Origin of the sequence: Pantoea sp. BR_17, from assembly GCF_041955125.1 — a bacterium.
GTDB lineage: Bacteria > Pseudomonadota > Gammaproteobacteria > Enterobacterales > Enterobacteriaceae > Pantoea > Pantoea stewartii.
The window spans coordinates 57672-106791 of the sequence record NZ_JAVAXT010000017.1; the positions used below are offsets into that span (position 1 = coordinate 57672).

49 protein-coding genes, 2 pseudogenes and 1 riboswitch (1 of these 52 running past the window's edge) are annotated in these 49120 nt (G+C 53.7%); of the genes and pseudogenes, 38 read left to right on the top strand and 13 right to left on the bottom strand.

All coding sequences use genetic code 11. The features are described 5' to 3' along the window. Together dcuR and RAC60_RS20955 are read right to left on the bottom strand one after the other, a co-directional pair. On the bottom strand, nucleotides 1-93 hold the start of the coding sequence (dcuR, locus tag RAC60_RS20950) for a two-component system response regulator DcuR (protein WP_006122071.1). The gene continues 627 nt to the left of window position 1, outside the view; only the first 93 of its 720 coding nucleotides appear in the window; the start codon lies at nucleotides 91-93; its stop codon lies off the left edge, out of view. Continuing rightward, nucleotides 90-1679, bottom strand: a complete 1590-nt coding sequence (locus RAC60_RS20955; protein WP_058702581.1) for a sensor histidine kinase — start codon at nucleotides 1677-1679, stop codon at nucleotides 90-92. Before RAC60_RS20955 ends, dcuR begins: the two co-directional genes overlap by 4 nt. Before the next feature lie 287 nt (nucleotides 1680-1966). Here RAC60_RS20955 and RAC60_RS20960 point away from each other — a divergent pair, with 287 nt between their 5' ends. Continuing rightward, nucleotides 1967-2899, top strand: a complete 933-nt coding sequence (locus tag RAC60_RS20960; RefSeq protein WP_205952993.1) for an Rpn family recombination-promoting nuclease/putative transposase — start codon at nucleotides 1967-1969, stop codon at nucleotides 2897-2899. Between the two features lie 371 nt (nucleotides 2900-3270). Next, the gene (mqo, locus tag RAC60_RS20965) at nucleotides 3271-4920 is read left to right on the top strand and encodes a malate dehydrogenase (quinone) (RefSeq protein WP_006122074.1); all 1650 of its coding nucleotides are present in this window, start codon (nucleotides 3271-3273) and stop codon (nucleotides 4918-4920) included. 74 nt (nucleotides 4921-4994) lie between these two features. On the opposite strand, the gene RAC60_RS20970 is transcribed toward mqo, so the two are convergent. The 4 genes from RAC60_RS20970 to RAC60_RS20985 all read right to left on the bottom strand — a co-directional run bounded on the left by RAC60_RS20970 (nucleotide 4995) and on the right by RAC60_RS20985 (nucleotide 9379). After that, nucleotides 4995-5282, bottom strand: coding sequence for a VF530 family DNA-binding protein (locus RAC60_RS20970; protein ID WP_054687883.1), 288 nt, complete (start codon nucleotides 5280-5282; stop codon nucleotides 4995-4997). A gap of 185 nt (nucleotides 5283-5467) precedes the next feature. Beyond that, nucleotides 5468-6934: an aspartate aminotransferase family protein gene (locus tag RAC60_RS20975; RefSeq protein WP_054687884.1), complete on the bottom strand. Its 1467-nt coding sequence runs from the start codon at nucleotides 6932-6934 to the stop codon at nucleotides 5468-5470. A 14-nt stretch (nucleotides 6935-6948) separates the two neighbouring features. After that, nucleotides 6949-8331, bottom strand: a complete 1383-nt coding sequence (locus tag RAC60_RS20980) for a diaminobutyrate--2-oxoglutarate transaminase (protein ID WP_058702580.1) — start codon at nucleotides 8329-8331, stop codon at nucleotides 6949-6951. Between the two features lie 463 nt (nucleotides 8332-8794). Further along, entirely contained in the window at nucleotides 8795-9379 is a 585-nt protein-coding gene (locus RAC60_RS20985) for a TetR/AcrR family transcriptional regulator (protein WP_375094254.1), read from the bottom strand. 94 nt (nucleotides 9380-9473) lie between these two features. Here RAC60_RS20985 and RAC60_RS20990 point away from each other — a divergent pair, with 94 nt between their 5' ends. From RAC60_RS20990 to RAC60_RS21015, 6 genes and pseudogenes are all read left to right on the top strand, one after another. Further along, nucleotides 9474-9764, top strand: coding sequence for an ABC transporter six-transmembrane domain-containing protein (locus RAC60_RS20990; protein ID WP_375094255.1), 291 nt, complete (start codon nucleotides 9474-9476; stop codon nucleotides 9762-9764). A gap of 8 nt (nucleotides 9765-9772) precedes the next feature. After that, nucleotides 9773-10164: pseudogene (locus RAC60_RS20995) on the top strand (ABC transporter six-transmembrane domain-containing protein). Nucleotides 10165-10485: 321 nt separating this feature from the next. Next, nucleotides 10486-10989 carry a sugar dehydrogenase complex small subunit gene (locus RAC60_RS21000; RefSeq protein WP_033742279.1) on the top strand — a complete coding sequence of 168 codons (504 nt, stop codon included), beginning with the start codon at nucleotides 10486-10488 and terminating at the stop codon, nucleotides 10987-10989. Nucleotides 10990-11013: 24 nt separating this feature from the next. Next, a complete protein-coding gene (locus RAC60_RS21005) occupies nucleotides 11014-12618 on the top strand; it encodes a GMC family oxidoreductase (RefSeq protein WP_058702468.1) in 1605 nt (534 codons plus the stop codon). Next, nucleotides 12611-13969, top strand: coding sequence for a cytochrome c (locus RAC60_RS21010; RefSeq protein WP_375094256.1), 1359 nt, complete (start codon nucleotides 12611-12613; stop codon nucleotides 13967-13969). The genes RAC60_RS21005 and RAC60_RS21010 overlap by 8 nt, the downstream gene beginning before the upstream one ends. 249 nt (nucleotides 13970-14218) lie before the next feature. Continuing rightward, a complete protein-coding gene (locus tag RAC60_RS21015; RefSeq protein WP_058708856.1) occupies nucleotides 14219-15763 on the top strand; it encodes a sensor domain-containing diguanylate cyclase in 1545 nt (514 codons plus the stop codon). 50 nt (nucleotides 15764-15813) lie between these two features. Here RAC60_RS21015 and RAC60_RS21020 read toward each other — a convergent pair whose 3' ends face one another. Further along, a complete protein-coding gene (locus tag RAC60_RS21020) occupies nucleotides 15814-16554 on the bottom strand; it encodes a nitroreductase family protein (RefSeq protein WP_054687887.1) in 741 nt (246 codons plus the stop codon). Between the two features lie 320 nt (nucleotides 16555-16874). Here RAC60_RS21020 and RAC60_RS21025 point away from each other — a divergent pair, with 320 nt between their 5' ends. The 5 genes from RAC60_RS21025 to RAC60_RS21045 are packed head-to-tail and all read left to right on the top strand — an operon-like array spanning nucleotide 16875 to nucleotide 21932. Further along, a complete protein-coding gene (locus RAC60_RS21025; RefSeq protein WP_058702465.1) occupies nucleotides 16875-17978 on the top strand; it encodes an ABC transporter ATP-binding protein in 1104 nt (367 codons plus the stop codon). A 20-nt stretch (nucleotides 17979-17998) separates the two neighbouring features. Beyond that, entirely contained in the window at nucleotides 17999-19276 is a 1278-nt protein-coding gene (locus RAC60_RS21030) for an ABC transporter substrate-binding protein (protein ID WP_375094257.1), read from the top strand. A gap of 4 nt (nucleotides 19277-19280) precedes the next feature. Beyond that, a complete protein-coding gene (locus tag RAC60_RS21035; RefSeq protein WP_193750323.1) occupies nucleotides 19281-20198 on the top strand; it encodes a carbohydrate ABC transporter permease in 918 nt (305 codons plus the stop codon). After that, entirely contained in the window at nucleotides 20195-21013 is an 819-nt protein-coding gene (locus RAC60_RS21040) for a carbohydrate ABC transporter permease (protein WP_033742272.1), read from the top strand. Before RAC60_RS21035 ends, RAC60_RS21040 begins: the two co-directional genes overlap by 4 nt. A gap of 10 nt (nucleotides 21014-21023) precedes the next feature. Further along, nucleotides 21024-21932: a metallophosphoesterase gene (locus RAC60_RS21045; protein ID WP_058708853.1), complete on the top strand. Its 909-nt coding sequence runs from the start codon at nucleotides 21024-21026 to the stop codon at nucleotides 21930-21932. A 388-nt stretch (nucleotides 21933-22320) separates the two neighbouring features. On the opposite strand, the gene RAC60_RS21050 is transcribed toward RAC60_RS21045, so the two are convergent. Continuing rightward, nucleotides 22321-23196 (bottom strand): LysR substrate-binding domain-containing protein, encoded by an 876-nt coding sequence (locus tag RAC60_RS21050; RefSeq protein WP_058702461.1) that lies wholly within the window; start codon nucleotides 23194-23196, stop codon nucleotides 22321-22323. Between the two features lie 103 nt (nucleotides 23197-23299). Between RAC60_RS21050 and RAC60_RS21055 the strand changes: the two genes are divergently transcribed. The 6 genes from RAC60_RS21055 (at nucleotide 23300) to RAC60_RS21080 (ending at nucleotide 27400) form a co-directional block, all read left to right on the top strand. Further along, entirely contained in the window at nucleotides 23300-23614 is a 315-nt protein-coding gene (locus RAC60_RS21055; protein ID WP_058702460.1) for a carboxymuconolactone decarboxylase family protein, read from the top strand. A 9-nt stretch (nucleotides 23615-23623) separates the two neighbouring features. Continuing rightward, nucleotides 23624-24031 carry a tautomerase family protein gene (locus tag RAC60_RS21060; RefSeq protein WP_058702459.1) on the top strand — a complete coding sequence of 136 codons (408 nt, stop codon included), beginning with the start codon at nucleotides 23624-23626 and terminating at the stop codon, nucleotides 24029-24031. Nucleotides 24032-24042: 11 nt separating this feature from the next. Then, nucleotides 24043-24576: a DUF4865 family protein gene (locus tag RAC60_RS21065; protein WP_058702458.1), complete on the top strand. Its 534-nt coding sequence runs from the start codon at nucleotides 24043-24045 to the stop codon at nucleotides 24574-24576. 213 nt (nucleotides 24577-24789) lie between these two features. Then, nucleotides 24790-25353: a peroxiredoxin gene (locus RAC60_RS21070; protein WP_058702457.1), complete on the top strand. Its 564-nt coding sequence runs from the start codon at nucleotides 24790-24792 to the stop codon at nucleotides 25351-25353. Nucleotides 25354-25376: 23 nt separating this feature from the next. Next, a complete protein-coding gene (locus RAC60_RS21075; RefSeq protein ID WP_006122090.1) occupies nucleotides 25377-26612 on the top strand; it encodes a protein-disulfide reductase DsbD in 1236 nt (411 codons plus the stop codon). 95 nt (nucleotides 26613-26707) lie between these two features. Beyond that, on the top strand, nucleotides 26708-27400 hold the full coding sequence (locus RAC60_RS21080; protein ID WP_375094258.1) for an aspartate/glutamate racemase: 693 nt from the start codon (nucleotides 26708-26710) through the stop codon (nucleotides 27398-27400). 44 nt (nucleotides 27401-27444) lie between these two features. On the opposite strand, the gene RAC60_RS21085 is transcribed toward RAC60_RS21080, so the two are convergent. Next, on the bottom strand, nucleotides 27445-27801 hold the full coding sequence (locus tag RAC60_RS21085) for a cupin domain-containing protein (protein ID WP_006122092.1): 357 nt from the start codon (nucleotides 27799-27801) through the stop codon (nucleotides 27445-27447). Nucleotides 27802-28755: 954 nt separating this feature from the next. Between RAC60_RS21085 and RAC60_RS21090 the strand changes: the two genes are divergently transcribed. Then, on the top strand, nucleotides 28756-28977 hold the full coding sequence (locus tag RAC60_RS21090) for a hypothetical protein (RefSeq protein ID WP_033742263.1): 222 nt from the start codon (nucleotides 28756-28758) through the stop codon (nucleotides 28975-28977). 94 nt (nucleotides 28978-29071) lie between these two features. On the opposite strand, the gene RAC60_RS21095 is transcribed toward RAC60_RS21090, so the two are convergent. Beyond that, nucleotides 29072-29731 carry a DUF1345 domain-containing protein gene (locus RAC60_RS21095; protein ID WP_058702579.1) on the bottom strand — a complete coding sequence of 220 codons (660 nt, stop codon included), beginning with the start codon at nucleotides 29729-29731 and terminating at the stop codon, nucleotides 29072-29074. A gap of 365 nt (nucleotides 29732-30096) precedes the next feature. Continuing rightward, nucleotides 30097-30195: riboswitch (guanidine-I (ykkC/yxkD leader) on the top strand. A gap of 55 nt (nucleotides 30196-30250) precedes the next feature. On the opposite strand from RAC60_RS21095, the gene RAC60_RS21100 reads away from it, so the two are divergent. The 6 genes from RAC60_RS21100 (at nucleotide 30251) to uca (ending at nucleotide 38012) form a co-directional block, all read left to right on the top strand. Continuing rightward, nucleotides 30251-31309 carry a putative urea ABC transporter substrate-binding protein gene (locus tag RAC60_RS21100; RefSeq protein WP_058708848.1) on the top strand — a complete coding sequence of 353 codons (1059 nt, stop codon included), beginning with the start codon at nucleotides 30251-30253 and terminating at the stop codon, nucleotides 31307-31309. 24 nt (nucleotides 31310-31333) lie between these two features. Continuing rightward, on the top strand, nucleotides 31334-32149 hold the full coding sequence (locus tag RAC60_RS21105) for an ABC transporter permease (protein WP_058702454.1): 816 nt from the start codon (nucleotides 31334-31336) through the stop codon (nucleotides 32147-32149). Continuing rightward, the gene (locus RAC60_RS21110; RefSeq protein ID WP_375094259.1) at nucleotides 32146-32928 is read left to right on the top strand and encodes an ABC transporter ATP-binding protein; all 783 of its coding nucleotides are present in this window, start codon (nucleotides 32146-32148) and stop codon (nucleotides 32926-32928) included. Before RAC60_RS21105 ends, RAC60_RS21110 begins: the two co-directional genes overlap by 4 nt. Continuing rightward, the gene (locus tag RAC60_RS21115; protein ID WP_058702452.1) at nucleotides 32925-33653 is read left to right on the top strand and encodes an urea amidolyase associated protein UAAP1; all 729 of its coding nucleotides are present in this window, start codon (nucleotides 32925-32927) and stop codon (nucleotides 33651-33653) included. The genes RAC60_RS21110 and RAC60_RS21115 overlap by 4 nt, the downstream gene beginning before the upstream one ends. Nucleotides 33654-33663: 10 nt before the next feature. Then, nucleotides 33664-34299: an urea amidolyase associated protein UAAP2 gene (locus RAC60_RS21120; protein ID WP_039339340.1), complete on the top strand. Its 636-nt coding sequence runs from the start codon at nucleotides 33664-33666 to the stop codon at nucleotides 34297-34299. A gap of 110 nt (nucleotides 34300-34409) precedes the next feature. Next, a complete protein-coding gene (gene uca / locus RAC60_RS21125) occupies nucleotides 34410-38012 on the top strand; it encodes an urea carboxylase (protein WP_375094260.1) in 3603 nt (1200 codons plus the stop codon). A 191-nt stretch (nucleotides 38013-38203) separates the two neighbouring features. Here uca and RAC60_RS21130 read toward each other — a convergent pair whose 3' ends face one another. Then, nucleotides 38204-38914, bottom strand: a complete 711-nt coding sequence (locus RAC60_RS21130; RefSeq protein WP_375094262.1) for an SDR family oxidoreductase — start codon at nucleotides 38912-38914, stop codon at nucleotides 38204-38206. 147 nt (nucleotides 38915-39061) lie between these two features. Between RAC60_RS21130 and RAC60_RS21135 the strand changes: the two genes are divergently transcribed. Next, nucleotides 39062-39967: an AraC family transcriptional regulator N-terminal domain-containing protein gene (locus RAC60_RS21135; protein ID WP_375094263.1), complete on the top strand. Its 906-nt coding sequence runs from the start codon at nucleotides 39062-39064 to the stop codon at nucleotides 39965-39967. Nucleotides 39968-39986: 19 nt separating this feature from the next. Here the strand turns inward: RAC60_RS21135 and RAC60_RS21140 are convergent, their stop codons facing one another. Further along, nucleotides 39987-41129, bottom strand: coding sequence for a lactonase family protein (locus tag RAC60_RS21140; protein ID WP_375094265.1), 1143 nt, complete (start codon nucleotides 41127-41129; stop codon nucleotides 39987-39989). A gap of 463 nt (nucleotides 41130-41592) precedes the next feature. On the opposite strand from RAC60_RS21140, the gene RAC60_RS21145 reads away from it, so the two are divergent. The 9 genes and pseudogenes from RAC60_RS21145 (at nucleotide 41593) to RAC60_RS21185 (ending at nucleotide 45836) form a co-directional block, all read left to right on the top strand. Further along, nucleotides 41593-41850 (top strand): toxin, encoded by a 258-nt coding sequence (locus RAC60_RS21145; protein ID WP_375094266.1) that lies wholly within the window; start codon nucleotides 41593-41595, stop codon nucleotides 41848-41850. Further along, nucleotides 41843-42157 carry a helix-turn-helix domain-containing protein gene (locus RAC60_RS21150; RefSeq protein ID WP_375094268.1) on the top strand — a complete coding sequence of 105 codons (315 nt, stop codon included), beginning with the start codon at nucleotides 41843-41845 and terminating at the stop codon, nucleotides 42155-42157. Before RAC60_RS21145 ends, RAC60_RS21150 begins: the two co-directional genes overlap by 8 nt. A gap of 150 nt (nucleotides 42158-42307) precedes the next feature. Continuing rightward, nucleotides 42308-42460: pseudogene (locus tag RAC60_RS21155) on the top strand (conjugation system SOS inhibitor PsiB family protein); the annotation flags it as partial. 112 nt (nucleotides 42461-42572) lie between these two features. After that, nucleotides 42573-42815: a hypothetical protein gene (locus RAC60_RS21160; RefSeq protein ID WP_375094269.1), complete on the top strand. Its 243-nt coding sequence runs from the start codon at nucleotides 42573-42575 to the stop codon at nucleotides 42813-42815. A 202-nt stretch (nucleotides 42816-43017) separates the two neighbouring features. Then, nucleotides 43018-43287, top strand: a complete 270-nt coding sequence (locus RAC60_RS21165; protein ID WP_375094274.1) for a plasmid SOS inhibition protein A — start codon at nucleotides 43018-43020, stop codon at nucleotides 43285-43287. Nucleotides 43288-43768: 481 nt separating this feature from the next. Beyond that, entirely contained in the window at nucleotides 43769-44005 is a 237-nt protein-coding gene (locus RAC60_RS21170; protein WP_058702444.1) for an AbrB/MazE/SpoVT family DNA-binding domain-containing protein, read from the top strand. 524 nt (nucleotides 44006-44529) lie between these two features. Then, entirely contained in the window at nucleotides 44530-45072 is a 543-nt protein-coding gene (locus tag RAC60_RS21175; protein WP_152998372.1) for a hypothetical protein, read from the top strand. A gap of 257 nt (nucleotides 45073-45329) precedes the next feature. Then, complete coding sequence (locus RAC60_RS21180; RefSeq protein WP_375094275.1) at nucleotides 45330-45521, top strand: DUF932 domain-containing protein; 192 nt, start codon at nucleotides 45330-45332, stop codon at nucleotides 45519-45521. After that, entirely contained in the window at nucleotides 45522-45836 is a 315-nt protein-coding gene (locus tag RAC60_RS21185; protein WP_058702442.1) for a DUF932 domain-containing protein, read from the top strand. A gap of 45 nt (nucleotides 45837-45881) precedes the next feature. Here the strand turns inward: RAC60_RS21185 and RAC60_RS21190 are convergent, their stop codons facing one another. Continuing rightward, nucleotides 45882-46211 (bottom strand): hypothetical protein, encoded by a 330-nt coding sequence (locus RAC60_RS21190; RefSeq protein ID WP_375094271.1) that lies wholly within the window; start codon nucleotides 46209-46211, stop codon nucleotides 45882-45884. 240 nt (nucleotides 46212-46451) lie between these two features. Here RAC60_RS21190 and mobA point away from each other — a divergent pair, with 240 nt between their 5' ends. Together mobA and traI are read left to right on the top strand one after the other, a co-directional pair. Then, nucleotides 46452-46793 carry a plasmid mobilization protein MobA gene (gene mobA, locus RAC60_RS21195; protein ID WP_058702440.1) on the top strand — a complete coding sequence of 114 codons (342 nt, stop codon included), beginning with the start codon at nucleotides 46452-46454 and terminating at the stop codon, nucleotides 46791-46793. Further along, on the top strand, nucleotides 46793-48766 hold the full coding sequence (gene traI, locus RAC60_RS21200; RefSeq protein WP_375094272.1) for a TraI/MobA(P) family conjugative relaxase: 1974 nt from the start codon (nucleotides 46793-46795) through the stop codon (nucleotides 48764-48766). Before mobA ends, traI begins: the two co-directional genes overlap by 1 nt. The last annotated feature ends 354 nt before the right edge of the window (nucleotides 48767-49120 follow it).

Consider the following 49120-nt stretch of genomic DNA (forward strand, 5'->3'; position numbering starts at 1 on the left):
GCCACAACAGGTAAAACCGTCTATCTGACCGATGTAGCATCGGTTCAGCTCGGCCACCATGGCATCATCGTCTACAACTAACACATTGATCATTCGTTAATATTTCCTCTTTCCCACGGAAGCTGTACTAAAAACTGCGTATACACGCCTGGCTCGGATTCGACGCTGACGTTACCGCCCAGACTTTCCGTTTGTTGCTTGAGTAAAAACAGTCCAACGCCACGATCTTCACCTTTGGTGGAAACGCCACGTTCGAAAATGGTTGCCAGCTGATCGGCAGGAATGCCGGGACCATCGTCGCTGACCTCACATGACAACCAGCCGTTTTGGTAGTGCAGCATGACGTGAATTTCACCGTCCATATCCGGGTCAAGCGCCTCAAGGGCGTTTTCAATCAGGTTACCCAGCACCGTTATTAATGCGGCAATTTGCTGTTCACTGCCGCTGTCTGGCAGGTAGCTGGCTTCGCTCAGAATTAGCTGATGGCCTTCATCCGTCACACGATTAATTTTGCTTAACAGGAAACCCGCAATGACCGGTGATTTAATCTTCTGCAACAGCGAACCGATTTCGGTCTGGTAGTTATTGGCCGTTTTAAGGATGTACTCTTCCATCTGCGCATAGTTTTTCATGTGCAGCAGCCCAAGAATCACGTGCAGTTTGTTCATGAATTCATGGGAACGTTCACGCAGCGCATCCACATAGTTTACCATGCCGTCGAGACGCTGCATTAGCTGACTGATCTCTGTCTTGTCCCTGAAGGTGCTCACCGCGCCAATGATACTGCTGCGACTACGCACGGGTACGGTGTTGCTGATCAGTATTTTGCCGCGCACGTTAAGTTCTTCATCATATGCGGCTTTGCCTTCATGCAACGCATCACGCAGATGGGTCAGCATTTGCGCATTTTCCGGTACGCGATCGCCACTCAGAAAGGCTTCACGCGTCGTCTCTTTCAATAATTGTGACGCTGCCTGATTGATCAGGCTGACGCGGGACTGATCGTCGACGGCAATGACGCCTTCCTTAATCGAATCCAGGATAGCCTGACGCTCTTCAAACAAACTGGAGATTTCGTACGGCTCTAACCCCAGCAAAATATGCTTCAGGCGTTTTACTAAAATGAAAATGCCCAGCATGCCGACCAACGCGCCTAATAATACCGTCCAGAAGATATTCCAGCGGCTTTTTGTGACTTGTGCGGCAACGTCATTCACTGAGATGCCAATAGCCACAACGCCGATTTGCTGGTGTCTGGCATTAAACACAGGTGTAAACACTCGGAGTGCTTCGACCAGAACGCCATGATTAACCGCAACGTTCTCATGACCCTGTAAAGCAGGGTTAATATCCTCACCGACAAAATGTTGGTTAACCGCATCAGGATTCGGATGCGAAAACCGAATACCGCGCATATCTGTTACCACGACAAACAGCAAATCATTACGTTTACGCGTTGCCTGGGCGATAGGCTGAATGATCTTGCTGCCATCAGGCTGGGTCAGCGCCTGCTGGATTTCCGGGCTGTCAGCCAGCGTTCGCGCCACGGCCAGGGCCTTATCTTTCACATGCGCACGTGTGAAGTTATCAATCTGCACATAGTAAAGCAGATGTACGCTTAACAAGACGGTCATCAACACAGCAGCCATCATCAGAGACGAGAGCGTGCTGAGTTTCATGGGGCGTTTTTTAGACGAACGGTGGGGCCGGGAGTCATTCATAGTGAGTATCAGCAATAGTAAGGTTCGCGATGCAACATACGCGAAGTCGTACCACCAGTACAGTTTCATGGCCAGCGATCATCAGTTTAAAAAAACTCACCACACAGGCAGGACTGATTCAGGTCAATGCTGCTCCCCAAAAGTAAAGCTATCGTGCGTCATTGCGCGTGTTTTCCGTGCTTATCCCCCAGAGGCATCTTATTGCCACAATGAAATGTCAGCTTGTTATTCTGGAGTCAGGGTTGATGAAGAAGAAGAACGGCACGCCAATGCCTCACGATGCAACGTTTCGACAATTTCTCTCGCAGCCCGAGATTGCACGTGACTTTATGGAATTGCATCTTCCCGCCGAATTACGCGCTATTTGTGATCTGAATACATTGAAACTGGAATCCGGCTCTTTTGTGGAAGACGACCTTCGCCAGTATTTCAGTGATGTTCTCTACAGTCTGAAAACGACACGAGACGAGGAGGGCTATATCCATGTACTGATCGAACATCAGTCCTCCCCGGATAAACTGATGGCTTTCAGATTACTGCGGTACGCGGTGGCGGCCATGCAACGTCACCTTGAAGCCGGCCACAAAAGTCTGCCGCTGGTGATTCCTGTCCTCTTCTATACCGGGAAACGTAGCCCCTATCCCTACTCGACCCGTTGGCTCGATGCATTCAGCGATCCCGTACTGGCAGCCCGACTCTATGCCGAACCCTTCCCGCTGGTGGATGTCACCGTGATTCCTGATGAAGAAATTGCGGGTCATCGCAGTATGGCCGCGCTGACACTGCTCCAGAAGCATATCCATCAGCGTGATTTTGCGGAGCTGATGGATACGCTTGTCCCGGTATTGCTGGCAGGCTATCTTTCTTCATCACAAGTCATATCATTGATACACTACATTGTGCAGACAGGGGAAACTTCGGATGCCGAAGCCCTGGTCAGAGAACTGGCACAACGTGTGCCGCAACATGGAGACGAACTAATGACCATCGCGCAGCAGCTCGAACAAAAAGGCATCGAAAAGGGCATTCAGCTGGGACATGAAGCGGGGCGTTCTGAAGGGGAACGTGAAGCCACGCTGAAAATTGCCCGTACTATGTTGCAAAACGGCCTGGATAACGAGACGGTAATGAAAATGACGGGTCTTAATGCGGATGATCTGGCGCAGATCCGTCACTGAGGATCCCCTTGACCGGTCAGTGATAAAGAGCCGCTTTTATCACCGTTGAGAGACTCACTATCCGTAATATCTTATCTGGAACGGCGCGCTTTCCTCTTTGTGTTTTAGCCTTCCTGCGAGTAAAAGCTGTCGCATCATTTCTCATCACCGCGCGCTGAAAATATTTGCCTTAGGGCATTGTATATTGCAAAACGCCCCTTTATTGTGTGGTTAAAATATATCGATAATGAAGTTAACCTTTTGTAACTAAATTAATCGAAATAAAGAAGCTTTTAATTTTTTAACTATTTTCACATTAACTACGCAATAACAATATTTTAAACTTTCGGGACTTTTTTTAACTACTTCTCCACGTTAATTGTAGATTCCGAATGATTAAATCAACTAAATTCGTACCTGCACTTTCGCTTGCAGCGTTACTCGTTTCTTCAGTCACCCATGCTGAAAATTCACCAGAAAAAACAGACGTTCTGCTGATCGGCGGCGGTATCATGAGTGCTTCTCTGGGCACCCTGCTGGAAGAGCTACAACCGGGCTGGAAACAGATCATGGTTGAGAAGCTTGATGGTGTGGCACTTGAATCCTCGAATGGCTGGAATAATGCCGGTACCGGCCACTCCGCCAATATGGAACTGAACTACACGCCTGAGCGTGCTGATGGTTCTATTGACGTGACCAAAGCGCTTGAAATTAACGAAGCCTTCATGATCTCCCGCCAGTTCTGGAGTTCTCAGGTGAAAGACGGCGTGTTAAATAACCCGCGTTCATTTATCAACTCTACGCCGCATATGAGTTTTGTATGGGGCGATAATGTGGATTATCTGACTAAGCGCTACGCGGCGTTGCAGAAAACCGTCCTGTTCCAGGGTATGCAGTTCTCCACCGATCACAAACAGATTGCGCAGTGGGCACCTCTGGTGATGGAAGGTCGCGACCCTCAACAAAAAGTGGCGGCAACTTGGACGCCTGTCGGGACCGACGTTAACTACGGTGAAATTACCCGTCAGTTGATTGGTAGCCTGAAGAAACATGATAATTTCCGTCTGGAAACGTCTTCTGAAGTCACTGACTTCAAACGTAACAGCGATAACTCCTGGCACGTGACCATCAAAGATGCCAAAAATGGCGGCGAACGCACGGTAGACGCAAAATATGTGTTCATCGGCGCGGGCGGCGGTGCGCTGAAGTTACTGCAAAAAACCGGCATTCCCGAAGCGGATAATTATGCAGGTTTCCCGGTTGGCGGCTCATTCCTGGTCACCAAAAACCCGCAGATTGCTGAGCGTCATTTAGCCAAAGTTTACGGTCAGGCTTCTGTGGGTGCGCCACCGATGTCCGTTCCACATCTTGATACACGCTACTTCGATGGCAAACGTGTCGTGTTGTTTGGACCTTTCGCCACGTTCTCAACCAAGTTCCTGAAAAACGGTTCGCTGTTTGACTTGCTGAGCTCGACGACGACTCACAACTTTATGCCAATGACCCATGTGGGCCTGGATAACTTCGATCTGGTGAAATACCTGATTGGTCAGGTCATGTTGAGCGATGATGACCGCTTTGCTGCGCTGAGAGAATACTATCCTGATGCGAAGAAAGAAGACTGGACGCTGATCCAGGCCGGTCAACGTGTACAGATCATCAAGAAAGATGCAGAGAAAGGTGGCGTGCTGAAACTCGGTACAGAAATCGTGACCGATCAGCAGAAAACCGTTGCTGCACTGCTGGGCGCATCGCCAGGCGCATCAACCGCTGCACCTATTGCGATTAACGTTATGCAGAAACTGTTCCCGGAGCAATTCAAGTCTGCGGAATGGCAGGAAAAAATCCGTAAAATTGTTCCTGCTTACGGTCAGAAACTGAACGACAATCCTGCACTGACACAGCAGGTGTGGGATGAAACGGCTGCAACGCTGCAGCTGACGAAGCCACCGGTTATTAACATGGGCACTAAGCCTGCTGAAGCTCCCGCGGCGAAAAGTGATAAAACACCTGAACCAGCGAAGCACGATATGGCGCTGTAATGCCATAATATGAAAAAGCCCGCGTCATCACTGACGCGGGCTTTTTTACGTCTGAAGCGTGCGCGCAATCTTCATCAGGTTTTATCACGGCGCCAACTGGACCACGGATCTTCATCGGATGACGGTGTGGAATCCGGTTGCGCGTCATCCCGTGAAGCCAGGTACAGGGCTTCCACTTCAGCGCGCGCCCAGGGCGTCCGGCGAAGAAACTTCAGACTGGACTTCACACTGGGATCGTTTTTAAAACAGTTGATATTGATACGCTTGCTCAGTTCAGCCCAGCCATATCGTGCCACCAGGCTGTTGACCTGCATTTCAAGTGTAATACCGTGCAGGGGATCGTTAGAGACGTGAGCGGTCATAGTCTTTCCGGTAAATGCTGTAAAAGTCTTATCCTGCAGCACGATGCTGCGTGGCGCAAGTCAGTTCAGTCAGGGGCGCTGTGGGGCGACATTGTCCACCGGCACGATAAGCCTTGCGGACAGTCTTCACAAATAAATAAGGCCGGTAAAAATTACCGGCCTGAGTCAGGCAGAATAAGAAAGGCTTACAGCAATGACTGTGCTGTTTTCTCCAGGAGTGCCAGCAGGACAGTAATGTCCTCCAGGGTCACCGTTGGGTTCAACAACGTCATTTTCAGGCAGGTCATACCGTTATGCTCGGTCACGCCGACATTGGCCCGGCCGGATTCCAGCAATGCATCGCCGATGCGCTGGTTGAACAGCGCAATGTCAGCATCGCTCCAGCCCGCGGACTGATGTGGGCGATAACGGAACAGGACGCTCGCCAGCTGAGGTTTCATTACCAGCTCCAGCGCATCCTGCTGTTCAATAAACTGCGCAACCTGCTGTGCCAGCGTGACGCCGTGATCGATAATTTCGGCATACTGTTTCTGGCCCAGCGCTTCCAGTCCCATCCACAGCTTCAGCGCATCGAAACGGCGCGTGGTTTGCAGAGATTTTGATACCAGGTTTGGTACGCCCTGTGCCTCATCAAATTCAGAGTTCAGGTAAGCGGCCTGATAGCGCATCAGCTCATAGTGACGGGCTTCTTTTAACAGGAAAGCGCCACAGCTGATTGTCTGGAAGAATTGTTTATGGAAATCCAGCGTAACGGAATCCACCAGATCCAGACCATCCAGGTAATGACGATATTTCTCGGACAGCAGCAGCGCGCCGCCCCAGGCCGCATCAACGTGAACCCAGATGTGCTGCTCAGCCGCCAGCCTGACGATCTCACGTAACGGATCGATAGCACCCGCATCCGTTGTGCCCGCCGTCGCGACAATCGCCAGCACCTGCTCGTTGTTGGCTTTGGCCTGTGCCAGTTTCTGAGCCAGGTCCGTCATATCCATGCGCGCAAACTCGTCGCATTTCACCAACGTGACCGACTGGTAGCCTAAGCCGAGCAGGGCCATATTTTTCTGCACTGAGAAGTGCGCGTTTTCCGAACAGAAAACTTTGATTTTTTTCAGATCGCCAGTCAGGCCGTCCTGCTGCACGGAATGACCCTGACGGGCAAAGAAGGCATCGCGTGCCAGCATCAGCCCCATCAGATTGCTCTGCGTGCCGCCACTGGTAAAGACGCCTGCATCACCCGCCTGATAACCAACCTGCTCGCGCAACCACTCGATCAGCTTCATTTCGATAAGCGTGGCAGAAGGTGCCTGATCCCACGAGTCCATACTCTGGTTCGTGGCGTTGATCAGTACTTCAGCGGCCTGGCTGATAACCAGACTTGGGCAATGTAAATGCGCAACACACTGTGGATGATGAACAGACAGGCTGTCTTTCAGGAAATACTCAATCGCGCGCTCAATGGCGGCCTGGTTACCCAGGCCTTCTGGATTAAAGTCCAGCTTGATGCGTTCGCGGAGTTCTGCAACCGTTTTGCCCTGATACATTTCAGGCTGTTCCAGCCACTTAACAACGGCCGCGCTGCTTTGAGCGATAGCCTGCTGATAAGCCTCTGTGCTTTGCACCGAGGACGCCAGAATAGGATTTGACCGTGACATCGAACTTACTCCACTTAAACTGCTTCGACGCCTGCGGCAAGCAGGGCGTTTTCAAACTTATCCAGGAAAACCTGAAGCTCATCATGGTTGATCAGCAGAGAAGGCAGCAGACGTAATACGCTGCCGTGGCGGCCGCCACGCTCCAGAATCAGACCATTTTCGAAGCATTTTTTCTGCACCAGCGCAGACAGATCGCCATCAGCCGGGTAGCAGCCCATGTGATCCTGTGCTTCGTTTGGTTTGACCATTTCGATACCGATCATCAAACCCAGACCACGGACGTTGCCAATCGCCGGATAACGTTTTTGCAGCTCGGCCAGTTTGCCTTTCAGCCACTCACCTTTTTCTGCCACGCTGTCAGCGATGTTGTTTTCTTTCAGCAATTTCAACGTTGTCAGACCGGTTGCCATGGCCAGTTGGTTGCCACGGAATGTACCGGTATGGTGGCCAGGCGACCAGGCATCAAATTGCTTTTTAATACCCAGTACGGCTAATGGCAAACCGCCACCGACGGCTTTTGACATAACGATAATGTCGGGTTCAATGCCGGCGTGTTCAAAGGCAAAGAATTTACCGGTACGGGCAAATCCGGCCTGAACCTCATCCAGGATCAGCAGAATGCCGTGCTCCTTGGTGACTTTACGGATACGTTGCAGCCACTCTGCTGGCGCAGGATTGACGCCGCCTTCACCCTGAACGGCTTCCAGGATGACCGCAGCCGGTTTACGTACGCCACTTTCAACGTCGTTGATCAGGTTTTCGAAGTAGTAGGTCAGCGCTTTAACACCGGCTTCGCCGCCAATGCCCAGCGGGCAACGGTAAAGGTGCGGATAAGGCATGAACTGCACTTCCGGCATCATGCCGTCCACGGCTTCTTTCGGTGACAGATTACCTGTCACTGAAAGCGCACCGTGGGTCATGCCATGATAACCGCCGGAGAAGCTGATCACGCCTGAACGGCCCGTGTGTTTTTTCGCCAGTTTCAGCGCGGCTTCAACTGCGTCCGCACCAGAAGGACCAGTGAACTGCAGGCAGTACTCTTTGCCCTGACCCGGTAACAGAGAGAGCAAATATTCTGAGAACGCGTCTTTTAATGGCGTGGTCAGATCGAGAGTATGTAACGGCAAGCCGCTGGTAATGACATTTTGGATGCTTTGCAGTACGTCAGGATGATTATGACCCAACGCAAGCGTTCCGGCACCGGCAAGACAGTCAAGATACTGTTTGTTCTCAACGTCTGTGATCCAGACGCCATTAGCTTTTGCGATCGCTAACGGCAATTTACGCGGATAACTTCGAACATTTGATTCAAACTCGGCCTGGCGGGCCAGATAAGACTCATTGTTACCGTTTAATGTATTCGCATTCAAACTATCAATACGGACTTTATCCGTCATCATATCTCTCCTACAACCGGGCGTGGCATCACGCTGCAGTTGGATAAGTGAATAAAATTTAGAACTCATGTTAAAAACGCGGCCAATATATTGTTTTTTAACACAGGACTCAATGATTAATTTTATGTCTTTTTATTAATTCATTTGTTATATAAAACAGTTGCTTACCGTTAATTTCGTCACTAAGTAAGCAACTTTTCTTAAAACAGATAATCAATAAAGTGCCAAAAAACACGCGCTTATCGGATCACGCATGCGTTTTACTAAGTAAAAATAAAGTGTGTTAGCAACCGTTTCGGTGCGGATAAGCGATAAAATTTGAGATTAATCAACCATCAAAATGTAAAACGTGCGCCATAGAGATGAAACAATATAAGGATAAGAGTAAATATAATTATAACTTCTGTTTAACATTCCTTTAATGTCGGTGGGCGTCAACCCCACGCTGTTGTTGCGGATACGGTTAACGCAGCAGTTTTACAAAGTGATGAATATCAGACATCACCTGCTCGACTCTCTCAGGCGAAGACTTAATACTGAGCAGATCGGCATAGCCATTCAGCATGGCGTTGAGCTGGCGTGCGCTGCGCGCAACATCCTCAATCCGAAAGTATCCCTGTGTGACGCCAGCCTCAAGAATGCGACAGAGCAGGGCATCCCAGCCGGCCGTAATTTTATCGGCCAGTCCGGCATAATCATCGTGATGGCCAGCCATCTGCCACACTGAAGCATAAAGTTGCCAGCCGGAATCCGCCGCATCAGGAATATGTCCTTCGATTAAACAGTATAGTTGCTGCTCAGGATCCAGCGCGGCCAGTTCACGGGCGAAGTCGTCGAGTTCGCCCTGCATAAAGCGCTCCAGCGCCGTTAAGGTCAGCGTGTGCCAGTCAGGAAAATAGTGATAGATATGACTGCGTGAAATGCCCAGCGTCGCGGTGAGCTCGCGTGTGGTGGCCTTTTCGAGCCCCTTTTCAAGAAAAAGCGCGACGGCGCCCGCCAGAATTTTTTCTTTCAGTGTTTCCCCGGCGGTTTGTGTTGATGCTTGCATCCTGACTCCTGAATTAACTTTGAGCAATCACGCAATTATGATGCGCTGGTACTTGAGCGACCGCTCAGTTTTAACAGTTTACGAAAAGAAAATCATGTGTTCTTCCAGAGCGACACTACCGAATACCGCGCCACATACCGCCATCGCAACCCTGAAAACGCTGGGGCGACGTCACAGTAAAAAGTTGACTCTCACCCTGTTGCGGGTCATGGCGGAAAATGTCTCCTGTTTGCTTTACCCGCTGTTAGCCGGGTTCGCGATTAGTGCCATTATCACCGGACATGCGCTCCAGGCCATGCTTCATGCGGTAATGACCTTTACAATGTGGGAAACGGTGCGGCAAGGCGTAGCGTGGAAACCCGAATTTTTGCACGGATCTATGTAGAGTTGGCGGTGCCGGTGGTCGTGGCGCAACGCGAAGCGTAATGCCTCAGCGATTGCTATCCTGTGACGCTGTCACGTGAGTTTGTCGACTTTTTTGAGCTGCATTTGCCTGTCTTGATAACATCCGTCGTCCCATCAGCGGTGCCGCCATCGTGTTGCTGGCAATTGCGTTCTGGACGGGCGTCGGTTGCCCGATCATTTTGCTGAGCCTGGCATGTTTCCTGCCGGGATTCTCACACAAAAATAAAGCCTTGTCTGGCCGGCTAAATAACCGACTGGAAAAAGAGATCAGCTTGCCGCCGGCACAACACGCAGGACAGCCTGACGTAACAGGTTCACACACCTCACCCGTCTCAACAGTCAGTACCGCTTCGTATCAAATTTGTTTACTATCCATTTAATATATTCATAACCCAAATAACCATCTGGTTTAACGACTGCCAACAGGATAACGCTGTCCAGGCGCTGGTGAAGGATCACACAGCATCATGCTGGGTTTACCGCTGACAGGAAAAAGATTTCTTGCATGCCTAACGTAAAGGACAGTGGCTGGCTTGTCGATAGAGTTAATCAGAGCAGGTCGTCGCAGTCATCACTTCGTCAAGTTTAGCGATGACGTAAGGCAAAGCATCCAGGACGCGATGCATTCTGGCAACACACTATTCGTATGCCAAAGAAGGATTTGCTGCCAGAGAAAGGCAGCTTTTTGACTGGATAATATGATGAATCACTATTCACGCCGACGCGTGCTGAAGATGGTTGGGCTTGTCGCTGTGGCCAGTGCGACCGGCCATCTGTTCCCTTTGGCGCCTCTCAACGCCGCGCAACCGAACATGCAGGCAGATGCCCTTGATGTGTTTATGCTGGTTTCACAGCAACTGACACAACAGAACGAGCTCAATGACACGGTAGGCAGTGCGCTGTTTGATGCGTTCAGTCAGACGCAGAAAAACTTCAGCGCGGCACTTTTTCATCTCAGCAACCTGTTAACGCATCAGCCCGACCTGTTACAACAGGCACGCCTGCAGTTTGCTGAAACTGAGGCGGCAAGCGCCAGGCTGGCCGGGGCGATTCTGAGCAGCTGGTATACCGGCATTGTCGGCAAAGGCAAAAATGCGCGCTATATCACCTATATCAACACGCTTGCGAATCGGGTCGTTAACGACAAACTGGTTCCACCGAGCTTCTCCTATGGCGTTTGTGGCAGTTGGGCGAGCCAACCGTGACCCTTTTCAAGAGTAATGTTATCCATGAAGAAGAATAATTCGGCTGATGTGGTCGTTATCGGCGCAGGCGTGAATGGCGCGTTGCTGGCGACGCGTCTGGCGAAAGCCGGGAAGTCCGTTATCCTGCTTGAATCCGGACCTAAGATCAGCCGTGGAGAACTGGTGGAGCGCTTCCGCAGTTCTGCCTTTAAGTCTGACTTTATGTCACCGTACCCCTTTTCACCGATGGCACCCCAACCGCGCTATACCCCAGAACCCAATGATTACCTGCAGCAACTGGGGCCTCAGGCATTTAATGCGCAATATATTCGTATTTTTGGCGGCACCAGCTGGCACTGGGCGGCTCAGTTGTGGCGCTTTGTCCCGAATGATTTTCAGCAACATTCGCTGTATGGCGTGGGAAAAGACTGGCCGATTAGCTATCAGGATCTGGAACCTTATTACTATGAAGCCGAAGTCATCGCTGGCGTCGGCGGATCGCCGGACAACGGCTCGCCTCGCAGTAAGCCGTTTCCGATGGAACGGGTGCCGGCCTCCTGGTTGCAGCAACGTGTCACGGCCCGACTCGCGCCAGACTTCACCGTACTGGATGACAGTACCGGCCGCAACAGCCGAAGTTACGATGGCCGACCGGCCTGCTGTGGAAACAATAACTGCATGCCCGTGTGCCCCATTGACGCGCAGTATCACGGTGGCCTGGCCGCTCAGCAGGCGGAAGACAGCGGCGTACAGGTAATCACTGAAGCTGTCGTTTATCAACTTGAGCACGATGCGCAGGGGCGGATTGTGGCCGCAAACTATTATGACTGGAATAAAACCCGCCATCGCGTGACGGCGCAGACATTTGTTCTGGCGGCCAATGCGATTGAAACGCCTAAGCTGCTGCTGATGTCCACCAGCGAGAGATTCCCACAGGGCATCGGCAATGCCCGGGACACTGTGGGCCGTAACCTCTGCGATCACCCCGCGATTGGCGTCACGTTTGATGTGGATGAAGAAATCTGGCCCGGACGCGGCCCCGTCAGCCCGTGCTCAATCGGGCAGTTCAGGGACGGTGAGTTCCGTCGTGAACACGCGCCATTCCGTCTGGATATTTCCAATGCCTCGCAGGTCGCCGCGGTGACGAAAGAAGTGCTGGAGGAAGGCTATTTTGGCAAAAAACTTCAGGAACAGATTCGCTTCCGTGCGGCACGTCGTCTCAGCATAAAGAATGCCCTGGAACAGCTCCCGGATCCCACCAACCGCGTCACGTTAAGCAGTAACAAAGATGCTCTTGGGCTGCCTACCCCGGCACTGTACTGGAATGTGGACGAGTATGTGCAAAAGGGCACGGCGAAAACCCGTGAATGTTATGACGCGATTGCCGCAAAGCTGGGCGCGACCAATATTCGCCACAGTAAAAGCGGCAAATTTTCTAATCGCCAACATATTACTGGCACGTTGTCGATGGGCCTGGATCCCGCTACCAGCGTCACGGATGCCTGGGGACGGGCGCACGATCATGAAAACCTGTTTATGGTGGGCACTGGCGTGATGCCCACGGTCGGAACCTGTAATGTCACACTGACCGCGATGGCGCTTGCGTTGCGCACGGCTGATAAAATTTTGCAGGAGACGCAGCATGGATAAGTTACTGAGGCGCCTGGTGGTGCCGATTGCCCTTATGCTCAGCCTCATGCAGACCACTGCGCATGCCGAAAGCCAGGGCGATCTTATTAAGCGGGGAGAATACCTTGCCGTAGCCGGGGACTGCGCGGCCTGCCATACAGAAGAGGGCAAAGCACCGTTTACCGGTGGCCATGCGATTGGCAGCCCGTTAGGGATCATCTTCAGTACCAACATTACGCCTTCAAAAACGGCAGGCATTGGTCACTACAGTGAGAAGCAGTTTGCCGATGCCTTACGCAAGGGCATTCGCGCGGATGGCAGCCATCTTTATCCGGCCATGCCGTATACCGCCTATGCCCGGATTAACGACAGCGATATCTCCGCGCTTTATGCCTATTTTATGTACGGTGTAAAAGCAGATGATACACAGCCAGAAAAAACGGCGTTGCCGTTTCCGTTTAATCTCCGCTTCAGCATGGCGGCGTGGAATCTTCTGTTCCTTGACGGCAAGCCTTTTACTCCCGATCCCAGCCAGTCTGCTGAATGGAATCGCGGCGCGTATCTGGTGGAAGGGTTAACCCACTGCAGCACCTGCCATACGCCACGTAATTTCCTGATGGCGGAGGAGTCGGATAAATCGTTACAGGGCGCTTCTCTCGGGACCTGGTATGCGCCAGCGATTACGTCTGCTGCGTTACAAAGTGACGATCAGTGGTCACGCGAGTCGCTGGCAGCCTATCTCGCCAGCGGTCACGCCGATAATGGTGCAACGGCGGCCGGTCCGATGCTGGAAGCCATCGACAAAAGTTTTTCGCGGATGACGCCGGACGATCGGGCCGCTATCGCGACCTACCTGTTGCCTGCTGTCGATCACGAAGACGACAGCACGGATGCCGATGCCGACAGCGAGGAGCCCACTGTCGGTCTGACGCCCGTCACCGGGGACGATACACCTGATATGTTATCGGATATGACGGACGGCGAGCAGATTTACCGTAATAACTGCGCATCCTGCCATAACCTGGAAGGACAGGGACTTAACGGCCTGCCTGCCTTAACCAAACATCCGGTACTGGAGAAATCCAATGCGGATAACGTGGCGATGGTCATACTGGACGGTGTCTGGCCTGCAAAAGGGCAGGGCATGCTCAGTTTTGCCAAGACCTTAAATGACACACAAATTGCCGATGTCACGAACTACGTGATGCAGGACATCGGCAACAGTGCAGTGCGCATCACTCCGGAGCGCGTGAAAGCATTGCGTCAGGGCGGTGAGCCTTCACTGCTGCTGCCGTTGGTCCGGGGGGCGATGGTCGCAGGCGTGCTGGTGGTCATTGGGGGGCTGTTTTGGTGGTGGCGTCGTCGACGTTAAGGCATCTTCCCCTCTGTCTCTGAGGGCAGAGGGGAAACCTGATAATCAGCTCACTCGCCCTGCCGCATTATGCTTCCACCGCCGGAGAAGATTCTCTTTCCTCTCGCTGACATGCACAGCATGCGCGTGAAAGCGTAACCGTCATCTACACTAAACACAGTTGGCAGAAATGGCCTGTGTGGTTGTCATTGTTAACATGTTATTTCTGATATGTTGCGGTATCCCATAGCGAAAAAACGGTAAACCGGCATGGAATTACGTCGTAAAAAAGATGCTGCAATGATGCGCCTTTCCCCGCTGCTCAGAAGCATAACACTGGCCTGTAGTTTACTGACGCTGGGCGTGATTGTGGTTAATGCCTGGACGCTGCACATGGACTGGCAGAGAACCGTCCGGTCAACCGAGGAGCGTGCGATTGATCTCTCTGTCGCACAGGCCCGTCAGGCAGAAGATACCTTTTTGCAAATCGAACTTTCTCTGCGCGAGGTACAGCGCGTTATTCAGTCCCAGCCCGGAACGGATATTGACGTGGCGGAAGTCAATAACATCATGCGCACCTTACAAAGTCGTCTTCCTCAACTGGAGGACATGTTTTACTTTGACTCACAAGGGCGATGGACAGCCAGTTCGCTTACTGAGATGCCCAAAGGAAATAACAATGCTGACCGGGAGTATTTTATTTTCCATAAACATAATCTTCGTAGCAGCGTGCATGTCGGTCCGGCGCTCCGCAGCCGCAGCTCGGGACGCTATGTCATCCCGGTATCCTTACGGATTAATGACGACTATGGCGGCTTCAAAGGTGTGCTGCTCGCCACGATTAGCATTGATTATTTCCGCCATTATTACGATTACTTTGTTATCGGCCCGCAGGATTTACTGGTGCTTATGCTGGCAGACAGTACGGTGCTGTATGCGCGCCCGTTGCCAGACAGCTATATCGGCAAAAACCTCTCCTCCAGTCCACTTTTCCATCAGTTATTAGCCAACGCCGAGCGCGGAAGCGGCCAGTGGAAAGCCGAACTGGATGGCGAAAAGCGAATATTTGGTTTTGTCAGCTCCAGCCGTTATCCGGTAGTTGTGACCGCGGGATTTGATACCAAACGGCTTTTTTTAGAGTGGATGCAAAGCCGCGTGCAGGGGGTTTTACTGAGCCTTGTATTGCTGGTGGGCATTATTCTGCTCTGGATATTTATCCGGAATGAAGCCAGGCGCAGCCTGCGTTATCAACTTGAACTGACGCATCTTCGCGATGAGCTCACCGCCGCGAATCAGTCGCTGAAGAGTCTGGCAAACGCGGACGGGCTTACAGGGCTGGCAAATCGTCGCTATTTCGATCAATTCCTGAAAAAAAGCCTGCTCCATGCGCGCAGCAGCGGCGGGCCGATGTCGCTGATCCTTTTCGATATCGACTATTTTAAACGCTACAACGATACTTATGGCCATGTGTCAGGTGACGAATGCTTACAGCAGGTCGCCCAGATACTGAAAACATTTGCCCAACGTCGCACGGATATCGCGGCCCGTTATGGCGGCGAAGAATTTGCGATTGTGTTGGCCGATACGTCGGCCCGGGATGCGTTGACCGTTGCCTTAAGTGTGGTCGAGACCGTCAGACAACGGGCCATACCTCATGTCTCAACGGGGCTCACAACGGGTTGCGTTACGCTCAGTGCGGGGGTGGCGGCTACGGAGGCTGGCGAAGGGCCAGAGCATGCAGAATCACTGATCAAGCGTGCGGATGATGCCTTGTACCGGACAAAACACGAAGGGCGAAACGGTGCTAGTCTGTAACGTCGCGCCATTCAGTGCCGCTGCCCGGATTAGCACCGGGCAGTGGTGTCTTACTTGTCGCTACCGAAGCCTTGCTTATGCAGTGCGGGCAGGACTTTGGGGAAATAGATGTGTTGGTAATAGCCACTCACGCTGTCACTCCAGCTTTCGCCGTCGGCGCGGCCTGTATCTTTCCAGTGCTGCACCATCTCGGCGTTATAGTGGGCAATCTGTTGTTCCAGGCCTTCGGTATGGTAGCTTTCCTCATGACGGAAAGTCTGCATTGGCAGGCGTGGCTTCTGAAACGCGGGTTGATCAACATAGCCGATAACCACACCTGCGACCGGGAAGGTATATTCTGGCAGGTTAAGCAGTTCGATCATGGCGTCAGGATCGCGGCGGATACCACCAATCGGCACAATGCCCAGTCCTTCTGAACGGGCTGCAGCCATGATGCTTCCCAGGGCAATACCCACATCCGTCGAGCCAGAAACAATACTTTCAATGCTTTGCTGGGCAATTTGCTCTTTGCCTACGGCGGCCATCGCCATCCGTGATTTATGCATATCCAGCACCACAGTGATAAAGACAGGGGCTTTAGCGATCCACGGTTGGCCGCCCGCGATTTGCGAGATAGCCTGGCGTTTAGCCGGATCGCGTGTCACCACCAGAGAAACCTGCTGTGAGTTTACGGAGGTAGGCGCGCGATAAGCAGTGCTGATTATGCGATCCAGAATGGCATCATCGACCGGCTGATCGGTGAAGCTGCGTTCGCTTTTGTGACGGGTAAACAGGTTAATTATCTCGCTCATCATCTCTCCTGACATCATCCTTTAAAAATCGTGTCGTGAGGATAACAAAAGAGTGCGCTGTGCTCTTTAACCGTACTGGCTTTCACCCGCCAAAACAGGTTAACTGCCTTCAAACGAATCAGATCAGGTCCTGTCAGCAGCACGGCACGAAGGGCGTCGATAGCCTGTCGGCACAACGCTTAACCGTCTCTGCACCTTGCAGAACCGTTAGCCGCCATAATCACATCACGTTCTGTCATTATGCTGACACTTTTCAGCCATAAATCTTTCATTTTGCTCCGCTAGCTTACTGCCATTCTCATTGGCAGAGCGGCGAAGCTATGAGCCATTTGGCGCTTCACAACATCACTAAACGCTGGGGCGAAAAAACTGCTCTGGATAACATTTGTTTCGAAGCGGAAAAAGGAACCTTTGTAGCGCTGTTAGGTCCGTCAGGCTGCGGTAAGTCGACGCTGCTTCGGACGATCGCCGGACTGGAAACCGCGGATGAGGGAACGGTCAGTTTCAGTCATCGCGATATCACGCACCTGCAGCCATCAGAGCGCAAACTTTCGATGGTTTTTCAGTCGTATGCGCTGTTTCCGCATCTCAGCGTTCGCGAAAATTTGCTGTTTGGTTTAAAAGCGCGCGGTGAGGACAGGCAGACATTTGCTGGCCGCCTGAGCCGCGTCAGCAAATTAATGGAACTGGAGACGTTGCTGGATCGGTTACCTGCACAGCTTTCGGGCGGCCAACAGCAGCGCGTTGCACTCGGACGTGCCGTGATTGCCAACAACACCTTATGCCTGATGGATGAACCCCTTTCTAACCTTGACGCGAAACTGCGCCAAAGTATGCGTCGCGAAATTCGTGCGCTGCAGAGAGCGCTGGGCCTGACGATGCTCTATGTCACCCACGATCAGACGGAAGCGATGAGCATGGCTGACCGCATCATTCTGCTGAATGATGGCCGGATTGAGCAGCATGATACGCCAGACAACCTGTATAACAATCCGGCCAGTATTTTTGCGGCGCAGTTTATCGGTGCGCCGCCCATGAATATTCTGCCGCTGACCTCTGTCAACGGCAGGCACTTTTTGAGCCAGCTCACTCAGCCTGTGGTCAGCGAGTCGTCTGAGACGGCGCTCAGTCTGGGGATCAGGGCGGAAGATATCCAGTTCATTGATCCTCACAGTGCGGGGTTGACTGCCAACGTCGTGAACTACGAATACATGGGCGCAGATACGTTAGTGGTCTGTCAGCTAACAGGCAGCCAGGCCGTTTTAACCGTTACCGTGCCGGGCATGAAACGTTTTAACGAAGGTCATCTGACCGGGCTGCAATGGCCTGTCGATAAGCAATACCTGTTTTACACTGCGAGCGGTAAACGCTGTTTACACGCTGAACAGCAGATGTCTGCCTCTTTCAAACAATACGCCGTTTAACTTTTACCTAAGGGAAAATCATGCCAGCCATTCGTCTGTCACGTTTGCTTTCAGCCTTACTTATCGCGACGAGCACGGCAGTCTTTGCCGCCGAGCCGGTCAAACTGCAAATGTACTACCCTATCGCGGTCGGTGGGGAGATCAGCCATACCGTGGAAGCGCTGGTGGCCGATTTCGAAAAAATTCATCCTGAGGTCAGCATTCAGCCTGTTTATACCGGTGACTACGCCACAACGGTTACGAAAGCCTTAACCGCCTTTCGTGGCGGGAATGCGCCGCAAATGGCGGTCATTGGTGATATCGAAGCCTACTCTCTGATGGATGCAGGGGCTATTGTGGCGGCCAGCGATCTGGCTCAGGATGACGCCGGTAAAAAATGGATCGACAGCTTTTACCCCGCTTTTTTGCGCCACATCAACGGCAAAGTCTGGGGCGTGCCTTTTCAGCGCTCGACGGTGGTGTTGTACTGGAACAAACAGGCGTTTGAAAAAGCGGGTCTGGCTGCTGATACAGCGCCTGCGAACTGGCAGCAGGTGGTGGATTTCGGTAAAAAACTGGTCGTGAAAGACGGCGATAACGTCAGTCAATGGGGTATCGAAATCCCGACGACACCCAATGGTTACTGGGTTTTCCAGGGTTTTGCGGCCACGAACGGCGCGCATCTGGATAACGGCAAGGGCACGGCGGTCTATTTTAATACGCCCAACAATGTCGAAACGCTGCAATGGCTGACCGATTTAGGCCAGAAGGCGGGCGTTTCCCCGAAAGGCGCGATTGCCTGGGGCACGACGCCACAGGATTTCCTCAGTGGCAAAACGGCCATGATGGTTACCACCACCGGCAACCTGAGTGTGGTGCGCAAAAATGCCAAATTCCCGTTTGGTGTTGCCATGTTGCCTGAAAAAACACAGCGCGGCAGCCCAACGGGCGGCGGTAATCTCTACGTTTTCAAAAGTGCTTCACCGGAACAGCAAAAAGCCGCCATGGAATTTATCCGTTGGGTCACCGCGCCAGAGCAGGCGGCGCGCTGGAGTATTGCGACAGGCTATGTCGCTACCTCCCCGGCAGCATGGGAAACGCCAGCGATGCAAGACTATGTCAAGCAGGTTCCTCAGGCGCTGGTCGCTCGTGAACAACTGAAATATGCCCAGCTTGAACTCTCTACCTACAACAGTGTGCAGATACAGGAAGCCCTGAACCATGCCATTGAGGCGGCGGTGACGCAGTCTAAAACCCCGGCTGGGGCACTGGAAGCGGCACAGAAGCAGGCCGATCGTTTACTGAAGGCCTATCAGTAAGGGGATGGCGATGAACGTGGCGGCAACAGCAACGCCCGCACCGCGTGTGCGGCGCGGTTCACTTCAGCTGTGTGGCTATTTGCTGATTTTACCGGCGCTGGGTTTTCTGCTGCTGTTTACCCATTATCCTGCGCTGGCAACGGTGTGGGAAAGCCTGTTCAGCGCTGCCCGTGCAGGTCATCCGGCCCACTTTGTCGGGCTGGATAACTACGCTGCGCTGCTGGATGATGATGTGTTTATCCGGTCGCTGTGGAATAACCTGTTGTATGCCTTGATCACTATACCGCTTGCGGTTTCCCTGGCGTTACTGATGGCCCTGGCCGTTAACCGACGGCTGGCGGGTAACGCCGCTGTGCGTGCAGCCTTCTTTATTCCCTCTCTGCTGCCGATGATAGCTATCGCCAACCTGTGGCTGTTTTTCTACACACCACAGCTGGGACTCCTGAATAAGCTGCTCGCGCTTTTTTCTGTCGCACCGGTTAACTGGCTCGGCGAACCCGGCACGACGCTCGGGTGCCTGATGGCCGTTTCTGTCTGGCGCGAGGCTGGTTTTTTTATGATTTTTTATCTGGCTGCGTTACAGCAGATCGATCCGCGCCTCAGCGAAGCTGCACAAATCGAAGGGGCGTCAAAGGGGTATTTTTTTCGCCGCGTCCAGTGGCCGCTACTGATGCCGACAACGTTGTTCGTGCTGATTAATGCCTCAATGAATGCATTTCGTATCGTCGATCAGGTGATTGCGATGACCAACGGTGGCCCGGACAACAGCAGCAGCCTGTTACTGTTTTATATCTACCGTACGGCATTCAGCTACTGGGATCTCCCTGCGGCAGCGGCGATGACCGTCGTATTGCTGCTGATTTTAGCCCTGATTGCGGTGCTGAAATTTTCCCTGTTGGATAAGCGAGCGCACTATCAATGAAGCCTGAATTCTCTGCGGGCCGACTGTGCCTGAATATGGTTATCTGGCTGGCGGCGCTGCTGTGGTTGTTACCGATACTGGTGGCGTTGTGGGTAGCGGTTCACCCGGCGGCCGATCAGGGAAGCTTCTCGCTGTGGGCACCCCTGACGCTACAAAATTTCACGGATGCCTGGCACGCCGCGCCCTTTGGCCGCTATTTCCTGAATACCATATTGCTGGTGGTCATGATTGTGGTGTGTCAGCTTATCCTGGCCACGATGGCGGCGTACGCGCTGGTCAGGTTTCGCCTGAAATATTCGGGTTTTCTGTTCGCGCTTATCCTGTTACAGCTGATGATAAGCCCGGATGTCCTGATCCTGAATAATTACAAAACCATTGGTGCGCTGGGCTTGCGCGATACGTTGACCGGCATTGCCTTGCCGTATTTTGCTTCAGCATTTGCGATTTTCTTGCTGCGGCAGACCTTTAAAAGCATCCCTGTGGTGCTGGAAGAAGCGGCCATTGTAGAGGGCGCCAGTCGGTTTTATATCCTGCGCAAAATCTATATTCCGCTGGCCAGGCCAATCTATATCGCTTTTGCACTGGTCTCCATTAGTTTCCACTGGAATGATTTTCTGTGGCCGCTGGTTATTACGGATTCTGTAAAAGTCCGTCCGTTGACGGTAGGACTGCAGTTATTTTCGGCACCGGAGCAGGGCGTGCAATGGGCACTGATTGGGGCGGCAACGATCATGACAACGCTGCCGCTGTTGCTGTTGTTTCTGGTGTTCCAGCGCCAGTTTATCCAGTCATTTATGCGCGCAGGCATTCGCTAAGGAAAATAACATGTTAACGCCGCACACTCTCAGCCCGTCACAACGTACCTTGCTGGCGGATATTGCGTCGCTGTATCAGCCGCCATCGTTACGTGCGTTGCCCGTCAGAGATAATGGCATCCGTTTTGGTCTGCTTGCCGATCCTCAGTATGCTGATGTGGACCCGGATATCAGCAACAATCTTTACTACCGCAATGGCCTTAATAAACTCAGCCAGGTCATCAAGGCATTCAACGCGGAGCCGCTGGATTTTGTGGTGACGCTGGGCGATCTGGTGGATCGCCACTGGCAAAGCTATGCCGCCATACTGCCGGTTTTTGCTCGGTTACAGCATCCGCATGCCGTGGTACTGGGCAACCATGATGCGCAGACCATCGCTGAACGACTAGATAATCAGGCTCCCTTACCCAAAGGCTATTACGCTTTCCGTTTTAACGGTTGGCGCTTTGTTGTTTACGATGGCAACGATATGAGCCTGTACTGTAATACCCTCAACGGCCGAGATCGTGAAGAGGCCGCAGCCTTGTTAGCGCAACTGCAACATGACCAACAACCTCAGGCGCAGCCCTGGAACGGTGCCGTTGGCAGGCAACAATTTAACTGGATTGAACAGCAGTTACAGGCTGCCCAACAGTCACGGGAAAGCGTGATTGTTTTTGGCCACTATCCGCTGGCGCCCGTAACCACGCACCGCCTGATGAATGCCCCCGCGCTGGTGGCGTTATTCACACGTTATCGCGTACGCGCCTGCTTTGCCGGGCACGATCATCGTGGAGGTTATGCCTGTATCGACGGGACGAAATTTTTCACTCTGAAAGGCATGCTGGATGGCCCCACAGCGGTGCCCTTTGCGTGGGTTGATATCACGGGTGACCAACTCAGGGTGTCCGGTTTTGGTGGAGAAATCAGCCGGGGCTAGCGTTTTGTGGGTGCGGGTTCAGCGTGTCTGATGCAGGGGAAACGCGAACAGCGCTGTGTTATGCATTTTAGTTACATCATACTTTAACGATTTCCTGCCAGGGTGCCGGCATCAACTTTCGCGGCAAAATAGCGTTAGCAGCAGATAATCTGCGAACATACCTTTTCGCGGAAAACCCGCTTTCATCGGCCCGCCAGAAGTGTGTGCTATCCGTGACAGCGTAACGAGAAGCGGCAGCAGGGCAGAGATTAACGTGCAGTCTAATAAGGAAAACCCCCAGTTTCTTCACCACTATCACCTTGTTCATTCATCTGGTGGGGTGAATTCTTTGCACTGATTAGCGACTCACACCAGTGATGCCGCGCCCGAGGTAAAGCGTTCCGGTCCGTCACAGACCAGCAAAGTGCGCTTTGATCGACTCGCAGAGTGATGCGGCTGCAGGGGATAACGGTTTTTCAGCACAGTGCAGGCTGACGCCAATCGTGCCCATCTCCGGCAGAGCTGATGTCAGCAATGTTAGCGAAGACGGTAAGCCCATCTGTGTCCGCAAGGTAATACCCAGCCCTGCCTCCGCGGCGGCCCATATTCCGCTCAGACTGCGGCTGGTGAACGCAATGCGCCAGGGAATATTTGCCCTGTCTAACGCCGCAGTGGCGGCGCTACGCATAAGGCAGGGCGCGTCAAAGACCAGCAAGGGTAGTGGTTGTTTAGCGTCCAGCAGACTCTGGACATCAAAACCCTTTACGCTGATCCAGTTGAGCGGCAACGCGCCAAGTGACTGACTGTGCGCTGTCGACTCCTCGCCTTGCCAGCAGAGGGCGACGTCAATCTCGTGCTGTCGTATTGCGGTCAGTAAGGGCTGATTGCGGCTTACGGATGCTGAAATTTGCACGTCGGGATGCGCACGCGAAAACTGACCCAGAACGGCAGGCAGGAATGTTTCGCCAAAATCTTCCTGCAAACCCAGCCGCACTTCTCCGCCAATCCCGCTGGCCCTGATGGCGGCACAGGCTTCGTCATTCAGGCTCATCAGCCTGCGCGCATAGGCAAGCATAATCTCACCCTGCGCGGTAAGCGTCAGATGCCGTCCTGACTTCTGCACCAGCGCTGCTCCCGCCTGGTATTCCAGTTTCTTTAGCTGAGCGCTCACCGCCGAGGTTGATCGGCCCAGGCGCTGCGCGGCAGACGCAAAGCTCCCCAGTTCAATACCGGTCACAAACGTACGCAGGCTTTCTGCATCAAACGTCACGGGCCTTTTCGCCATTCTTATTCATCCCATAAAACGGGACTGTTTGTCCCAATATTTCTGATTTTATAAATCATCGCCGCATTTTATCTTTTTATCACACCCACAGAAGGAAAGAGAAATGAATCCCATACCGTTAACGCGCGAAAATCTGGCTGAGATCGCGCCCAGGCTGGCAGCGTTGAGTGAAGACATTTTATTTGGCGATATCTGGCAGCGCGACGGGCTTTCACCGCGAGACAGAAGTCTGATTACTGTCAGTGCGCTTATTGCGTTAAACCGACCCGAACAACTGAGCTGGCATCTGAAACTGGCTCGCACGAATGGCCTCTCTGAGGCTGAGCTCACGGAAATGATGACCCACCTGGCCTTTTATTGCGGCTGGCCGGCGGCTGTTTCCGCCCTCACGGTTTTTAAAAACACGCCCTCAGAGTAAGGAATATCTATGCCCGTCAGTCGTATTGCGATATCTGAACACCGTATTGAACAGTGGCGTGAGGCTATCTCCACGGCGTTACAGGACGCATTCGAGACCTCTTTTTCTGTGCCGCACGGGGATTGTTTTCAGTTCTTTGACAGTTATCACCGGCATACACGTATTTTTGACCGGCACTATTTGTGCAGCGCGCAGACGGGCCGAAGTGATGACTTTCTTCTGTTTCACATTACGGCAGGGAAAGCGCGTAGCCTCGCACAAAAGCAGGCTTTTTATGCAGATTTGAATGCGCGTCTGGTAAAGGCGATTGGCATTAATCCGGCTGACGTCATGATTGTCGTGAATTTCAGTGACCCCGAGGACTGGTCATTTGGCAACGGCAAGGTGTTTAGTCTGGCCGATATCTCATCACGCTGAGGAGAAAAAATATGCTGGCGATGCAGTACCGTTTTGTTCTTCCCGCTGACTACGATATGACAATCATTCAGCGCAGGATTGCTGACAACGGCAAAAAAATGGATGGCTTTCCAGGCCTGCTGTTTAAAGCTTTTCTTTACGCCTGGCAGAAGGGCGCCGATATGAACGGCCAGGAAAACAGTTATGCCCCGTTTTATCTCTGGCAGGATGCGGACAGTATGCACCGCTTTTTAGCCAGCGAGGGGTTCAAAAGGTTGACGCCGGCCTTTGGCTGGCCGCGTATTGATACCTTTCCGGTGCTGTCTGCCGACATATCGACGGCTATCAGCCAGGCGAGTTGGGCCGTCTGTGAAATCAGCCCCGTACAACCTTACAGCGATCTCGCGCTACTGACTCACCATCGGCCGCTGGACAACGCGCTGGCACGGGTGTCCGCACTGGACGCCTGCGGCTGGCGGCGCCTGACATTCACCTTATGGCGAACGCCGCAGGCCGTCACTTGTCCGGCTCGCGCTTATCAGGTCGGATATATTGCGCGGGCGTGACCGACGGACCGTTACGCTCTGTCACACATTTATCTTACTAACCACATATCTATTAGAACGGTTATATGACTATCTTATTTTATCTGCCGGGTACGTGTGTATGACCTTTCTGTCCGCCCGGCCATGCGGCTAAATATTTCCATTTTTTGCCAGTGAATCTAGTATTAATGTGCATAAGGCACTGTTGCCTGTTTGCCGATGGAGAGAAAAAGAATGTATCAAATGAAGCGCCTGAAAATGCTGACGGCAGCGACGCTGCTGGCGTTAAGCCTGCCTGTGACTTCTGCGTTTGCTGCGCTGGCCGCAGGAGAAACCGCACCGGACTTTAAACTGGAAGCGGCTCTGGCAGGTAAAGAAACGACCTTCTCCTTACAGCAGGCACTGAAAAAAGGACCGGTTGTACTTTATTTCTTCCCGGCGGCGTTCAGCGCCGGCTGCACGCTGGAAGCGCATGCTTTTGCGGAAGCAACCGATGAGTTTAAAAAGCAGGGCGCAACGGTAATTGGCGTGACCGCAGGTAATACCGATCAGATTGCGAAATTCTCTCAGCTTGAGTGTCGCGATAAGTTCACCGTCGCCGCCGATCCGGGTGCCAAAGTGGCGGCCGAATACAAAAGTACGATGGAAATGAAAGGCAAAACTCTGTCTGACCGCACATCGTATGTTATTGCGCCGGATGGCAAAATTTTGCTGAGTTACACCGATAAAAATCCAGAGGCCCATATTCAGAAGACCCTGGATGCCGTGAAAAAATACCGTCAGGCTAACCCGGCTTAATCTCACATCTGGACAGCGCCATCATGTTGACTGCTATCGCCGCCGCGTTTCTGGGCGGCATTATCCTTAATCTCATGCCCTGTGTATTCCCGGTGATCTCGCTGAAGGCCCTGAGTCTGCTGCGCCACAATGCCCAACCCGCACATGCGCGAGCCGAAGGGCTGGCTTTTCTGGTGGGTGTGGTTGTCACGATGGTGCTGCTGGTCAGTGTGCTGTTACTGGCAAGAATGGGGGGCGCTTCCGTCGGCTGGGGTTTTCAGTTGCAATCGCCGCTGGTGATAGCCTTACTGGTGCTAATCATGGTGGCATCGGCCCTCAACCTGTTCGGCCTGTTTGAGGTTGGCTTATCCCTTCAGCGGGCGGGTGAAGTCGGAGGCGAGCGGGGAGGGCTAACCGGATCGGCACTCACCGGCGCGCTGGCCATCGTCGTCGCCACGCCCTGTAGCGCGCCGTTTATGGCCAGCGCCATCGGCTATGCCTTTACGCAACCTCCCGTTATCAGTGTGGTTATTTTCCTTTCACTGGCGCTGGGGTTTGCAGCACCGTTCACACTAATTTCCTTTTTCCCTGTGTTTGCCCGCCTGCTACCTGCGCCGGGTGCCTGGATGATCACGCTCAAACACGGGCTCGCCTTTCCCATGCTGGGGGCGGCGGGGTGGTTGATTTGGGTACTGGAGCGTCAGGCGGGTTCGACAGCCCTGGCAGCCATTCTGACATGCTGCCTGGTGCTGAGTTTTGCCGCCTGGCTGTATGGTATGGCGCAAAAGCGACAGATGATGGGAAGGCGGCACTGGGCATTACACATCGCTACAGCCGCCATGGTCGTTCTGTTAATTCCGCCGTTGTTAACATTGAAAACCGCCACGACAACGCCGGATTCGCCCGATACCGTTGCCGCGGCCGCGGTGGCATGGACACCTCAAAATGTTGAGGCGATAAAAGGTCAGGGCAAACCCGTTCTGGTCAATTTTACGGCCTCATGGTGCATTACCTGTCAGGTTAACGAGCGCACTTCCCTGTCGACGCAGGCGGTTAAGCAAGCTATGGCGCGCACTGACACCATCTATATGATTGCGGACTCTACGAAGTACAATCCTGATGTCGAACAGGCGCTCAGCGACTTTGGTCGCGGCGGATTGCCGCTGTATGTCGTTTACCCTGCGGATGGCGGAAAACCTGTCGTTCTGCCGCAGGTGTTAACCCCGGGCATCGTCATCACGGCACTGCAGCAGGCCAGCGAAAAAGGTAAAAAAACCTGATGGCCTTATTGCTGCGGCAGACCATTAAACCTGCATTCAGGCCTGCGCACGCATAAGGCGGGCCTGAACCTGCACGGCATGCACACAGGATGAACATGAAAACAATCGGACTGATCGGTGGGATGAGCTGGGAATCCACGCTGCCTTATTACCGCTTCATCAATGAAGGTATTCGGGAAAGACTGGGCGGATTACACTCGGCACGACTGCTGTTACACAGCGTCGATTTTCACGATATTGAAGTCTATCAGCGTGAGGGCAACTGGGCACAGGCAGGCAAGCAGTTGGGTGAAGCCGCCCGGGGACTGGCACTTGCCGGGGCCGAAGCCATCGTGCTGTGTACCAATACGATGCACAAGGTTGCCGACGATATAGAAGCCCACTGCAATCTTCCCTTTTTACACATTGCCGATGCCACGGGCAGGGCGATAACAGCCAGAGGGATGACGCGAGTCGCCTTGCTGGGCACCCGCTATACGATGGAGCAGGATTTTTATCTGGGGCGGTTACAGCAACGGTTTTCGATTAACACGATCGTGCCGGAGGCGGAGCAGCGCGCCACCCTCAATCACATCATTTTTGATGAACTCTGCATGGGAAAATTTACCGAAAGCGCACGCCAGTATTATCTTGATGTGATCACGCAGCTGCGCGATCAGGGCGCGCAAGCGGTGATTTTCGGCTGCACGGAAATCGGCCTGCTGGTTCCCGAGGCGCAAAGCGCTCTGCCTGTCTTTGATACCACCAGCCTTCATGCCCGTGATGCCGTAGACTTTATGTTGTCCTGATTGTCCGTTATCCGGGCAACCAAAAAGTCTGTTCGTCGGCGTCATTAAGGGGTTTCAAATATCACGTAGAGCTTACGCATGGTCGTGTCCATAACCCATGTGCCTTCCGTATTTGCTTCAAAAAACAACGTATCGCCGGGTTTGAAATGCTGTGGTGTTTCGCCATCAGCAGTAAAAGATCCCGTTCCGGAAAGGAAGTGCATCATCTCCGCTTGCTTTACGCCGCGACGATAGCTGCCCGGCGAACATTCAAAAATGCCCATATCAATACTCTCATGGCCCGGGATGACTTTCTGCAGCCCGGCGATCATGATTTCAGGTGAACCAGGTAATCCCTCAACGGTACCCCAGGGTTCGAGAGTGCTGATCGAAGCAGGTTGTTCAAGTTTTTGTACTTTCATTTTTTCTTCCTGAGCGATTGTCACGGTTATGGCAGGCATTGCACGTTGCCCTTAGCGTAAACAAAACCAGAAAAACAAAGCGCGTTTTAATTTCCTGCGTATGAAACTTCTGCTCATTCACCGTCGTCTTTAAAGCAGAATATGCCTGGCAAGGTCACGGCGCGTTCGGTACAGAGGCTAAGGGCGCAGTGTGCGGTTTTCCCGACGCCTTGCGACTTAATGCCACACGACATCGTCCGACTGAAACTGGCGTAAGGCTATCAACAAAATAGAAGGATCACGTTTAACGGTATCCGGCGATAATTAACGGGTTCGTTCATCTGTTCTGCAATAAACAAAATCGCGGGATGGATTTGAAGAAGGCACTGGTGATGAATTAACCCTTTTAGTTATGACAGCCCTTTAGCGGATATCACTCTATTTGACGCAATCACGATGGTTAAGGATTGACCAGAAAACGGTATCGAACATACCTGTAATTGCACGAGGCGAAAGCTTAAGGCGCTATTATTTGCGGTATGTCATTCTCCTGAATTAAACACCAGCAAGACAGGCTATCCAGAGCGGGCGGCGCATCCGCCGTTTTTGCTTGTGAATGCAGGCAGTTACGATGTCATCTCATCTGCCAGACGCCGTGGGATCGCAGCCTGATTTGAGTCACCTATTCTGAGCATGCTTTGACTGTTTTTTAAAGCAAAAAAGACAGGCTTATTTCGCAACAGGTAGCGTTGAGATGGGTTTCGATCCCGGTTGATCGCCTTTTCCGCCAGGCTTAACCATGCCCGTTCTCGCCGACTTTATCCGTCTGTTGATTATTTCGCCTTGCGGCGAAATAAGATTTTTAATGAAAGTTAAACGTCTCATAAACGTAACAGAACCTGAACGGCAAAAACGTACAACATCGCTACGCTCAATAAAGGTAAATCATTTCATAATAGTTACGGAGTCAAATTGATGCATAAACTTTCGATTGTTGTTATTACCGCAGGTCTGCTCATGGCAATGAGTACTCAGGTCGAAGCGAAAGGGTGCCTGAAAGGTGCAGCCGTCGGTGGCGTTGCCGGGCATATGAAAAACCACGGTGCAGCGGGTGCGGCGGCTGGCTGTGCGGTTGGGCATCATATGGCGAAGAAAAAACAAAAAGAAGCGGATGCTAAGCAGCAAGGGCAGCAGTAAATCTCGCCTCCCTACACCGTCCGTCAGCGGACAGGTGTAGGGCAGATCAGGCTTTCACCGCAGGTAATCTCTTCTCTCCCTTTCGTGACGCACGTTAGCTCAGCAGGCTGGCGGCCACGTTTACAGATAGCCCCAGAATCGTCAGATTAAAGATAAAAGAGATGACCGACTGCAGCAGGGCGAGTTTTCGCATTTCTGTTGTGCCCGTTGCCACATCGGCGGTCTGAGAAGCCACCGCGATGGTAAAAGAGAAATAGAGAAAATCCCAGTAAGCCGGGTGCGCCGGTTTTTCTGGAAAGATCATCGGGGTAACGCTGCTGCTACGATGCAAATAGTGCTGGTGTGCATAATGCATGGCAAACGCGCTGGGCAGTAATGCCCAGGAGGCGATGAGCGTTATGGCGGTCAGAAGCAAATGCAGGGCCCGCGGTGTGCCCGTCAGGCTTTTCAGCGTGGGAAGCTCACTCATAATGGCCACCATACTGATCGTACATGCTACAATCACCAGCCCCAGTACCAGTGCGGCACTTTGATCCTGCATCTGGGCGATTCGTTTAATCTGATCAGGCGCAGTGCGTAACATACGAAACCAGATAAACCAAAGATAGAGCCACGCCAGCACGTTCCAGCTTATCAAGAGTCGCTGCATTTGCCCCAACTGTTCGGGCAGTAAAAAATAGCAGACGATACCCGCAACGACAAAGATGAGCAGGCGCAACCGGGCGAAAAGATTTGAGCCAAAGGAAGAGTGCATGGTCATGGGTTTTTACTGGTAATTGAATCAGTTAACTCTAGTGTATTCCGGATTATCCTGCCGTAAAAAAAGCACGAGATTTACCCTGCGTTGTGAATGGGATAATGATGACATTCAGCTCTGAGTCAAATGCCCCAGCCACCACACCTTAAGTCAGGCAAACAGATGCGGTTACGTGCGATGTCACCCCATTTCGTCTTTCTGTTCTGTACCGGCACCGAGAATGTGCAACGCACATTCATTACTCATCATTCTGGTGCTTAGCGGCCTGAAAATCGGGTAATTGCCTGATTTCTGGCAACATGATTTCTGGCACGTCAATTGCAAAACTGTGAACAGTACGCAGCGCAACACATAATCTGATAGCAATAGCTGGCTAGGGTTCCGGTTCACGCAGGTGAATGTCTGGTCCGAGAGCTGGCGACCTCTGCGAGGTTACACGGCGGGACAAAAGCCCGGGAGACAGCAGCACCGTGAGGTGTCGCGCTGCTCCTTTTTTGTGCCAACCAGAGGTTAACCATGAAAACAACGTCGTTCATCCGCACGCTTTTGCTGTCACTGATCTTGCTGATCAGCTTTCCTTCCTTCGCCGCGGTCAAAAAAGAATTCAACATCTGCTGGACGATCTATGCGGGCTGGATGCCCTGGGGCACCATCAGTAATGAAAAAATTATTGATAAATGGGCCAGCAAATACGGCATCAAAATCAATATCGTTCAACTCAACGACTACATCGAATCCATTAACCAGTATACAGCGGGACAGTTTGACGGCTGCACCATGACTAATATGGATGCGCTGACTATCCCGGCGGCAGGCGGCGTGGATTCGACTGCGCTGATCACCGGCAGCTATTCCGATGGCAACGACGGTATAGTCCTGAAAGGGGTGAATAAAAAACTCAGCGACCTGAAGGGCATGTCGGTCTATTTACCTGAGCTGTCGGTATCGCACTATCTTCTGGTTCGCGGACTGGAAAAAGCCGGACTGCAGGAAAAGGACGTGAAGGTCGTCAATACCTCGGATGCGGATATCGTCTCGGCTTTTGGCACCAGCAACGTGCGGGCGGTGGTCGCCTGGAACCCGCAACTGTCCGTCATCAAAAAGACACCACAAACCACTGAAGTGTTCAGCTCCTCCCAGGTCCCCGGTGAACTCATCGACATGATGGTGGTGAACACCCAGACGCTGAAAGATAACCCGGCTCTCGGCAAAGCGCTGACCGGAGCCTGGTTTGAAATGATGGCAAAAATGCACGCAGGCGATACAAAAGTGCTGAGTGAGATGGCTGCTGATTCCGGTACCGACCTTGCGGGCTATCAGGCCCAGCTGAAAACGACCCACCTGTTCTGGACACCTGCCGAAACGCTGGCCTTTATTTCTTCCCCGGAATTACCAAAAACCATGCAGCGCGTGGCGACATTCTCCTTTGATAAAGGGCTGCTGGGTCAGGGCGCACAGAGCGCTGACTTTATCGGCATGACGTTCCCGGGCAACGTCACCATTGGCGACAGGGCTAACAGCAAGCTGCGCTTCGACGACAGCTATCTGAAGCTGGCCGCCGCGGGCAAGTTGTAACCACTGACCACGGGAGTTCGTGCCATGCGCCTCATCAACCGCTATCCCCGCCAGGGCATGCGCCTGACGCTAATGCTGTTGCCCTTCGTGCTGATTATCGCCGCCTGGTTTATCGGGTCGGCGGTGCGGCTCGAAGCCAATCCGCAGGACAAACTGCTGCCCGGCCTGTCGCAGATGATTGATGCCATTGACCGGATGGCTTTCACGCCGGATAAGCGCAGTGGTGAATACCTGCTGTGGACCGATACGTTTACCAGCCTGAGCCGCCTGCTGCTGGGGCTGGCGCTCTCCTCGTTGATCGGCCTGTGTCTGGGTATCGCCGCAGGGGTGTTCCCGCTGTCCCGCGCCGCCCTGTCACCCCTGCTGACGGTTGTCTCGATGATTCCGCCGCTGGCGATTCTGCCCGTGCTGTTTATTGTTTTCGGCCTGGATGAGTTGTCAAAAGTGATGCTTATCGTCATTGGCATTACGCCGATGCTCGCGCGCGATCTTGAACACCGGGCGCGGGAAATCCCGGCAGAACTCTTTATCAAAGCGCAAACCCTGGGGGCGAATAGCTGGACGGTTGTGCTGCGGGTTGTCCTGCCGCAGCTGTTATCGCGGCTTATTACCTCGCTACGTCTGCTGCTGGGATCGGCCTGGCTGTTTTTAATCTCTTCTGAAGCGATTTCGGCGACCGCCGGGCTCGGCTATCGCATTTTCCTCGTACGGCGTTACATGGCGATGGATGTGATTATTCCTTATGTCATCTGGATCACGCTGCTGGCATGGCTGATGGATCTGGGCCTGCGCAGGTTGCACAACGCCTGTTTCCCCTGGGCGGAAGGAGACCGGAAATGAGTTTTATCAGCATCAGGAATATCTGGCAGGAGTACGGCGATCATGTAGTGCTGGAGCGTATCAATTTACAGGTTAAAGAGGGTGAATTCTGCTCCCTGGTCGGTGCATCGGGCTGCGGAAAGTCGACATTTTTACGCCTGCTGCTGGGTCAGGAGAAACCTACCCGGGGAGAGATCACGCTGGATGGCCAGGCTCTGGCAACAGAACCAGACCGTAGCCGCGGCGTCGTGTTTCAGCGCTACTCCGTGTTTCCCCATCTCAACGTCCTGGATAACGTCGCGACGGGACTTGAGTTACCTGCTTCCCCGCTGTTTGGCCGCCTGTTTGGTGCCCGGAAACGCGAGGCCCGCCAGCAGGCGCGCGCGATGCTGGAGAAGGTGGGGCTGGGAAATGCACTGGATAAATATCCGGCGCAGCTCTCCGGCGGCATGCAGCAAAGGCTGGCGATTGCCCAGGCATTCATCATGCAACCGCGCGTGCTGTTGCTTGATGAACCTTTTGGCGCACTGGATCCCGGCATTCGCAAAGATATGCATGCGCTGTTGCTTCAACTATGGAGTGAAACCCGTATGACGGTGTTTATGGTCACCCACGATCTTGCCGAAGGCTTCAACTTGGGTACCCGGCTACTGGTATTCGACAAAGTCCGTCACGATCCCCAGGCCCCTGATGCCTGGGGCGCACGTATTACTTACGACATTCCGCTTAATGAGGCGCGAATGGCACAGATAGTGGCAGACAGTAAAGACAACGTTTATGCATTAAGGAGACAGCAATGACCGCACGTTTTCACTCGGCTCCCAGCCTGCGCGAAGAGCGGCTTCCCGGCGGGGCGCATACCTCACTCATTCTGCGTAAAGGACAGATCCTGCGCCTGACCGATCTCGACGGCGGCGCTAACGTCAGCATGATGATGCTCAATCCCCACGAAAAAAGTGAACGCCTGAATCTGCCGGATACGCTAAAGGGTCAGCATACTGCCCGGCTCACCATCGGGCACTGTTTCTACTCCGATATGGGCCGCGTACTCGCCGGAATCGTGGCGGACAGCTGTGGCTGGCACGACCCGTTTAGTGGCGTACTGAACGCGGCAGAAACGCACGAAAAATATGGCACGGGGCGCTATCAGGAGCTGCGGAATGGCTTCCATCGTAACGGCGTCGATAATCTGTTGGTCGAAATGGGCAAATGGGATTTGGGTCTGGAAGATCTGCTCATGGTCGTTAACTTCTTCAGCAAAGTCACTGTAGATGAAGATGGCTACTTCCACTTCATCACAGCGAACAGTCGCGCAGGGGATTTTGTTGAGTTGTTTGCCCCTATGGACGTTCTGATCGTTTTGACCGCGCTGCCACATCCGATGGATCCTGCCCCGGACTATGCCCCGCGCCCCATTCAGCTGAGCTGGTATCAGGCGGATGACGAACAGGCCGCTACCGAAGCGTTGTTTATCCGCGATGAAAACCAGCGCGCGATTCGCAATACCCAACTTTTTGCCCTGTAAGGAGGCAGTGATGACCATGATTTCCAGCGACCGCCGCCCTGAAGATGCCGTGTACCGTCACGTGATCCCGGCGGGAGAGCCCTGGCTGTTTGAGGTTAAAAAAGGGCAAACACTGCGTCTGCTCGATTTGGAAGGGAATCAGGCGATCGATACGCTGTTTTACAACGCGGATAACCCGCGTGAACGTTACGATCCTCAACGTACACTACGCCGTCAGGGTAAGGCTTACCTGACCACCGGCAGCGTACTCTATTCCAATCTGGGCAATCCGTTGCTGACTATTGTCGCCGATACCTGCGGCCGTCACGATACGTTGGGTGGGGCTTGTGCGCAGGAAAGTAATACTGTGCGCTATGCTCATGACAAGCGCTATATGCACAGCTGCCGGGATAATTTTCTCTGTGCCTGTCTGCACGATGGCCGTCTGCATAAACGCGATATCGGTGCCAACATCAACTTTTTTATGAATGTCCCTGTTACCCCGCAAGGGGGACTGACCTTTGAGGACGGCATCTCTGCGGCCGGTAAATACGTTGAACTGCGTGCTGAGTGTAATGCGGTGGTTTTGATCTCTAACTGTCCGCAGTTAAACAACCCCTGCAACGGCTGGAACCCTACACCCGCCGAGGTACTGGTGTGGAACTGAGTCCGGCGCGGCTGAGCGTTACGCGCGCCTGAACAACATCAGCCCCGGGGACGGCCCCGGGGACATATCGACTTTGTGCGGGACGGCCCGCTTCCCTGAGAGTTCCGCTTATGTTTGATACCTTACTGATTGCCAACCGTGGCGCGATTGCCTGCCGCATTTTGCGCACCCTACGTGCCATGCAGGTGAAGGGTGTGGCTGTGTATGCCGAAGCCGATCTCGGTAGCCTGCATATTCGCGACGCGGATGAAGCGTTAAGCCTTGGCGACGGCCCAGCGGCGCAAACCTATCTGGTCGCCGAAAAAATTATCGCCGCAGCGCAGCAAAGTGGCGCACAGGCCATTCATCCGGGCTACGGTTTTCTCTCTGAAAATGCCGCGTTCGCGGAAGCCTGTGAGGCCGCAGGACTGATTTTTGTCGGCCCAACGCCGCAGCAGTTGCGAACCTTTGGCCTGAAGCACACGGCCCGGGCCCTGGCGAAAGCCGAAGGTGTGCCCTTACTGGAAGGCAGCGAATTACTGGCCGATGCCGCCGAAGCCTGCCGTGTCGCCGGGACAGTCGGTTATCCGGTGATGCTGAAAAGCACCGCGGGCGGCGGCGGAATTGGCATGCGCGTTTGCCGCGATGCGCACGAGCTGGCCGACGCGTTCGATACGGTACAGCGGCTGGGGCAAAACAACTTCAGCGACGCCGGCGTGTTTCTCGAAAACTATATCGAGCGGGCGCGCCACCTTGAGGTACAGATTTTCGGCGACGGACTGGGTGAGGTTATCGCGCTGGGCGTGCGTGACTGCTCGGTGCAGCGGCGTAATCAAAAGGTCATCGAAGAAACCCCCGCGCCCAATCTGCTCGAAGGAATGGCGCAGGCGCTGTGCGAGGCGGCGGTTGCGCTGGGTAAAGCGGTAAACTATCGCAGTGCGGGCACAGTGGAGTTTGTTTATGACAGCGTCGCCCGCCAGTTTTACTTCCTGGAGGTCAATACCCGCCTTCAGGTAGAGCATGGCGTAACGGAACAGGTCTGGGGTGTTGACCTGGTGAAATGGATGATTGAACTGGCGGCGGGCACCTTGCCGCCGCTGCGCGAGCTGGCCGCGGGGCTTCAGCCACAGGGCCATGCTGTTCAGGCACGGGTTTATGCGGAAGATCCGGGACGGCAGTTTCAGCCTTCCCCCGGACTGCTCACGGAGGTAGCCTTTCCCGAAACCGAGAATGCCAGCCTGCGCATTGATCACTGGGTCGAAGCCGGCTGTGAAGTGCCGCCGTTTTTTGATCCGCTACTGGCAAAAATGATCGCCTGGCGGCCCAGCCGCGATGAGGCCATTGCCACGCTTTCGCAGGCGCTAGGGGAGACGCGTTTGTACGGTGTTGAAACCAATCGCCTCTATCTGCAGCAAATCCTGGCGTTTGCGCCCTTTGTCCACGGAGAACCCTGGACCCGTTGTCTGGAGCAACTGTGTTATCAGGCGGCGACAGTTGAGGTGCTGAGTGCCGGTACGCAAACCAGCGTTCAGGATTACCCGGGCCGTCTGGGGTACTGGGCAATCGGCGTACCGCCATCCGGGCCGATGGATGATCGCGCCCTGCGTTCAGGCAACCGGCTGCTGGGGAATGAGGAGGGCGAAGCCGCGCTGGAAATCACCCTCACCGGACCCACCCTGAAATTTAACACCGCCATTGAGGCGGTGATTTGCGGTGCATCGCTGAGCGCTACCCTGGATGGCCAGCCCGTGCCGATGGAATGTGTCTTTACGATATCCGCCGGAGCAACGCTAAAGCTGGGTGCCGTAAACGGTGCGGGCGTGCGAAGCTATCTCTGCCTGAGCGGCGGTATTCAGGTGCCAACATATTTAGGCAGCAAAAGCACCTTTACGCTCGGCCAGTTTGGTGGTCATGCCGGACGCGCCCTGCGCAGCGGTGATATCCTGCACCTGGCACCGCAGACGGCGCAGGCGGGCACGAAACTTCCTCTGGCGTTGCGTACGAATCTTCCGCAGGTCCGCACCTTACGGGTGATTTATGGCCCCCATGGCGCGCCGGAGTTTTTTACGCCGGACTATATCGCCACCTTTTTTGCCACGCACTGGGAAGTACATTTCAACTCCAGTCGCACGGGCGTTCGTCTGATTGGACCCAAGCCTGACTGGAGCCGCGACAGCGGCGGCGAAGCCGGACTGCACCCATCGAATATTCACGATAACCCCTACGCTATTGGCGCGGTGGATTTTACCGGCGATATGCCGGTAATTTTGGGCCCGGATGGACCCAGTCTGGGGGGCTTCGTTTGTCCGGTCACGGTCATAGAAGCCGACCTATGGCAGCTGGGGCAACTGAAAGCCGGTGATAACGTGCGCTTTACCGCAGTGGATTTGCCCACCGCGCGTCAGTTGGCCCGGGAGCAACGCCAGGCGCTGGCAACGCTCTGCGCGCAGGAGACGGCCTGGCAACCTGCGCCGCTGACCTCGCCGATTGTTATGACCTGCGGCGAGGCCGATAAGCGCCTGGTGGCGCGGCTTTCGGGCGATACGCATCTGCTCCTCGAAGCCGGGGAGCCGGAACTGGATCTGGTTCTGCGTTTTCGCATTCATGCCCTGATGCAGGCGCTGGAAGCGCATGCAAAAGACGGGGTGATTGATATCACGCCGGGGATCCGTTCGCTGCAAATCCATTTTCAGCCTGAAATTCTCACCCATGACGCGCTGTTGGCATGGGTGCGCGGCGAGTGGCTCACAGTTTGTATGCATGATGATCTGCAGGTGCCGACGCGCGTGGTGCATCTGCCGCTTTCCTGGGACGATCCCGCCTGCCGTCAGGCGATTGAAAAATACATGACCACGGTACGTCCTGATGCGCCGTGGTGCCCCAGCAACCTGGAGTTTATTCGTCGGATTAACGATCTGCCTGACGAGCAGGCGGTCTGGAAAACGGTATTTGAAGCCAGCTACCTGGTTATGGGGCTGGGCGATGTCTATCTTGGCGCGCCGGTAGCGACACCGCTGGATCCGCGCCATCGTCTTGTCACCACAAAATATAATCCGGCGCGTACCTGGACGGCAGAAAATTCGGTCGGTATCGGTGGGGCCTACCTGTGCGTTTACGGTATGGAAGGGCCCGGTGGCTATCAGTTCGTGGGCCGCACGCTTCAGATGTGGAACCGCTATCGCGACGTCACCGATTTTGCCGGAAAACCCTGGCTACTGCGCTTCTTCGATCAACTGCGTTTTTACCCCGTATCCGCCGGGGAACTGATGCAAATACGCCGCGATTTTCCACTGGGACGCTATCCGCTGCGCATTGAGCACAGCACGCTGCGGTTAAGCGATTATCAGCAGTTTCTTGCTCAGGAGGCGCAGAGCATCGCGGCGTTTCGTGACCATCAGCAAAAGGCGTTTAATGCGGAACGCGATCGCTGGATCGCCAGCGGGCAGGCTCATTTCGACAGCCAGGAAAGCGTGGTGGAAGAGGGCGGCGATAGGTCATTACAGCAGGGCGAACAGGGCGTCGAAAGCCCGGTTTCCGGCAATCTCTGGCAGGTGCAAACCACGGCGGGAAGTCGCGTGCATGCGGGGGATGTGCTGGTCGTGCTGGAATCCATGAAAATGGAGATTCCGCTACTGGCACCATGCGACGGCATCATTCAGCAGATAAACGTGCAGCCAGGCAGTGCTGTGCGCGCGGGACAGCGGGTTGCGGTGATAAGGGAAGAGAACGTCTGAAGCGGGAGCGGTTTCGGGCCCCGGATAGCGGTTATCGCCGGGGCTGATCACGCTCGTTGGTGATCTCCGTCTGGCGCGAAGCCGGTATCGTTCGTGCACCTGCGCGCCGAAAGCCATGCGCTCTGGCATGTTATCGGCGCGCTGTTTGCTAAACAAAAGCGGCTGTAAACGTGATGCGTATTCCCGGCCTTTTACGCGTCGCGGACGCTGCCACCATAAGCTTCTGGCACCAGATCCTGCTCGGCATCCCCGCTCTCAAGTAGCATTAACAGACTTTCAGCGACTTTTTCAGGTGAATGCGCGAAGGCGGCAATCTCTTTTTCCTGCGCGCTGGCCTGCTCACGGCCTAATTTAACGGACTGGTAAAATTCTGTCGCGGTCACAAAGGGATAGAAAGTCGATACCGTGATCCCCTCAGAAGCCAGCTCCAGACGGGCAACACGTGAAAGCATATTCAGTCCGGCTTTCGCGCTGGTATAGGCCGCGGAGCCTGGATAGGTTGCCAGCGTTGCACCTGAGCTGACATTAATAATGCTGCCGCGTCCTTGCTGACGCATCGCGGCTAGGACCGCCTGCATCATCCTGAGTGGCGCAACCAGATTTACGTCCAGCAGTGCCATGAAGTCCTTACTGCCGATCGTGTCAATGGCACCATGCAGCCCTTGCCCCGCATTGTTGATTAACGCGTCAATGCGCCCAAAATGGCTAAGCGTGGTCTGAACGGCGTTGGCAATCTCATCATGACGCGTCACATCACAGGCTATCGCTATGGCGTTTCCCAACGTTTGCGCCAGCGCGCTAATGCGTTCTGTACGCCGCGCGATAAGTACCACCTGCGCGCCGGATTGTGCAGCCGCCCGGGCGGTTGCTGCACCAATGCCCGACGATGCGCCGGTTATCATGATTGCTGCCCCTTTAATATTCATCGCTTTTCTCGCTCCGGTTGTGGCACTCTTCGCACTGATTTTAGTGCGCACATCATTGCCGTGCGGCCTGAATTCTGCTTATTATTTGCCTGTTTCTGCTTAATTCTGCGTAAGGCGGAGCTTATGACAACGGCATTAGACGCCCTGCGCGAGAGCGTGCAGGACTGGCCTGTGGATGCAAACGCGCGTTCGGCCATCCCACGACTGGACATCTACCGGGTCACGCAACCTCTTACTCTTCCGCCTGAGGTTTATCCACCCTTTATTAGCCTGATCCTGCAGGGTGAGAAGCAGCTGCAGATTGGATCGCGTCTCTTTCGCTATAGCGCCGGGCAGGCCTTTATCTCGTCTGTCGATCTGCCAGCAAGCGGTAAGATTGTGGGTGCCAGCGATGCAGCGCCTTATCTGGCAGTGCGCCTGACATTCGATCTTGCCGTGATAAGAGCATTACTGCATGTGTCACCCGCAGTGAGTGAACCACCGGCCGGACCGGGGTTTGCTGTTGAGGATGCAGATGCAACATTACTGGATGCCTGGTTGCGACTGGTGCGTCTGACTCATCATCCCGAAGATATTGCTGTGATGGCGCCCTTAACGGAGCGTGAAATTGTTTACCGCCTGTTGCGCGGCCCCCAGGGTGCGCTGTTGCGTCAGGCTACTGACACAAGCGGTTATTTTTCATCCATCCGCAGTGCGGTGAGCTGGTTGAAAACGCACTATGCTTCGCCGGTGCGCATTGAACAACTGGCGCATATGACCAACATGAGTATCTCGGTATTTCATCGTCGTTTTAAAGCCAGCACCGGATTTTCTCCGTTGCAGTATCAAAAGCATCTGCGGCTTTATGCGGCGCGTAATCTGCTCTTTCGTCAGCCCGGTAACGTTGCTGCCGTTGCGTCGACGGTGGGTTATGACAGTTTGACGCAGTTTACCCGCGAATATAGTCGTCTGTTTGGCATCCCGCCCGCGCGGGACGCCAGAGATCATCGTGGGGTGGGCGCGTTTCAGCAGGTGAGGTCGCTTTCATGACCCGCACCCGAATAATGCATCAGGGCACAATAACCATTTGAGAGGGCGCGCCTACGGCAACGTAGTTTCCGGTAAAGGTGATGGCACCGCTCGCTTTGTCCACTCTGAAACTGGTGATGTTATCGCTACGCTGATTCATCACGTAAATCATGCTGCCATCGAGGGATAACGTCAGCGTTCGTGGGTAATCACCGCGCGTCCACACATCATCCTTATGCGTCAGTGTGCCGTTAGCATTGACCGCAAAGTGCGCAATGCTGTCATGCAGACGGTTGGCCACATAAAGATTTTTCCCGGCCTTATCAATAACTAACCCGGCTGCAAAACTGGTGCCTTTATAACCGGCAGGCAGCGTAGAAACCGTGGCCTTTTCCTGCAAGGCACCGGTATGCGGATTAATAAGGTAATGCGTGAGCGTCGAGGCTTCTTCATTGACTAACCAGAGCGCACGGCAGTCGGCGCTAAAGACGAAATGGCGCGGGCCTGCTCCTGCTGACGAGGCGTTTATCCATGCGGGTTTAGCGGGCGTGAGCGTACCGTCTTTATTCAGGTGATACTGGTAAATGCGATCCAGTCCCAGATCTGTCGAGTACACAAACTGGCCCGTAGGATCGCTGGCGACCATATGTGCATGCGGACCGTTGTGGTCGCTAATAGCAAAGCTGCCCTCGGGCGCCGCCGCGGGTTTGCCTGCGCCTGCCGGGCCACTGTCCTGATGATGATCGATGGCCTGGCTCAGTTTACCCTCTGACGTCACCGCAAACACTGTGATACTGCCGCTGACATAATTGGCGACCATCAGGTAACGCTGGTCGGGTGTCAGAGACAGATAAACCGGCCCCTTACCTTGGGTGTCAACCTGATTTAATGCCGTGAGCGAGCCGTCCGGGCCAATCTGATAAGCGGTAACACTCCCTTTTTCGGTCTCACTGGCCACATAGAGATGTTTACCATCGGCTGACGCGACCATCTGCGCCTGATTGGGCAGTTGACTCACCAACGTTTTTCCCGACAGTTCACCCTGTGCATTGATCGTGAATCGATAAACCCCTTCGCCATCAGGATTATAGGTTCCCACATACGCATAAGATGCCTGAGCCATAAACGGCACGAAGGCCGTAACGCTTGCAACGGCGGCTGCTGTCAAAATCGTTTTATTCATAATTTTTCTCTATTCAGAACAAAAATTCAAAGAAATTAAGGCATGTCTCAGTTTACTGCGTGTGCTTGTAACCAGCCGGATGAGTAAGACCGGGAGGAACTGATTTTGGACACGCTGTGGCGTTTAGCCAGTGAGATCACCGGAATCGTGACGAACTGGACACTGGCCCTCCCCCGGCTGCACCTTTCTTCCGTCCATGCGTGGTCAGAGGCGCGAAGGCTTGTTCTCACTGAGGCGGATGGCCTCGCGTTATATCTCTGGCAGTCAGAAAAAAATGAACTCAGAACCCTGCTCAGTGAGAGTTATGCATAACAGATTTTCTTGATGTGTCCCTAACTAGGGGTATACTATCCCTTAGTTGGGGACACATGAAATTATACAAGTAACATTCATCAAACTTACCAGCTTTCAGAAGTACAGCCATGAATATCTTGACGATGATCAGTTTCGTGTCTTCCAGAACATGTTGCTGGCCAACTCTGAAAAGGGCGACATCATCACCGATACGGGCGGACTCGGCAAAGTACGCTTCCGGGACGAGCGCAGGAATAAAGGCACCCGATGCGGGATCAGGGTTATCTATTACTGGACGAACGATAAAGGCCAGTTCATCCTGTTCACCATTTACGATAAAGACCAGCGTGACGATTTGACTAAACAGCAGCGTGATGCTTTGGCAGACGCGCTGAATATGATTAAGAAAGGGCTGAGACGTGACTAAAGGCGATATTTTCAGTGAACTCATGACAGGGATGCAGGAGCTTAAAGACCATCAGGACGGCAAGATTACGCTCAAATCCTACAAGGCGACCCGACGCGAGCCTGCCACGATAGCGCCGCAGGAGCTGCGCGACGTGCGCGAAAAACTGAATCTGTCTCAGGCGGTTTTCGCCCATTACCTTCATACGGGCGAAACCACGTACCAGAACTGGGAGCAGGGCAGGGCAAAGCCCAACGCGCAGGCGGTTTTGCTGATCCGTATGGTGCAGCAGAATCCTGAAACCCTCCAGACACTGGCACGGCTCTGATCCCCATACTTCCGGACGGTACAGCCGAAAGACCGCGCCATATTGCGCGGTTTTTTTTAGCTTGTAGCGGCCAGCTAGGCCATGCAAAAAAATGCTGCCCTGCGGGCCGGAATAAGCCGGTGCTGACACACCGGCCTTAGCGGTGAATACGGCAGCGAATTTGCCCGCTTCTTTTCGGTGCAACTGAGCTTTATGCCACCGGATGAGGCGTTTTGCCTCTGTGTGTGCAGCCCTGGCGAAATCTCCAGCGTGTGTATGTGTCGGCGGCCGGGGGACGCGTGCGCGACGTCCCCCGGCGGCTGACGCCGTGCGATCCTTCGCGCATCAGTGCCGTTCTCGCTGCAAGGGCGCAGGTGTGTCTGATGGATTACAACGTTAGCGGGCTGGCGGATTACCTGGCGGAGGAGATAAACGTATGATCCCGACAAACCGGTCTCTGGTTCCGCTGTCGCTCAAAAGGGGGGCCGCCATGCAGGCGATTGCTGACGTTGAGCAGAAATTAGCGCGCAAGATTCCCCCCTATGCACGGGCGTTTTTCCGCTTTCTGATGGACAGTAAGCGGGTAACGCTGAAGGAAGTCCATGTGTTTTGTCCCTTGCTACAGGAGTCTGACTTTCGGGGCGAAAACAGTCGTGGCTCAAAGCCATTGATAAGCTGATACTGAGTGCAGGAGCACACTGCCCGCTACCGCTCAGCGGCTATGAGGTCTGGGATATTTTCCCTGAAAAACGTTTCCAGCAGACAGAACGGCAGCGAATGAAAACAGCACTACAGGAGGAAAAATATTCCAACCAGATAACACGGCAGGTTCATGATCAGGAACGGGCTTACCTGGCACTCAAAGCTCAGGCCGAAACGAGCTGGTCTTTCATTCGCCGGAAACGGTCGGTAGCTGGGTGTCACGCTGGTCGGATTCGCAGGTCAACCATTACGCTCTGGAGGGTATGTTTTACCGATGGAGTGAGCATTTTTCTTCGATGAAACAGCTAGACCGCTGGACGCTTAAAGGTGAGCCATTATGGAGATTGAGTGTTGAGGCGAGGTTTCTCTCAGATGAATCAACGCAGGCCGTGCGGGGGATGGACACATGGTTGGTTCCGAACAAGCCGAAGCCAATTAAGGCGGCATGAGGAGTGAATTTCTGAATTAATGTTTACAGGATATTGAATTTTATGCGTCAGTCCCGCTAGGCAGGGGCTGACGCAAATTTCACAGGCGTAAATATTGCTTTGTTTTATGATGACTAACGGGGTCCCCGGGATTTAGATGCTCTTGGGTCTGCGGGATGCCTGTGATCGAGCTTTGGTTCTTCAGGGCAATTTATAGTCAGGGTCCCGTCAACATCATCCCAGATAAAATAGCATCTACCTATTTTTATGCGCCAAGGGCTTGCATCAAGAACTTTTTGACCATCGTCGATAGTGAAGGGTTAAGGAAAATTCTGTTGATTTGCTGCATCGAGTACATCCTGCACTGTGTGATTCATTTTAGCTCCCTATGATAATTATTTCTTATCAATAACACTTCCTGACTTTATTTTGGTATAGCTGACATCGCTAAGCGGTATAATTCTGTAAGCTGTCAGACAACATCACTTACTACGGAGGAAGTATGTCAGTCACTACACTGAGGCAGAAGGGCAGGGGGCTTGTTCTGACCATTCCTGATGAGGTCGCCGAAAGGGCTGGCTGGCGCGCTGGCACACTTATGAACATCAGCACAGACGGTGATGCCGTTAAGATACGCCCATCCCGTCGGGTACCGCGTGGGCGGAAAACTGTAGCGCAGCTACTGGCAGGGATTGACCAGGACGAGATCCGCCTGTTGAACGCTAAAATCACTGGATAAAGACAGCATTAAGAAAGCGTCCACCTTCAGGGTCAACAGTATTGACTAACCCCCCGCCCTGAAAGGCACGACTTTTTCGTCTGAAACTGAGCTGCGTAGCAAATACCTCAAAAGCTGTACAGACCCGGTGCTGGCGCACCGGTCTTGTCCGACTTTTTTGTGCCTGTCATACGTTATCTGGTCGTCTTAATTTTATCCCCCGGCTTCTTGCGATTTCTTACTTTCACTGACCGAAATGCCACTTCACGGGCAGGGCCATGGCCCCCTTCGGCTCCTGCTCAGGCAGGCAGTCGTCAGGCTCACTCCGCTAAGGCGGCACACCCGCCATGCTGTATAGAGTCTGATGGCGAAGGTCAACGTCAATGGCTGCTGACGGCTGACGACTGGCGCCGTCGCCTTTGCCGGGGCTCTGTGGCCAGCCCGCTTGGCGGGCTGCAAATTCCCCTCCTGACGTCTTTCCTGCTGTTCCGGTCGTGCCTTGTGCGGAGGACCTGTCGTAGCACCGCCGGTTCGGGCAGAAAGGGGTGAAATGTACGCCGCCAAAAACTTTTCGCCAGGGGCGGCAAAAACTTTTTGTCGTCGCCCCGTTATGCCCTCTATTCGTCGTCGCAACTCTGCCCTTCGTTGCGAAAGGCCAGATCGAAAAAGAAAAAAGGCGCGTCAGAGGAAGGCTTTTTCGGCACCTGCAGCCCTCCGGTCATACCGCAGCGCGCTGTACAAACCGGATCTCACAGCATGAGGATTTCATGATGAAAAAAATATCAGCTCCCGGCATCCCGGACACGCAGGATTTGCCCGTCGATGCATTTATGGATCTGTGCGACTACGTATGGATGCACGGCGAATTTCTGGGACCGTCTGGTTTTTCGCGTGATGATTTTAACGGGCTGGTGGTGATTGATGAGCCGACAGAAGAACCGGACGCGCTGAAAGTTTATATGCGTGATGGCTGGCCGGTCGCTGTCTACGAATTTGATATCGGTTACACCGTTATCCGCCGGCCGTCCTTTCAGCCCGGACGCCACGACCTAATGACCGTCTGGAACATCAACAGCAATAAGAAGTAAATCATGAAAACTGCTGACCGCAGCATCATCACACCCTCCGCCGGGATGTAAAGCCCGCCGGAAAATCATCTCATAAACACCATCGTCACACCGATCAGTATGTACTTGAAATTCCGGATGAAATTCGGTCACGTGTCCGTCACGTAGTGCACTGCGTCCGCAAGCGCAGAGCCGTTCTATGCCTGTCAGCAGCGCGTGCGCGATAGGGGCGTGTCGGTCATGCAAAACACCTGCTGTGCCTGTGTCAACGTGATCAGATTCTTGCCTCAGAAGTATCGAAAATTATTTTGCTGAACAGCCATGACGGCAGCAGCAGCTACCAGATGATCCCCGGACAGTTTCGCAGCGTCTGTTCCAACGGCATGGTATGCGGTGAAGTGTATGGCGAAATTCGTGTACCGCATAAAGGCGACATTGTCAGTCAGGTGGTTGAATATTCACGCGACTAAATGAAGCTTATCCGGCTTGACCATCGTGAACAGGTTGCCTTTGCCGAAACGGCGCTGGCGTTTCGCTATGATGGTCAGCATATTCCGGTCACGGCTGATACAGTTTCGCAGCCCCGCCGCAAGGCAGACAACCCGAATGACCTCTGGACTGTTTATCAGCGTACCCAGGAAAACATCATTCGTGGCGGATTACGTGGGCAGACCGCAAAGGGTGCAGTGACAAAAACCCGTGCGATAAACGGCATTGACGGCGACATAATAAACAACCGTTTTCTGTGGTGTCTTGCCGAAAAAATGAAAGAACTGAAATCCTGATTCCTGATACGGGGCACTGAAAAGCCCCTTTTTTTGGGAGCGAAATCACTTCGTTACCGCGTCACGCACCTCATTACCTGCACCGGTTCCCGCACTTCTCGCCTTCCGGACACGCGCCTGTTTTTTGGCTTTTCCATTCTCTTTAATAACATCAGAAATGGCCTTTTCACTGAAACCAAACTGCATGTCATCCAGCGCCGATTTTATATCTTTTGCGTTATAGCCCTTTTCCTTTGCCAGCATCAAAATCGTGCCGCGAAGGCTGTCCAGCGCTTTATTTCTGGTAATGCGTGCGGGTGACAAATCCGGCAAATTTTCCAGCCGGGATTTTGCCTCGTTAATCTGTTCCTGCGTGAAAAACTGCTGCGTAGCCATAAAACCTCCTAGTGGGAAAACCCGAAAACCATGATTCTGCCGCGAACCTGCGGAAAAATCCGGCACCTGCCTCCCATGACGCCATATACTTCATGGCGCTTTAGTGCCAAAATTCATGTTATTAATTAAATAATATGGGCAGGTAATGTTTTGTCATTACCGTCTGCACGCAGACAGTAACGCCAAAACGACTGGTCAGGGCTTTGCCCCTACACCCCGGTCCCGAGCTGAGGTTGAGTTATGGCGAAAAGTGAAAAGCGTCAGAGGAACGTGATTGTTCAGCTGCGGTGTACCGAGGCTGAGCTTGAGGCCATTGATAAAAAAGCTGCCTCAGCAGGCCTGACGCGATCGGAACTGCTGCGGCGTTCCGCGCTCAACCGGCGCATAACCGTCCGGACTGATATCCGTATGATGAATGAAGTCAAACGCCTCGGTGGACTACAAAAGCATCTCTTCACGCAGATGGAGAAAAGCATGACAACGGAGCTGAGCCGCCAGTTTTCTGACGTGCTTGTGGCCATCACCCAGACACTTAACGCTCTGGACATGACGCCGGTACCGGCTGAAGAGATAACAGACTGATGAACGTCATCATTCCTCCAAAACGTCGTGACAAAAAAACCAGTTTCAAAAAGCTGGTTGAGTACGTCAGCACGCGTCAGGAGAAGAAGGCCAGCGATATCGTCACACCGGATGGTACAGCGGAGCATACCCACGATATTGAGTATGTGACGACTCCCGGATTCGGGCAGCTGGTAAACTACGTCGGACGTAAGAGCACAGCCTCCGTCACTCAGGTTCACAGCATTTCACCGGAGGGCATCCAGCGAGTGTCTTCCGGTGAGGTGCGGTGCGAGACCAACTGCTGGTCGCTGGGTTCTGCTGCTGCAGAGATGAACATGACCGCCATGCAGAACCGTCACTGTAAGGATCCGGTTTATCACTTCATCCTGAGCTGGCAGTCAGACGAAAATCCCTCCGATGATGCGATTTTTCAGTCCGCGCGTTACTGCCTGGAAAGCCTGGGCATGAAAGACCATCAGTATGTCGCTGCCATTCATAAAGACACTGACAACATCCACTGTCACGTTTCCGCTAACCGCGTTCATCCGGAAACGTTCAGGGCGCAGAACATGTGGAACGATGCGGACACGCTGCAGAAATGCTGTCGCGTACTGGAGCGAGATTTAGGCTTCAAGGTTGACAACGGCAGCTGGCATATGGATGAGTTCGGCGACCTGCACCGTACCCCACGGGACATGTCCGCCGCGCCGCGTGGCGCAGCACGCCGTGAGATTTTTTCCGACCGTGAAAGTCTTCACGGGTACGCCGTGCTTGAAGTGCGCGACGTCATCAGCAAGGCGCAGCAGGATGACCGGCTTGACTGGCCATGGCTGCACACCATGCTGCATACCCGCGGTCTCGGTCTGCGTGAGCAGAGCGGCGGACTTGCTGTTTATGATCTGCTTCAGCCTGACGGTGTAAGCGTAAAAGCGTCTGACATCCATCCGGCCATCAGTCTGCCGGCCATGGAAGCGAAGTGTGGTGAATTCTCTCCTGCACCGCCGGCATTTAATCCGGAGCGACCGCAGGATGGCATCACCGGTATCCTGAGTCATTACAATCCCCAGCTTCACGTCCGCGATCAGGATTTGCGTCAGGAGCGCCGTGAGGCGAGGGCAGTGGCCAGAGAAATTCTGCGCGCCCGTTTTGACGCCTACCGTGAAGGCTGGGAAAAACCGGACCTGAGGGCGCGCGAGCGGTTCCGTGAGATTCACTCACACTGTGTGGCCATGAAAGCACATGTCCGTAAAACGGTCCGTGACCCGCTGCTGCGCAAGCTTATGTACCGCATGGCCGAGTTTGAAAAGATGAAAGCCATGGCCACTCTCCGCCTGCAACTGCGTGAGGAACGCCAGGTGCTGGCGGATACCGGCATGTTCAGGCCTCTGTCATGGAAACAGTGGGTGGAGCGTGAAGCGGTAAACGGTGATATTGCCGCACTCAGCCAGATGCGCGGCTGGGCCTATCGTGAAAAACGCAAAGCCCGTCAGAGTGAGAAGAACAGTGCTACTCCCGGAGCCGTCATTGTCTGCGCTCACGGTGATGACGCGCCGATTTTCCGCTCCAGTGAGCATGACACGCAGCTGCGACGCGACGGTTCCGTTACCTACCTCAGAAACGGTCAGCCCGCTGTCACGGATTTTGGAAACAGGGTAGAGGTGTATACCTCCTCTGATGCCCGGTCTGAGCGTTTCAATAACGATCTTGCTGCTGCCCTGACAGCCTGGAGAAGTGAAGGTGCCCAGTTTGTGAAAGGCAATGCTGACGCAGTCAGGAGAGTGCTGTATTCCGGTTCGATGCATAATCTGCAGGACAATGACGGCCGGCGTTTCACCGTCAGAGACAGTCAACAGCAGAAAAGCGTTTCAGTCACGGAGTCGTTCCAGCGCAAACAAGGCCAGGCCCTCGGGCAGCCTGCAGTTCAGATTGAGCAGGCGAGGCCACAAAACGATGAAATCATTCGCCCTGACGGGAAACTCCCGCGGCCCTAATTGCCACATCACCGGCGCCGGTTAACACCGGAATGCTTCTTTCAGCACGTAAGCGCTGAGTTATTCCCATTAACTGACAGAGGTTAATTCCCATGAGTTACATTCGGGGGCTGCAGTAGCTGACAAGCGAACTTTTCCTAAACCGCCATGATCCTTTTAAACTTCTGATCTTCTCTCTTTTAAAAAACAGTAAAGACTTTCATTTAAATGACTGACCTAAACGTCACCTGTCCTGTGGACAGTTTCCATAAGCGAACGACCTTGCAGCGGACTGCGTCCGCGCCGGTTCGATGAGTCCGCTACGCGGCCTGAGGTAGCACCCGCCAGAGGCGGGCAAAAACAAGTTTAGTTACA

Coding starts and splice junctions, on each gene's coding strand:
- RAC60_RS21015 (WP_058708856.1), top strand. CDS start 14,219: ATGGAATTACGTCGTAAAAAAGATGCTGCAATGATGCGCCTTTCCCCG.
- RAC60_RS21130 (WP_375094262.1), bottom strand. CDS start 38,914: ATGATAACCGGCGCATCGTCGGGCATTGGTGCAGCAACCGCCCGGGCG.
- RAC60_RS20955 (WP_058702581.1), bottom strand. CDS start 1,679: ATGAAACTCAGCACGCTCTCGTCTCTGATGATGGCTGCTGTGTTGATG.
- RAC60_RS21135 (WP_375094263.1), top strand. CDS start 39,062: ATGACAACGGCATTAGACGCCCTGCGCGAGAGCGTGCAGGACTGGCCT.
- RAC60_RS21140 (WP_375094265.1), bottom strand. CDS start 41,129: ATGAATAAAACGATTTTGACAGCAGCCGCCGTTGCAAGCGTTACGGCC.
- traI (WP_375094272.1), top strand. CDS start 46,793: ATGAACGTCATCATTCCTCCAAAACGTCGTGACAAAAAAACCAGTTTC.
- RAC60_RS21035 (WP_193750323.1), top strand. CDS start 19,281: ATGGCGATGAACGTGGCGGCAACAGCAACGCCCGCACCGCGTGTGCGG.
- RAC60_RS21185 (WP_058702442.1), top strand. CDS start 45,522: ATGAAGCTTATCCGGCTTGACCATCGTGAACAGGTTGCCTTTGCCGAA.
- RAC60_RS21045 (WP_058708853.1), top strand. CDS start 21,024: ATGTTAACGCCGCACACTCTCAGCCCGTCACAACGTACCTTGCTGGCG.
- RAC60_RS21110 (WP_375094259.1), top strand. CDS start 32,146: ATGAGTTTTATCAGCATCAGGAATATCTGGCAGGAGTACGGCGATCAT.
- mobA (WP_058702440.1), top strand. CDS start 46,452: ATGGCGAAAAGTGAAAAGCGTCAGAGGAACGTGATTGTTCAGCTGCGG.
- RAC60_RS21105 (WP_058702454.1), top strand. CDS start 31,334: ATGCGCCTCATCAACCGCTATCCCCGCCAGGGCATGCGCCTGACGCTA.
- RAC60_RS21000 (WP_033742279.1), top strand. CDS start 10,486: ATGAATCACTATTCACGCCGACGCGTGCTGAAGATGGTTGGGCTTGTC.
- RAC60_RS21120 (WP_039339340.1), top strand. CDS start 33,664: ATGACCATGATTTCCAGCGACCGCCGCCCTGAAGATGCCGTGTACCGT.
- RAC60_RS20985 (WP_375094254.1), bottom strand. CDS start 9,379: ATGCAAGCATCAACACAAACCGCCGGGGAAACACTGAAAGAAAAAATT.
- RAC60_RS21095 (WP_058702579.1), bottom strand. CDS start 29,731: ATGCACTCTTCCTTTGGCTCAAATCTTTTCGCCCGGTTGCGCCTGCTC.
- RAC60_RS21115 (WP_058702452.1), top strand. CDS start 32,925: ATGACCGCACGTTTTCACTCGGCTCCCAGCCTGCGCGAAGAGCGGCTT.
- RAC60_RS21010 (WP_375094256.1), top strand. CDS start 12,611: ATGGATAAGTTACTGAGGCGCCTGGTGGTGCCGATTGCCCTTATGCTC.
- RAC60_RS21020 (WP_054687887.1), bottom strand. CDS start 16,554: ATGAGCGAGATAATTAACCTGTTTACCCGTCACAAAAGCGAACGCAGC.
- RAC60_RS21055 (WP_058702460.1), top strand. CDS start 23,300: ATGAATCCCATACCGTTAACGCGCGAAAATCTGGCTGAGATCGCGCCC.
- RAC60_RS21050 (WP_058702461.1), bottom strand. CDS start 23,196: ATGGCGAAAAGGCCCGTGACGTTTGATGCAGAAAGCCTGCGTACGTTT.
- RAC60_RS21190 (WP_375094271.1), bottom strand. CDS start 46,211: ATGGCTACGCAGCAGTTTTTCACGCAGGAACAGATTAACGAGGCAAAA.
- RAC60_RS20970 (WP_054687883.1), bottom strand. CDS start 5,282: ATGACCGCTCACGTCTCTAACGATCCCCTGCACGGTATTACACTTGAA.
- RAC60_RS21030 (WP_375094257.1), top strand. CDS start 17,999: ATGCCAGCCATTCGTCTGTCACGTTTGCTTTCAGCCTTACTTATCGCG.
- uca (WP_375094260.1), top strand. CDS start 34,410: ATGTTTGATACCTTACTGATTGCCAACCGTGGCGCGATTGCCTGCCGC.
- RAC60_RS21080 (WP_375094258.1), top strand. CDS start 26,708: ATGAAAACAATCGGACTGATCGGTGGGATGAGCTGGGAATCCACGCTG.
- RAC60_RS21100 (WP_058708848.1), top strand. CDS start 30,251: ATGAAAACAACGTCGTTCATCCGCACGCTTTTGCTGTCACTGATCTTG.
- RAC60_RS21065 (WP_058702458.1), top strand. CDS start 24,043: ATGCTGGCGATGCAGTACCGTTTTGTTCTTCCCGCTGACTACGATATG.
- RAC60_RS21005 (WP_058702468.1), top strand. CDS start 11,014: ATGAAGAAGAATAATTCGGCTGATGTGGTCGTTATCGGCGCAGGCGTG.
- RAC60_RS21085 (WP_006122092.1), bottom strand. CDS start 27,801: ATGAAAGTACAAAAACTTGAACAACCTGCTTCGATCAGCACTCTCGAA.
- RAC60_RS21070 (WP_058702457.1), top strand. CDS start 24,790: ATGTATCAAATGAAGCGCCTGAAAATGCTGACGGCAGCGACGCTGCTG.
- RAC60_RS20990 (WP_375094255.1), top strand. CDS start 9,474: ATGTGTTCTTCCAGAGCGACACTACCGAATACCGCGCCACATACCGCC.
- RAC60_RS20980 (WP_058702580.1), bottom strand. CDS start 8,331: ATGACGGATAAAGTCCGTATTGATAGTTTGAATGCGAATACATTAAAC.
- RAC60_RS21170 (WP_058702444.1), top strand. CDS start 43,769: ATGTCAGTCACTACACTGAGGCAGAAGGGCAGGGGGCTTGTTCTGACC.
- RAC60_RS21025 (WP_058702465.1), top strand. CDS start 16,875: ATGAGCCATTTGGCGCTTCACAACATCACTAAACGCTGGGGCGAAAAA.
- RAC60_RS21040 (WP_033742272.1), top strand. CDS start 20,195: ATGAAGCCTGAATTCTCTGCGGGCCGACTGTGCCTGAATATGGTTATC.
- RAC60_RS21160 (WP_375094269.1), top strand. CDS start 42,573: ATGATCCCGACAAACCGGTCTCTGGTTCCGCTGTCGCTCAAAAGGGGG.
- RAC60_RS21060 (WP_058702459.1), top strand. CDS start 23,624: ATGCCCGTCAGTCGTATTGCGATATCTGAACACCGTATTGAACAGTGG.
- mqo (WP_006122074.1), top strand. CDS start 3,271: ATGATTAAATCAACTAAATTCGTACCTGCACTTTCGCTTGCAGCGTTA.
- RAC60_RS20960 (WP_205952993.1), top strand. CDS start 1,967: ATGAAGAAGAAGAACGGCACGCCAATGCCTCACGATGCAACGTTTCGA.
- RAC60_RS21090 (WP_033742263.1), top strand. CDS start 28,756: ATGCATAAACTTTCGATTGTTGTTATTACCGCAGGTCTGCTCATGGCA.
- RAC60_RS21075 (WP_006122090.1), top strand. CDS start 25,377: ATGTTGACTGCTATCGCCGCCGCGTTTCTGGGCGGCATTATCCTTAAT.
- RAC60_RS20975 (WP_054687884.1), bottom strand. CDS start 6,934: ATGTCACGGTCAAATCCTATTCTGGCGTCCTCGGTGCAAAGCACAGAG.
- RAC60_RS21145 (WP_375094266.1), top strand. CDS start 41,593: ATGTTGCTGGCCAACTCTGAAAAGGGCGACATCATCACCGATACGGGC.